Raw genomic sequence first — 56,979 nt, 5'->3', positions numbered from 1 at the left:
GCGCGTGATCGCGGACCACCGGGCGACGGCGTGATTGAGGCCTAGTCGCTGGAGTCGGCGCCGCGCACTGCGTAATTGCCGCGCTTCAAGGCGGAGAAGCGCAGCAGCACGAGGATCGAAGGATCCACCCCTGTTCGCCGGCGGCAGAGGAAGTTCAGGGCAATGGTCGCGAGCGCCAGTGACACGGTCGCCGAAATCGCCGCGCCAAGCAGGCCGAGCCAGGGAATGAGGATGAGAAATCCAACGAGCCGCAGCGCGACATTGGCAGCAACGACGGGAACGTAGATCCGTTCGTGGCCGGTCAGCTGAAGGATTGCAGCAGACGGGCCGCCTGCGGCCTGGATGGCCGTCCCGATTGCTAGCACGATCAAGACCGAGTGCTGCGCGGTGAAATGAGGTCCGAACAGGTTGAGGAGATAGGGGCCGCCGATCCAGATCGTTGCGAGCCCGGCGACAACGCATAGCGCGGTCACCTCCGCCATCAGCTGCAAGGTTCGCTCGAACTCCTGGTGGTTCTTGCTGAAATACAGCGAGGGAAGCCGGCGGGCTCCGAACGTGTATAGCGCCGCAGACAGCATGGCGAAGATATTGGCAAGGCGCGATGCGGCAAAGTAGATGCCGGCAGTCACTGGATCCAGCATCCAGTACACCAGAATGACGTCGAAATACTGGTTTGCGGCTTCAAGAATGGATGCAAGCCAGAAGTGCAGGGCGCTCGAGCGCCAGCGGGACGTTTCGGAGCGCGCCGGCGTACCGCGCAAATCCGGCAGCACGCGCGCGATCGAGACGATCTGCGCAACCAGGCCCACCGATATGGCAACTGTCATCACCGCCATCAACTCGGCGGGATCGAGTTGCCGATGACCGAGCAGCATGGCGAGCAGAAACAGGACGACGATGACTCGCCAGAAGAACTCGCGATTTCCTTCGCCCGTGAGAATGCTGACCAGTGAGCGTGCGATCTGGCTGCCGAGCATCACGCCGGCATTCACGGCCGTGTAAGCCGACACCGCAAGTATGAGCAGCCACCCGTCGCCTCTCATGTTCGCCGCGATGGCGATCCCGGCGATCACAATCAGCATTGCGATCGAGGTAATCTTGAAGCTCGATAAGAGGACACCTTTGGTGAGATCCGGCCTGTCGCCGACCTGATACTCGTTCAGGAATCGCACCAGCAACGATTCCTGGCCGACCAGTCCCACGACGGCGGCGATCTGGGCAACCGAAAGCCAGGTCGCAAAGATACCGAAGCCGTCGGGCGACATCGTTCGTGCCGCCAGCGAAAACAGCGCAAAAGCGAGCGCGCCGCTACCAACCTTGAGCAGGATGGTCCCGACGACACCGCGCGTGACGTCGCGCCGCATGAGCTGGAGGATGGATTTGATCATGAAGTTTAAGGAGCTGCTCTCTCCTGAAGAGACATGTTCCGATATCGGTGACAACCTAGCATGCCGAAAAAATGCGAGTGTTAATGCAGGGCATCCAGGATCTCGCCTGCGGCGTCGATATCGCGGATATGCCGGTTGCTTCACTGTGGAACATCGCCGTCCCCATTGTCCCAAATAGAGCAAGGCCAGCTCAGGCCTGCTGACGGCATAGTGCCACATCGACGGTCGAGAAAGGCGAGATAAGCCGCTTGAATGCGGAATGCCTCGCCGGGATCGACCGCAGAACTGCCAGAAGCCGGAATTTACGGAGAATCCCGAGCAAGAGGCGTGCCGGCTTTCGTCTGGGCGGCCGGCTCCCCCGCTTCATTAACCTCGATACCGAGAAATGATCGCGTTTGGTCCTGCGATGCGACATCAGGCCGGAGAATTGCACGTGCGGCTTTGGTTGACCGTGGGAGCCTGGATCATGACGGCGGATAGAACTGTGACCGAGCCGATCGGCGCAGCTGGCACTTCGACGATCGTTGCGGACATCGCGATCGTTGGTGGTGGCCTTGCAGGATCGCTTGCGGCGGCCGTGCTGGCGCGGGCAGGGCATCGCATCGCCCTGATCGACAAGCGGGCAGTCTATCCGGACGAGTTCCGGGTCGAAAAGATCGGCGGCCATCAATTGGCGATGCTCCGCAAGCTGGGCTTCCTCGACGCGCTCGAGAATGTCGCTTGTCGATATGATCAGGTGCTCAATATCCGGGAAGGCAAGGTGGTCGATGTCAGCGTCGGCCAGGCCTACGGATTTCCCTATGCTGATCTCGTTGCCATGGCGCGCAGCCGGATCCCCGAGCCATCCGATCTGATCGTCGACGAGGTCACCGCGATCAGCTGCAGCGACGACGTCCAGCATCTCGAGCTGGCGTCCGGACGGCGCGTGACCGCGCGTCTCGTCGTTCTCGCCACGGGCATGGCGGCGGCTCTCGGTTATAAACTCGGTATCAAGCGGCAGATTCTGGCCGAACGCCATTCGGTTTCGTTCGGCTTCACGATCGCCCGCCGCGATGGCACGCCGTTCGATTTCGAGGCGCTGACCTGCTATGGCGAGCGCACGGCCGACGGCATCGACTATCTCAGCCTGTTTCCGGTACGCGCCGGCATGCGGGCCAATCTCTTCATGTTCCGCGACCCGACCGATCCGATCATGCGCGAGCTGCGTCGTGAACCGGAAGCGACAGTTCTGCGTCTGCTGCCGGGATTGCGGCCCTATCTCGGCGATTTCCGCGTCACCGACCGTGTCCAGAACTGGGTGATGGATCTGACCGTCGTCGAGGGGCATCTCCAGCCCGGCATCGTGCTCATCGGCGATGCGTTCCAGACCAATTGTCCCGCCGCCGGCACGGGCGTCGCGCGCCTGCTGGTGGACGTCGATCGTCTGTGCACCGAATATGCTCCGAAGTGGCTCGCGACCCCAGGCATGGACCAGGAGAAGATTACGCAGTTCTATTCCGATCGCGACAAGATCGCGGCGGATCAGCAGTCTCTGAAGATGGCGCGTTTCCGCCAGGCCCTGACGTCACGCAACGATATCGGCTGGGATGTTCGGCGCCGGTTGCACTTCCTGCGGCGCAGCCTGGCACACCGCGTCGATCAAATGCATCCCGGCTGGCTCGGACGTGTTCGCGGGGCGTTGCGCGCCTGAGTTTCGCGGCCCTTCGCCTGCCATCCTTCAGCGCGTGGGAGTTGGAGTGCGGGCGGGCAGGAGCCGCAAATCCGACAGCCGCTTGGCCGCCAGTTTGAGCCAGGGAGCTTGCTTTAGCGCGAACAGGGCGATGGCACCTGCGGTGCTGCCGGCTTTCGTGATCGCCCACATTGGCGAGGGCTGTCCGCCGAACAGTTTCTTGTATGGTTCGTCACCAATGGTGAAATCGAGCATCTGATCGCCGCGCTCGATGCAATCCCGCGCTACCTGCTCGAACATCAGCGCGCCCAGGGACTGGCTCTTGTACCCGGCAATGTCGAAGGCGCTCATGATGATGAGGAAGCTGCCCTGATGGCAGAGGCCGAGCACCGCGGCGATCACTTCGCCGTCCATCTTCATGGCGTAGAGACGCACAAAGGAGCCGAGACCACGAAGGGCCACGTCGGAATAGAAGCCGAAATATTCCGGACGCTGGAGCAGATCTCCGTCGCCTTGCGCCTGAAAGCGCGGACCGCGAAACTTCCTCATCACATCCAGCGCTTCGAGCACTGAGGCGCTGTCGTTGCAGCATGAGAAGCTCAGCGCGCCCTTCTTCTGGAGCTGACGATATTTCTTTGCGAGCTCCTTCTGATAGGAGCGATCAATCGCACTGGCCCGCCATTGCTCGAACGGCGCGACGAGAACCGTCGCGTAGGCATTGGTGTCCATCGATACGCGGCGCGATGCGGCCAGGAGGTTCTCGATCGGAAGCCGCCCGTCGGGCAGCTTGGTCATCCGGAGCAGATCGAAAGGTCGAACGAGGCGCTGAATCTCCGCGCATGCGTCCGCGTCGTCGAGCAGTTGCGAAAACACTTTCTGGCTGCAAACCGGCGCCAGATAGTCGGAGACGCGGAGGTCGGCGAACTCGACGGTTCGGATCGGGCCGCGCCGGATCCGGAGCAAGGGCAGCACCATCGCAAGGGTGCCCGTCGCGCGGTGGCGGACCACGACGACCAGAGGTGTTGCACCCGCATCCGAAGCGAGCCTGGTGTAAAGGCTGTGCAGCCAGATCGGATGCTGGAACGCAGTGGCGGCCGAGCGATCAAACAGCTCGGCATATTCCGGAGACAGAAAGTCGAACGCCTGCTCGATGACGATGTCGAAGGTGTTGCTAAGTTTGTTCATGCGCAATCAGGGAAACCGGATAATTCGCGAAGTCGATCGAGCCGTGGCTACGCTTTATAGCAGGGTCGTTACGGGCTAGACACCGGCGGTGTGCGATTTGCATTAACGCGCTCAACCACGTTCGTATCGTTACCAAATCCTTAAATCCCAGAGCCGTTTGGGCTTGGTCCCAGGATGAGATCGTGCAGAGGCGGCCTGATGCCAGACAAGGCTCCGGGCAGCTGAAGTTCACCCGCCCCAACGAAACCGACAGCCGGCAGAGACATCCGTCGTTCGTGCGGCAAGCGACGATGCTCTCGGCCGGGCGTGGGCCTCCTGGCAGCTCGGTACGCAGCTTTCGACAGCGCGCCTCAGGTCTGGAGACCGGACTCAGGCGCGCCCTGGCATCCCCGCCGCATCGAAGCGGCGCCCGCAGCTCGACTGCATAGTTTTGCTGCACCACGATATGAATCGCGGCAGCCTTCGCTGCAATAACGCGCTTGACTTCGTAACTGATCTCAACGACCGTATCATGCAAGCGTTGGGCAGTTCAGCCCGTCAACGCAACGAGCTTCAACCATTTCCAACATCACGCTGATTTTGCGTGCTCGGTTGGCGGCGAGGGCGCCCTCGGCTTAACAGCCGGTGGGCGCCTTTTTATTTTGGAACGAGTGATGGCGCGGACGAACTATCGGATCGGCGTGATGCTGTCGACGACGGGCTCGTACAGCGTCGTTGCGCGCTCGATGCTGAACGGGGCGCTGCTCGCGTTTCGCGAAATCAATGCGGGCCATGACGACATTGCGCTGGAGCCGGTCGTGGTCAACCCGGCCGGCGACCTTGCGAGCTATCGTTCGCTCAGCCTCGAGCTGCTCGGTTCCGGCGTCCGGCATGTGGTCGGCTGCTACACCTCGTCGAGCCGCAAGGAAGTGATTCCCTGCTTCGAGAAGTTCGACGGACTGCTGTGGTATCCGTCTCATTACGAGGGATTCGAGAGCTCCGACAACGTCATCTATACCGGCGCCGCGCCGAACCAGCACGTGCTGCCGCTCGTCGATTATCTGGCATCCCGCGTCGGCTCGCGCGCCTTCTGCGTCGGCTCCAATTACATCTGGGCCTGGGAAAACAATCGCATCTTCCGGGAAGCACTCGCCGCGCGCGGTGGCACCGTGCTTGCCGAGCGGTATCTCTCGGTCGGTGACACCGAGGTCGACCAGGTGATCGCGGCGATCATCGACCAGCGTCCGGATTTCGTCTTCAACAATTTGATCGGTACCAGCGCTTACGCCTTCTTCCGGGCGTTCCGGGCCGCCTGCCGTGCGCGTGGCATCGACCAGGCGGCTGAAATCCCGGTCGCGAGCTGCACGCTGTCGGAGCCGGAATTGCCGGAGATCGGCCCGGATGCTGTCGATGGACATCTGTCCTCGAGTGTTTACTTCTCCTCGCTCAACTCGGCGGAAAACGGCACCTTCATTCGCGCCTACACCACGTCCTTTCCGGATGGACCGGTCTCGTCGGCAGACGCCGAAGCGTCCTACATCGCCGTCAAGCTGCTCGGCGCGGCCCTGTCACAAGCCGGCACCGACGACGCCCGCACGGTACGCGCCGCCGTGGCAGACCAGCGGCTGTGCGCTCCGCAAGGCGAGGTCCGCATCGACCGCCAGACCTTCCACGCCTGGCTGACGCCCCGGATCGGCCGGTCGACCGTCAGTGGGCAGTTCGAAGTGCTGCTGGAATCGCGTGAGCCGATCGCGCCAGATCCCTATCTCGTTCAGTCGTCACCGCGCTTTGCCAGCGCAATGCGCTCTCCGCTTTTGAAGGTGGTGCAATCATGAGCTCCCGACTGCTACAGAACTTCAAGGGCGGCCGTGCCATCGTCGTCACCCGGCGAGGCGGATGGGAGAGCGCGCTCGAAACGACGCTGGCCAAGCTTGGCGTCTCCACCGAATATCCGGAGATCATCGACGGTCGTGCGCAGATTGATGTCGCAAGCCTTCAGGCCGAGCGGGACATCCTGTTCATCGACGGCGATCTCGAAGGCGCGGTAGCGATCGAGGTCAATCCCGGCTCGCGCTTGCCGCCGGTGCCGGTGATCGGCCTCGTCGGCGTCGAAGCACCGAGCCGGCTCAAGGCGCTCGTCAATCTCGGCGCAACGTCGTTCCTGCGTAAGCCCGTGCATGGCGGCGCGGTCTACACGTCCCTGTTCATGGGCATCAACCAGTTCCTGCTGCGCGCCGAGATGTATGAGCGCCTTCAGAGCCTCGAGGAGCGCCGCCGCGGCCGGCGCGCGGTGATCCGGGCGGTCGTCCTGCTGATGCAGCAAGACGGCCTCGACGAGGAGGGAGCCTATTCCCAGCTCCGCCGCGACAGCATGCGCGCGCGGCAGAACATGGAACTCTATTGCGAGGAGTTCATGAGCAAGCGGGCGAAGCCGCCTGATACGTCCGGCCGCACAACCGGCATCACGCTGCAAGGCGGCAATAAGCAAGCCATCTAGGAGAAGCAAAAATGAGCAAGTCTGTATTGCGGGGGCTGCGTGCCGCAGCCCTCACGGGGACGCTTGTCCTCGGATCATCCCTCGGATCGCAAATGGCACTCGCGGCGGAAAATCCGATCAAGCTCGGCGTGCTGGAGGATCAGTCCGGCGACTTCGCCGCAGCGACGATCGGCAAGGTCCACGCCATCCAGCTCGCCGCTGACGAGATCAACAAGGCCGGCGGCATCATGGGCCGGCCGCTCGAGCTCGTCGCGTACGACACGCAATCCGACAACACCCGCTACCAGGAGTTCATGCGGCGCGTCCTCCAGCGCGACAAGGTCGATGTCGTGTTCGCGGGCTTCTCCTCGGCCTCGCGCGAGGCGTATCGTCCGATCGTCGACCAGTTCAACGGCTTCGCCTTCTACAACAACCAGTACGAAGGCGGTGTCTGCGACGGCCACATGATCGTGACGGGCGCGGTGCCCGAGCAGCAGTTCTCCACGCTCATTCCCTACATGATGGAGAAGTACGGCAAGAACGTCTACACGCTCGCCGCCGACTACAATTTCGGCCAGATCTCGGCGGAATGGGTGCGCAAGATCGTCAAGGAGAACGGCGGCAAGATGGCCGGCGAGGAGTTCATCCCGCTCGGCGTGTCGCAGTTCTCCCAGAGCATACAGAACATCCAGAAGGCCAAGCCCGACTTCGTGGTCACCCTGCTGGTCGGTACTGCGCAGGCCTCCTATTACGAGCAGGCGGCCTCCGCCAACGTCAACCTGCCAATGGCCTCCTCGGTCAACGTCGGTCAGGGCTACGAGCACAAGCGCTTCAAGCCGCCGAGCCTGAAGGACATGTACGTCACCACCAACTACATCGAGGAGATCGACTCGCCGAAGAGCAAGGAGTTCTACGCCAAGTTCAAGGCGAAATTCCCGAGCGAGCCCTATGTCAACCAGGAGGCGGAGAACTCCTATCTCGCCGTCTATCTCTACAAGCAGATGGTGGAGCGCGCGAAGTCGACCAAGCGCGAGGACATCCGCAAGGTGATCGCGCTCGGCGACGTCTGCATGGACGCGCCGGAGGGCAAGGTCTGCATCGACCCGAAGAGCCAGCACATGTCGCACACGATCTATCTTGCCAAGGTCGGTGCGGATCACGCGATATCGTTCCCGAAAGTCTGGGAAGACATCAAGCCGTACTGGCTGGGCGAGGCCGGCTGCGATCTGACCAAGAAGGATCCGATGGCCCAGTACACGCCGTCGAATCCTCCGCCGAAACCCTGACGGCGGCGGTTGCCCCGGCGTTCCCGGAACGCCGGGGCAACCCCGAACATCTGCGACGGCAGTCTCGCGCCTTCCCACATCCTGGTTGTTTCATGGACCTTGCGACCCTCGTCTTCTCTGCACTTTATCAGTTCGGCGACGCTTTCGCGTTCCTGGTGCTCTCGGCCTGTGGGCTCGCGGTGATCTTCGGCATGATGGGCGTGATCAATCTCGCCCATGGCGAGTTCATCATGTGTGGTGCCTATGTGACGGCGGCGACCGTGCATGCTGGCCTGCCGTTGCCGCTCGGAATCCTCGCCGGCACCATCGTGTCGGCGCTGGTCGGCGTCGTGGTGGAGCTGGTGGTCATCCGCCATCTCTACGACCGGCCGCTCGACACCATCGTCGCCACCTGGGGCCTCAGCCTGATCGCGACGCAAGGCACGCTGATCATGGTCGGTTCGACCATGGCAGGCGTAGGCACGCCGTTCGGCAGCTTCCAGGTCGGCGACTACTCCTATTCGATCTATCGCATCGTGCTGTTTTGCGCCGCGCTCGGTGTGCTGGCGGGGCTTTATGCACTGTTCAACTGGACGCGCTTCGGCGTGCTGGCGCGTGCCACCATCCAGGTGCCGCACATGGCCGCGGCGCTCGGCGTCGATACGCGTTTGATCTATAGCCTCACCTTCGCCTGCGGAGCCGGGCTCGCCGGACTTGCCGGCGGCCTTTACGCGCCGACCATGACGCTGGTGCCGACCATGGGCGCAACCTTCATCATGGAGGCGTTCGTCACCGTCGTGATCGGCGGCGCCGATGTCTTTCTCGGCACCGCGCCGGCAGGCGGCGTGCTTGCAATAGTGAAATCGGTGATGACGTCCTGGCAGGGGCAGCTGTTCGGCCAAATCGGCCTCCTGGTTGCCGTCATCATCGTCGTTCGGGTGCTGCCGAAGGGCATTTCCGGCTTCGTGCTGCGCGAGCGCACCTGACGGGGGATGGCGTCGTGACCGGTTTTCTCTCGTTGTTTCGCCGTCTCGAAGGACCGCAGACCGTCGGTCGCGGTCCGGCCTTCTGGAGCCTGTTCGCCGTCGTGCTCGCTGTCGCCCTGGCTTATCCGCTGGTGAGCGACGGCTACACCGTCGGCAACACGGTTTACTTCTTCGTCTGGGTGTTCATCGCTCTCAGCCTGTGCCTGATCTGGGGGTATGGCGGCTCGCTGTCGTTCGGCCAGACCGCCTTTTTCGGGATTGCAGGCTACGGCTATGGCATCCTCACCATCAATTTCGGCTCGGCCTATGGCTTCACGCTGGTGGCGCTGGTGGTAGCCGTCGCGATCGCTGCGCTGTTCGCGATCCTGCTCGGCTATTTCATGTTCTTCGGCCGCATCGCCGGTGTCTTCCTCGGCATCGTTACGCTGGCCGTGACGTTGATGCTGGAGCGATTCATGGCCCAGACCGCAGGGCCGGAGTGGCGTATCGGCAGCGCGCGACTGAACGGCTTCAACGGCATGAGCGCGATGCCGCCTCTGACCATCCCCTGGCCGGGTGAGCCGATCGTGCTGTTCGCGGACGTCGGCCTCTATTACTTCGTGCTCGGTCTTCTCATCTTCGTCTATCTGGGCCTGCGCATGCTGATGAACTCGTCGTTCGGCAACGTCATTGTCGCGATCCGGGAGAATCCGGAACGAGCGGAGATGCTGGGCTACGACGTGCGCAAATACCAGCTCATCACCTTCGTCATCGGCGCGGCGCTCGCAGGGCTCTCCGGCGTGCTCTACACGGTGTGGGGACAGTACATCACGCCCTCGAGCATGGGCATGACGGCGGCGGCGTTGCCGCTGATCTGGGTCGCCGTCGGGGGCCGCGGCGACCTGACGTCGACCGTGATCGGCACGCTGATGGTGCTGGCTGCGTTCCAGGCGCTCACGATCTATGGCAGCCAATATGCGCTGGTCTTCATGGGCGTGCTGCTGGTGATCACGGTGCTGATCGCCCCGAACGGCCTCGTGCTCGGCGCAATGAACTGGCTCGGCAGGCTCGCCGCCCGCCTGACGCAGAGGGCCGGCTGATGTCGCTGCTCGAACTGCGCAAGCTGAACAAGCATTTCGGCGGGTTACACGTCACCAACGCCGTCGACCTCACGCTCCAGACCGGCGAAATCCATTGCCTGATCGGCCCGAACGGCGCCGGCAAGAGCACGCTGTTCCGTCTGATTCTGGGTGAGCATCATCCCGGCAGCGGCGAAATTCTCTTCGCCGGGGAGAACATCACCTCCCTGAAATCCTTTGCGCGAATTCATCGCGGCCTCTCGGTCAAGTTCCAGGTGCCCGGCGTATTCAGGGGTCTGTCGGTCCGCCAGAACCTCGAGATCGCGCTTCAGATCCGTCATCGCGGCGCCGAGCTCGAAGCGGAGATCGACCGGCTGCTCGCCTTCCTCGGGCTCGGGTCCGAGCAGGCCCAGACGGCCGGCAATCTCAGCCATGGCCAGAAGCAATGGCTCGAGATCGGCATGGCGATCAGCCTGAAGCCGCGCCTGTTGCTGCTGGACGAGCCGACGGCCGGCATGTCGCCGGAGGAAACCCATCTGACCGGAGAGATGGTGCAGCGGCTCAATGCGGACGGCATGACGGTGCTCGCGATCGAGCACGACATGGCCTTTGTCCGCCAGGTCGCCCAGCGTGTCACGGTGCTGCATCTCGGCCAGGTCTTCGCGCAGGGCTCGATCGACGAGATCGTGGCGGATGAACGTGTGGCGGCGATTTATCTGGGGCAAGCCCATGCTTGATGTGCCACGCAAGGAGGTCATCCTCTCGACGTTGGCCTTGCGCGCCGGCTACGGCGGCAAGCCCGTGCTCCAGGGCCTCGAGATCGAGGTGCGGGAAGGCGAGATCGTCGCCGTCATCGGGCGCAACGGCGTCGGCAAATCCACGTTGATGAAGAGCCTGATCGGGCTCGTGCCGGCGATGAGCGGTTCGGTCGTCTATCGCGGCGAAGCGGTGGAATCCCTGCCAGCGCACAAACGGGCGCGCCTTGGCATGGGCTATGTGCCGCAGGGACGCGACGTATTTCCACGGCTGACCGTCGGCGAGAACGTCGCGGTCGGCGCCGCGATCAAGGGCGGCGGCATTCCCGAGGCGGGCCGACGCAGGATCGTGGAGGCGTTTCCGATCCTCGCCGAACGCTGGCACCAGCGTGCCGGCACCATGTCCGGCGGGCAGCAGCAGCAACTCGCGATCGGACGGGTCTTGATCGCGAACCCCAATCTCATCCTGCTCGATGAACCGTCGGAAGGGATCCAGCCCAACATCGTCCAGGATATCGCGCGCAACATGGTTGAGCTCAACCGCAGCACGGGCGTGACCATCATTCTGGTCGAGCAGAACCTCGACATGATCCGCGCCATGGCGCAGCGCTGCTACGTCATGGACAAGGGCCGCATCGTCGCAAATCTCGATCGCGCAGCGCTCGACGACGAAGCGGAGATGCGGCGCCATCTCGCCGTTTGAACGCTGGCCTACGACAGAAGGAGAAAAGAAAATGTCCTGGCACAAAGATTCGATCATGGCTCGCAAGGGCGTGGCCAAGGGAGAGCGCGGCACCTCGTACACGATCACTGAAAGCGAGCAGGGCAAGTATCACTATGTCTACGGCCCCTACGTGAATCCGGTGCTGACCGTGGATCCCGGAGCGGTCGTCTCCGCCGAGACCCACGACGCCTTCGAGGGAGCCATCAAGCACGAAACCGACAGCCCTTCGAAGATTCTCAATTTTCCGTTCCTCAATCCGCAGAATGGACCGATCCACGTCAACGGCGCCGAGAAGGGCGACACGCTCGCGGTCTATATCGAGAGCATCGTGCCGCGCGGGCCGCAGCCATGCGGCACCACCGTAGTCATGCCGGACTTCGGCGGCCTCGTCAGCACGGGGCAGACCGCGTTGCTCAACCCGGCGCTGCCGGAACGGGTGAAGAAGCTCGTGATCGATCCGAAGACCGGGACCAAGTGGAGCGACAAGATCACGTTGCCCTATGAGCCTTTCATCGGCACGATCGGAACGTCGCCGGAGATCGAGGCGATCTCCTCGCTCGTCCCCGATTATTACGGAGGCAACATGGACCTGCCGGACGTCGGCGTCGGCGCCATCGTCTATCTGCCTGTCAACACCAAGGGCGCGCTGCTCTATCTCGGCGACTGCCATGCCGCGCAGGGGGACGGCGAACTCTGCGGCGTCGCGATCGAGCATCCGACCGTGACCACGGTCCAGGTCGATCTCATCAAAGGCTGGACGATCGCCTGGCCGCGGCTCGAGACCAAGGATTTCATCATGACCATCGGCTCGGCCCGGCCGATGGAGGATGCCGCACGCATCGCCTATCGCGAGCTGTGCCGCTGGATGGCGGCGGATTACGGTTTCGAGGAGATCGACGCCTACATGCTGTTGACCCAGGCCGGACGGGTGCGTCTCGGCAACATGGTCGATCCGAAATACACGCTCGGCGCCTCCATCAAGAAATCCTATCTGCGCTAACGGGGGAACGTCGATCATGCCGTGCGTGCACAAGGTCGCCACTGTCCAGTTCGAGCCGACCATGTTCGAGAAGGAGCGCAACATCGCGCGCCTGCTCGAACTCTGCGAACAGGCGGCGGCGGCCGGCGCGAAGCTCATCGTCACGCCGGAAATGGGAACCACGGGCTATTGCTGGTTCGACCGGGCCGAGGTTCGGCCCTTTGTCGAGAAGGTCCCGGGACCGACCACCGAGCGCTTCGCGGCGCTTGCGCGCAAGCATGATTGCTACGTCGTGGTCGGCATGCCCGAAGCGGACGAGGACGACATTTACTTCAACTCGGCCGTCCTGATCGGGCCCGATGGCGTCGTCGGCCGCCATCGCAAGACCCATCCCTATATCTCGGAGCCGAAATGGGCGGCAGCGGGCGACCTGCACAACCAGGTGTTCGATACGCCGATCGGGCGGATCGCGCTCCTCATTTGCATGGACATCCATTTCGTGGAAACCGCGCGGCTGATGGCGCTGGGGGGCGCGGATGTCATCTGCCACATCTCCAACTGGCTCGCGGAGCGAACGCCGGCGCCTTACTGGATCAGCCGAGCGTTCGAGAACGGCTGTTACGTGATCGAGAGCAATCGCTGGGGGTGCGAGCGCACCGTCCAGTTCAGCGGCGGGAGCTGTGTGATCGCGCCGGATGGCGAGGTGGTCACGGTCCTCGACAAGGGCGACGGGTTCGCCCTGGCCGAGATCGATCTCGACATCGCTCGTGCGCGCCGCGTGCTCGGCGAGCCGGTCTTCGTTCAGCGTCGGCCCGAGCTGTATCCGGAGCTGCTGACCGATACTTTCAGCTGGAATCCGCGCGAGTTTTTCGGTCTCTATGGTCACGAGCCCTGGCCTGAAGGCAGGCGCTCGCGCGTCAGCGTGGCCCAATTCGCACCGAGCGACAGCGTTTCCGGAAATCTCGAGGCGATCGCGAATCTTGCGCGCCGGGCCAAGGCCGAGGGCGCGAATCTCGTGGTCTTCCCGGAACTCGCGATCACCGGCCTGGCGGGTCCGGCAAGATCGGCGCAGCCGATACCGGGACCTGCCACGGACAGTCTGCACGCGCTCGCTGCGCAGCTCGAGATCTACATCGTTTGTGGGATGGCCGAGCGCGCGGGCGACGTCGTTTACAACAGTGCCTGTCTGATCACGCCGGATGGAAGGATCAGGCGTTATCGCAAGACGCATTTGACGGAGGAGGAGCGGAGCTGGGCCACGGCCGGCGATGACTGGGCTGTCGTCGACACGCCGTTCGGGCGTATCGGCCTCCTGATCGGCCACGATGCGGCGTTTCCGGAAGCAGGGAGGGTGCTCGCGCTTCGGGGCTGCGACGTCATCGCGTGCTGCGCAGCAGTCAAGGGCCCCTTTGGTTCGCCACATGCGGGGACGGCGGTCCAGCAGTCGGCGCCGATTCCGACCGGCGCCGATCCGCATCATTGGCATCACTTTCGCGTCCGCGCCGGCGAGAATAATGTGTTCCTGGCGTTTGCCAACGTGTTCGATCCCGAACATGGCTATCCCGGGCTGAGCGGGGTGTTCGGCCCCGATACGTTCGAGTTTCCGCGCCGCGAGGCGATTGCAGCTGACGATACGGGCCTTGCCACGGCTCTGGTCGACACCACCAATCTCGACAGCGTTTATCCGACCAATGTCGTGCGCCGAAAGGATCTCGTTTCGATGCGGATGCCGCACAGCTATCGCGGATTGGTCAGGGCGGTGGCGAATAACCATTGAACGTGCGAGACTGCAGGAAAAGAAAAGGAACCGATCATGGATCTAGGACTTTCGGGCGCCAAGGTTCTCGTCACCGGCAGCACCAAGGGGATCGGTCGAGCGATCGTCGAGACCTTTGCGGCGGAGGGCGCGAATGTCGGCATTTGTGCGCGCAGCCAGGCGGACGTCGACAGCACTGTTGCAGCGCTCGAGAGCAAAGGCGTGGCGGCGTTTGGTGCTTCGGTCGACGTTGCCGATGGTGTGGCGCTCAGGGCCTGGGTGGTCGACATGGCGACCAAACTGGGCGGAATTGACGTCGTCGTGGCGAATGTGAGTGCGCTGGCTATCGGGCAGGACGATGAAAGCTGGGCAAGGGAATTTTCGACCGACATGATGGGCACGGTCCGGCTGGTCAATGCGGCCATGCCCTATCTGGAAAAGAGCGACGCCGGTGCGATCGTCGCCATATCGAGCGTTTCCGGGCGCGAAGTCGATTTCGCGGCCGGCCCCTACGGCACCTTCAAGGCGGCCATCATCCACTACACGCAAGGTCTCGCCAATCAGCTTGCACACAAGGGCATCCGCGCCAACACGGTGTCGCCGGGCAACACCTATTTCGAAGGCGGGGTCTGGAACACGATCAAGGACACCAATCCCGAGCTCTACAAGACGGCGCTTGCGCTCAATCCCACGGGCCGGATGGGGACCCCGCAGGAGATGGCCAACGCGGTCGTATTTCTCGCAAGTCGTGCCGCGAGCTTCATCACGGGAACGAACCTCGTCGTCGACGGTGCCCTGACGCGCGGTGTGCAGTTCTGAGGTATCACTGCCGCGTTGATCGCGGCGGTCGTCGCATGAATGTCAGGAGGCCGCCGGCCCGGATCGGCTCAGGCCAGATCCGGACCGAAGGCAGGGGCCTTTGCTTGCAAACTAGCCGCAGCTCAGCGGCAACGGCGCGTTGGGATGCAGGTAGTACCAGTCGTAGCAGTCGGGATAGGCGCCGTAGAATCCATACGCGGACCGATAGCGACCATACTGATGTAGTGCGTGGGGACTGAAGCCTGTGCCGCGGGGGGCGATGTGATCGCCGAGACCGAGATGGCCTCCGTCGAAGCGGTGTCCGCCACCGAACGCCGCGGTCCCGCCGGGATGAAATCCTCCGCCAAACCCGCCGGCATGGGCCATGCCGCCGAAATGCGCTCCCCCGCCAAAGCCCATATGTCCGCCGCCAAAGCCGCCGCCGCCAAAACCACCATGGCCGCCGCCGCCACCGCCGCGCGCCTCGGCCACCCCGACGGTCAACGTCGAGGCAAGTGCCGCTGTGGCTAAAATCATCAATACTCGTTTCATGGGAGCACTCCTTTTCTATCGAGGTGCTCGGCGATCCCTGCAGTTCGCTTCAGCGTCGTGGTGTCGCCAAGCTTCGTGATGAAAGGAAGATAGGAACGGCGCTCGTCAATCCCACTAAATTCGGTTTCAGGAAGACAAGGGCCGATCGGCAAGGTGATGCGGTCGGCCGACCGAGGTGCCCGGTCGGCCGCAAGAGCCGTAGCGATCAGAAGCTTCCGGTGCCCGGCTCACAAGGGACGTTGTCGCCGGTCCACGGCGCCGTCGCAAATGCGCCGACACGCGGCGCCGGAACGCAGGCGCGACCATCCCGATAGAGGGATGCGTTCGATGCCGCTGGATCGGCTTCCATGGAGGACGGTCGCGCGACGGCATGACGTTCGCGTGCCATGACAGGTCCTCCCAGCATGGCGACTGCGATCAATCCGGTCGATATGAGCTTGAGGGTAGACATTGTGGCTTCTCCTTTGATGACAGCAGGCAGACCAAGCCGGCTCGCGGAGGAGGTGCGAACGATCGCGGCTCAACAAAACGCACGAAATGCTCACCGGAGTTCAACGGCCCGTGATCTCTATTCGCGTGGCAGCCACGATCGTGCGAATCCGCAATGTTCGCCGCAAAATCCCATCCTTGTGCGTAACAAGGACCCATCGAGAACATATCTATGGTGCATCGCGAGTCCCGGACGGAGATGGGAGATGACCACGACGACAGCACACCTTTCTGCTCGCCCACCGTCGCTGGCCGCCCTCCCAGGCTTCCTGAATTGCTATTTAGTGGTGTTCCATCCTGAGCCGGACTATGTCCCCGCAGGGCGAGCGGTTCATCCCATGCAGGCTCAGCGCGGCGCCTTCGGGCGCATTGGGCTTGGAATATGACGACAAGAGCCGCCGAGCCCATGCTTCGTCGCCGCAGGCCGAAGCGCCTCGCAGGAGGTGGGACCGGGACAATGACGCGGATTCTTCTGATCGAGGACGACGCCGAGACCGCCGAGTCGGTCATCGCCGAGCTTGCCGATCGTGGCTTCGAGGTTCAGTGGTCGCCCGATGGCATCGATGGTCTCGATCGGGCGCGCTCGTCATGTCCAGATGCCTTGATCGTCGATCGCATGCTGCCCGGAATGGACGGGCTGACCGTCATCGAGGCGCTGCGCAAGGACGAGGTCGGAACGCCCGTCCTGGTGCTGAGCGCTCTCGGCGCGGTCGATGACCGGGTGCGCGGCTTGCGCATGGGAGGAGACGACTATCTCACCAAGCCGTTCGCGCTCGTCGAGCTCGTCGCTCGGATAGAGGCATTGCTGCGCCGTCCGACCGACAGTCGAGAAACCACGCTGCGCGCCGGGCCGCTGGAGCTCGACCTGATCGATCGGACCGCGCGGCGCGGCGAGCGCGAGATCGATCTGCTGCCGCGAGAGTTCCGCCTGCTCGAATACATGATGCGTCGCAGCGACCAGTTGTTGACGCGCGCGATGCTGCTCGAGGAAGTCTGGAACTATAAGTTCGTTCCTGCAACCACGAACCTGATCGACGTGCATATGGGCCGGCTCCGTCACAAGGTTGACGGCCCGGGGGAGGTGCAGCTCATCCATAACGTTCGGGGATCGGGATTCCTCCTGCGTGTGCGTCAATAGCCGCCGCGGCATCCCGAAATCGGGGAGCATGGTTTGCATGACTATCGAGCGTCGGATCGATGCGCCAGTTTCACTTCATTCGTTCGAACACGTTTCTCTGGGCCCTGGCGGTGGCGGCGGCCTTTGCGATGTTCGTGGTCGGGCTGTTCGCATTCATCTATTGGAAGATCGATGACTATCTGATCGTCCGGTCGGATCGGATGATCACGACGCAGATCGACTTCCTGGCCAGACTGTCTTCGGCCCGCCGTGTCAACGCGATCACCGATCACCTCGAACAGGACTCCAGGGGCGTGCAGTACGCGGGACTGTTCGACGCCGCCGGAGCCCGGCTCGCCGGCAACATCGAGCGCGTGCCGCCGGAGCTCGAGTTCGACGGGATGGTGCAGGGAGTGCGGCTCGATCGCATCACGCAATCGACTGACCACGATCCGGTTGTCAGAGCCGCGGCCAGGCGCCTGGGTGGCGGCGCCATCCTGGTCATGGCGAGAAATGTCGATGAGACGCGCGAGATATCGAGTGTGGTGGGGCAGGCTCTCGCGCTCGGCCTGCTGCCGGCATTCTGCCTCTGCCTGCTGGCCGGAGCGGGGTTGAGCATCCGTGCCCAGAGGCGCGTGGAGGAAGTGAACCAGCGGGTTCGGCGGATCGTGGCCGGTGATCTGCGCGAGCGTTTACCACAGGACAATGTGGATGATCCGTTCGCGCGGCTGGCCGGCATCGTCAATGGGATGCTCGACGAAATGGAGACGATGATCAACGCCCTGACTGGCGTCGGTAACGACATTGCTCATGATCTCAGGACACCGCTCACCCGTGCTCGGCTGGCGCTGGAGAGAGGCCGCACGCACGCGGTCACGCTGGAGCAACTCCATGAGGTCGTCGACAAGGCGGTCGCCGGGATCGATCAGTCGCTCGCAATCGTCACCGCGTTGCTGCGTCTGGCTGAGATCGAGAACAACCGCCGCATGGCCGGTTTCGGCGATGTCGCGCTCGACGAGATCCTGCGCGAGGTCTGCGACGTCTACGAGCCCATTGCCGAAGACAAGAACGTCGCGCTTGGCGTCGCCATCGATCGCAAGGTGCAGGTATGGGGCGATCGCGACCTGCTATTCGAGACGGTCGCCAATCTCGTGGACAATGCCGTCAAGTTCACGCCCGCGGGCGGAATGGTGAGGCTCGAGCTGGTGTCGGCCGACAAGACCGCGCGCGTGCGCGTGAGCGATACCGGGCCTGGTATCAACGAGCAGGAACGTGAGGCCGTGCTGCGACGCTTCTATCGCTCGGATAAGATGCGTCACACGCCTGGGGTTGGACTAGGACTGAGCCTGGTGGCTGCCATCGTCAAGCTTCACGGTTTCAGACTGCTCATTTGCCCGCCCCCCGGCGGGAGGGTCGAGATCCTTGTCTCGACAGGAGCAACAAGGGACTGCGCCCCAGCACCTCAATCCCGGATCGCGCGTCACGCGAGGCTTGACCGGACGTGACGTCGGCGGTGATGCCCGACTCTCGGACCGCCTGAAAACGAATTCAGGATTCTCAAGTCCAATTTAGTGGCAGCTCCGCGCGAAGGCCTCTTACGCTTACTCGCCAAGTTCGAGCGCGGGAGCAGCGGATGCAAACTCGTCACGTGATCGTGAGAAACAAGACCTCGACGTTCGGCCGAACTCCGTCGGCAAGCGCGGTCAATGCCTACGCAGCAGCCATCAGGCGATACGATCTGCTGCAGCCTGATCAGGAGCAGCGGCTGGCACGTCGTTGGCAGGAAACGCGGGATCCTGACGCCGCCAACGTGCTCGTCACCAGTCACCTCCGCCTCGCAGCCAGGTTGGCGCGAGGTTACAGGGGATATGGCCTTCCGCTGGTTGATCTCATTGCTGAGGCAAATCTCGGGCTCGTGATCGCGGCCTCACGTTTCGAGGCCGACCGCGGCGCGCGGTTTTCCAGCTATGCAGTGTGGTGGGTCAAAGCGACCATTCACGAGTACATCCTGCGGTCCTGGTCACTGGTCCGGATCGGTACAACGACGGCCCAGAGGAAGCTGTTCTTCAGGCTCCGCAGCGAGATGAGGAGAGCGACAGGCGGCGAGATGGCGGGCCTCACGCCGGAGGCGGCCAAGATGATTGCCGGGAGGCTCGACGTCGCGACGCGCGACGTGATCGAGATGGACTCCCGCTTGAACGGCGACCTCTCGCTGAATGCGCGCGTTGGAGGCGACGAGGAGGGAGCCGAGTGGCAGAGCTTGCTGGTTGACGATGCAATCGACGCCGAGACGGTCATCGCCGAGCAGGAACAGACAGAGCGTCGCACCAACGCGCTACGCCTTGCACTCGATGTCCTTACGGAGCGCGAGCGGCGCGTATTGGAGGCGAGGCGGCTGGCTGAGCACCCCCGCACACTCGAACAGCTTGGTCGTGAACTTTCCATCTCGAGCGAGCGGGTCCGGCAGATCGAGATCTGCGCATTCGCAAGGGTCAGACGGGCCGCGGTACTGGCGGCGCAGAATGCGGCGCGTGCTTTCGGATCGAGCGGACGCGTATCTCCCGCGCGGTGCGATTATTCTCGTGGCGTTCCGGAATCCACTCCGGAAGAACTCACTTCTCTCTGAGCGATCGAGAACCGGTGATGGTCGCGGCCGAGCGCAGTCGTCCCGGCAAGAGGTCCTGAATTAGTTTTCATTTGAACAGACGCCGGCTCGCAATCATCTGTTCAAAGTTCGCCGCAATAGTCTTCAGGCAGAAGTCATCATGGGAATTGTTCGCTTCGCGCTGCGGTTTCCGCATACGTTCTACGTGCTTGCGGCGTTGATCCTGTTTCTCGGCGGCATCGCGATTTGGTCGATGCCGACGGACATCTTTCCCGAGATCCGCATTCCCGTCGTCACCGTCATCTGGAGCTACACCGGCCTCTCGACCCCGGAGATGGAGCAGCGTGTCAGCACGTACAGCCAGTATTCGATCAGCGCCAATGTCAGCGGCATCAAGAACATCGAGGCGCAAACGCTCAACGGTTTGTCGGTTCAGAAGATCTACTTCCAGCCGGACGTCAATCTCGATCTCGCGATCTCGCAGATCGTCTCGGCGACGAACGCGATCCGCGCCTTGATGCCGCCGGGTATTCAGCCGCCGGTCATCGTGCAGTTCAATGCCTCGAGCGTGCCGGTGCTGCAGCTCAGCCTCGAGTCCGACAAATTGAACGAACAGCAATTATACGATTTCGGCATCTACCGGATCCGGCAGCAGCTGGCTCCCGTCCCCGGGGTGACGCTGCCAACGCCTGCGGGCGGCAAGTATCGCCAGATCATGGTCGACATCGATCCGAACAAGCTGCTGTCGCGCGGATTGACGCCGCTCGACATCGTCAATGCAGTGAACACCCAGAACCTGACGCTACCGACCGGCACGGCGAAGATCGGCGACACCCAGTACACCGTCCGGACCAATGCGACACCGGCCTCGATCAAGGATCTCAATATGATCCCGGTCAAGTTCGCGAATGGCGCCACGATCCTGCTGAAGGATGTTGCGCAGGTCCGCGACGGATCACAGGTGCAGCAGAACATCGTGCGCGAGGACGGTCATCGTTCGGTTCTGCTCAGCGTGATCAAGAACGGCAACGCTTCGACACTTGCCGTCGTCAACGGTGTCAAGCATGCCTTGAAGTCGATTCGGGCCTCGGCACCTGCCGGGCTGAAGATCAATGAGCTGTTCGATCAATCTGTCTTCGTCACTCATTCGGTCGACGGCGTGCTGCGGGAAGGCGCGATCGCGGCGGGCCTCACGGCGCTGATGATCCTGGTGTTTCTGGGATCATGGCGGTCGACGCTCGTCGTCCTGATCTCGATCCCGCTTGCGATGTTGTCATCGCTCGTCGTTCTGCATTTTCTCGGAGAGACCCTCAACACGATGACGCTGGGGGGACTCGCGCTTGCGGTCGGCATACTGGTCGACGATTCGACGGTGACGATCGAGAACACGCATCGGCTCTGGACGGAGGAGGGGATGCCGCTGTCGGACGCAACGCTGCATGGCGCAGCCGAAATCGCGGTGCCGACGCTCGTCTCTACGCTCGCGATCAGTTGCGTGTTCACTTCGGTGGTGTTCCTGCAGGGGCCGGCCAAGTACCTCTTCACGCCGCTTGGTCTGGCGGTGGTGTTCGCAATGCTGGCGTCATACGGACTGTCGCGGACGCTGACACCGATCACGATCGGTCTGCTGCTGAAGGGCGAGCGGCGCCATTCCAAGGACGAGAGCCCGTCCGGGATTTTCGCGAGGGCCTCCGCCATGTTCGAGCGTGGATTCGAGCGGCTGCGCGACGGCTATTCCGATCTGCTGATGGTTTTGCTTAGGCGCCGCAGCATCATCCCGGTGATGGCCGTGCTGATGCTGGCCCTCGGGGCCGTCATGTTCATCTACGTCGGCAGGGACTTCTACCCCTTGATCGACGGTGGTCAGATCCAGCTCCATGTTCGCGCACCCGCCGGCACCCGCATCGAGCACACAGAGGCGATCTTCCAGGCAGTCGAGGACAAGATCCGCGAAGTCATTCCGGAAAAGGACCGGGCACTTATCGTCGACAATATCGGGCTCCCGGCGCGCCCCTATAATCTGGCATTCACCGACGGTTCGACGATAGGGGTGAACGACGGCACCATCCTCGTGTCGCTCAAGGAGGGACACCGGCCGACCGCGGATTATGTCAAGAAGTTGCGCCAGGTGCTGCCATCCGCATTTCCCGAGGACCTCTTCTATTTTCAGGCGGCCGATATCGTCACGCAGATCCTGAACTTTGGCCTGCCGGCGCAGATCGACGTCCGGACGGCCGGCTACGGCGCCAACAATCTGGCGGTGGCAAAGCAGGTGCAGAAGAGCCTGGCGGCAGTTCCCGGGATCGTCGATGCGCATCTTCAGCAGGAGGTCGACGCTCCCGCATTCTACGCCGACATCGACCGCACCCGCGCTGCGCAGCTCGGGCTCAATGCCAGCACGGTTGCGACAAACATCAATGTCAGCCTCAGCTCGTCGGCCCAGGTCTCGCCCAATTTCTGGACCGATCCGACGTCAGGCATTCCATATTACCTGGCTGTGCAGACCCCCGAATACAGGGCCAATTCGCTCAATGCTCTGGGAAACACACCGGTTTCGGCCTCGCTCGCTGCGGGCGGGCAGACAGTGCCGGGTCTGCTCAGCAACGTCGCAACGTTCAAGCGGGGCACCGTGCCCACCAATTTGAACCAGGCCAATGTCCAGCCGGTGTTCGACGTCTATGCGAGCGTCCAGGGCCGCGATCTCGGCAGCGTGGCGGCCGATATCGACAGGGTCACCGCGACGCTGCAGAAGCAGCTCCAGCCCGGCAATTCGATCCAGGTCCTGGGCCAGATCCAGAGCATGCATCAGTCGTTTCGCGATCTCGGGATCGGGCTGCTGTTTGCAGCCATCCTGGTCTATCTGCTGATGGTCGTGAACTACCAGAATTTCGGCGATCCCTTCGTCGTCATCCTGGCGCTGCCGGCAACCTTCTGCGGTATCGTGACGATGCTGTTCATCACGGGAACGACGTTGAACGTGCCCTCGCTGATGGGCGCGATCATGGCGGTCGGCGTTGCGTCGGCAAATTCGATCCTGCTCGTGACCTTCGCGCGTGACGAGCAGCTGAAGGGGCACTCGGCCTTCCAGGCTGCGTTGAGCGCGGGTCGCACGCGAATCCGTCCGGTCCTGATGACGGCCGCCGCGATGATCGTGGGCATGATCCCGATGGCGATCGGAGGCCCGGGCGAGGAGCAAAACGCGGCGCTCGCGCGTGCTGTTATCGGTGGGCTGCTGTTTGCAACGCCGACGACATTGCTGATCGTGCCCTATCTCTTCGCCATGCTGCGCAAGCGCAACGATGGCAGGCCTCATCACGGCGTATTCGAGGAGATACCGAAATGAGCGATGTTCGCGCGCGCACCGATGATGACGACGCAAGAGGCCGGCCTGATGCAGAGAGCTGCCGGATCGTGGAATTGCCCGGGAAGGGCGGGCGGCCGCAGCGCCGCTACGGCGGTGTGTTGCTCGGAGGTGGTGTGCTCCTGCTGCTCGCCGGCGGTCTGGGTATCGGCGGCTGGCGGCACTATCAGGCCGCGCGCGACGTCGCTGCAGTGACAGAGCAGGGCAGGACCGCCGTGCCGGAGGTTCGGGTGGCCACGGTTCGCCCCAGCGGCGACATCATGAAGGTCACCTTGCCTGCGACGACGACGGCATTCGAGGCGGCAAACATCTTCGCGCGAACCAGCGGCTATATCGAGAAGCGCTACGTCGATATCGGCGATCGGGTGAAGAAGGGCGACCTTCTCGTGGAGATCACCGCGCCGGAGCTCGACCAGCAGATCGCGCAGGCCCAGGCGACGCTGGCGCAGAACCAGGCCTCCCTGCAGCAGGCGCAGGCGAGCCGGGAGCTTGCCGACGTCACCAATGCGCGGGATAGCAATCTGGTCAAGCAAGGCTGGCTGACGGCCCAGCAGGGTGACAACGACCGCCTCACACTGCGTGCCCAGCAGGCGGCCGTGAATGTGGCCCAATCGAACATCACGGCGCAGGAAGCGCAGATTCGCGTTCTTCAGCAGGAGAAGGCCTACCAGCGCGTGGTGGCGCCGTTCGACGGCGTGATCACGCAGCGTAATGTGGACAACGGCAGCCTGGTCCAGGCCGGATCGACCTTCATGTTCACGCTGATGCATTCCAGCGTGATCCGAACGCAGGTGTTCGTTCCACAGGACGAGGCCTTCGGAGTCACGCCGGGCGTTGATGCCGAGATCCGCGTCCCCGAGATTCCGGACCGGACGTTTCCGGGCAAAGTTACGCGCATCGCAACCGCGTTGCAGCCGGGAAGCCGAACGCTGCTGACCGAGATCGATGTCCCGAATCCGGATGGGGCCTTAAGTCCCGGCATCTATTGCACGGTCGAGCTGTCGATCCCGCGCAAGACGCCATCGATGACGCTCCCGTCCGATGCGCTGGTCTTCGATCAAAACGGACTTCACGTCGTGGTGGTGCGGAGTGGCGTCGTTCATCTGCAGAAGGTGTCGATCGCGCGGGATTTCGGTACGTCGGTCGAAGTGCGCGACGGCGTGCAGCCCGGCGAGCAGGTCGTGCTCAATCCGGCGGTCAATCTGGCGGAGGGCAGCAAAGTCGCCATTCGCAAGCAGGACGCGAGCTAGGGGACACGGGCATGATTCGGATCGTACCCGTCGCGCTGATTATCCTGCAGCTGGGTTGTCTTCCGAGCGAGGCCCAGGTGGCAACGACCGGGAGCACGGCAATGAGTCTCCCAACCGTGCCGGGGGCTGTCGTCATCTCGCCGCTCAATAGCCCTGGTCCGTTTTCGGCAACGACCGAGCCCGGCGCGCCCGATACGACGCTGGCGCCGGTTCCGCTCGCCTCTAATCCGACGACGCCGGGTACGGTTGTTGTCTGCGCGCCGCCGTCGAATTCTCCGACATTGGCGCCGGCGACACCGCTCGTATCGAGCACGGGCCTGCCGACGCCGGGCAGCGTGGCCCCAATACTTCCGGTCATGGGGCAGATCAGTAGCTCCACGGGCACAATTCCTGCGGCTGCGCCCGCGGGAGCGGGAACGACGGTCACCTGCAGTTCAACGCCTGGAGGGCAGACGACGAGTGCTGCGTCTCTGCCGCTCTCGATCCCGCAAGTGCCAGACAATCCGGTGCCTGGGACGATCCTGGAGGACACCAGCGGGGCTGGCGGCACTGGCATTGATCCAAATGCCGTCGTGCCTAGTCCGAACAGCTCCGCCTGCATGGAAGGGGTTTCTATGAACCTGGCGTCGCCTGCGACGGTGTTGCCGGCCAATGCGTCGGGTGCCGCGCCAACGCCGGGAGTGTCGCCGATCCTGCCGCCGGGATGCTGACGGAAGCTGTGCCGCGTCGAACTGCTGAGTAGCGGCAGTCTTCTTCCTTGAGGCTGCCACTTCGGTCGCCGGGCGGCGGCAGCAACGTAGCGACCATTCGATATTTGTCGATCCCGGAAGGAAGAATGGCACCATCAGGGAAAGTTGCCATTCTTCCTTCCATCCGTGAGACAGACAAGCCCCGTGACCACGTGCGATCCTTTCAGCTCAGCACCGGCAGTTGCCTTGTGCCGAGGGGGCGTCGTCCAGTGCGCGCAATCAGTAGCCGGATGTCGGCTCGCAGGGCGGACGGCGCCATGGCGCGGATGCGTAGGCGCCGACGTCCGGAGCCCTCACGCAGCCGCGTTTGGCCGTGACCGGAATACGTTGCGTCGAGGCGTAGGCGTCGACATTCGTCCGCCGCGCGTTCGAATTGCCTTCGCGAGCCATCGCGGGGGAGGCAACCATGGCCGCGGCGATCAAGCCGGCGGAAAAGAGTTTCAGTGTAGTCATTGCAGGTCTCCTTGACAAAGCGACGCCGGGAACGTCTCGGCTCGCTGGCCAGACATGTGGATGCGAACGTCGGATGGGCAGTATCAATCGAACGATCATTTTCGTCTTTGCACGAAGTCATGGTCACGCAGGGATTCCGAGGATTTTCGCACCAAGCACGAAGCGCTGTCGCTTCCGTTCGGTCGCACGAGACATCGTTCTGGTGTTATCGGCGCCAGTGGTGGTCGTGAATGTGAACCGCGCCGAACACGGGGGCGGCACCGCCGGGACGTTCGAGCCCCATGCGTCCCGCCGGAGTCAACGCGCCGCCATTCAGCACGTCGCGATCAGGATACATCGAGGCGAAGGTTGCGGGCTCCTGGTCGGCGAAGGACCAGGCCGCGGACGCTGACGATGCCGTCGCTGTTGAGATCAGTGTCGCGGCAATCAGGATCTTGAATGCACTCATAGCGATTCTCCATTTTTGCTGTGTGCGGAGAGTCGCTTGGCGGGATCGCTGCTCGGCTGATGGCGTTTCCGGAAGTATCTTCTATACGGGGTTATATAAGCAGCGCGGTCGGTAAAGCCCGCTGGACGAGCATCACTCTTGCGAGAAGATGATCGAATGTCAGTGCTGGCCGCGCCGTCGATGATTGTCCGGTGCGCCGTCGAAACGGAGTGCTGTCACCGATGTCATAATTGATCGCGCGATCGTGCATGGTCAATTTGCGCGCGGCATCCAGTTTCTAGATGCAAGTCATACAGCATGTGGAGTGTGGACCATGAGACCGCTTTCGTTTCTCTGCATCGTCACCTGCCTTGCGCTCTCGGGCGCGGCGTCCGCGCGTGGCGGCGTTGGTTCACACATGTCGATGACGAGCGGCGGAGCGCTCGGCTCGAGTGCCGCTGTGCCGGGGACGAACTCGCTCGGCACGGCGCTGTCATCGTCCGAGAGCGGTCATCGCGCGACGAAGGGTCCGTTGCTCGGCACAGACCCGACAATCGACAAGGACGACGCCCAGCTCGAGAAGATGCTCGAAGGATCGATCTGCCGCGGCTGCTGAGGACGCGGATTGGGACGGTGCGGCGCTTGGCCGCCCGCACAGTGCAAGGCAGCGATCTCCTCGCGCGGATTTTCAAGGCCCTTCATTCGTGTAAGATGAGCGGCACGGTCACGAATACACAGAAGATGTCCCTCCTTTCACGCCGAGAACTGCTCGATAGGGCGGCGCGTATCACGGCGCTGGTCGCATGGCCCGGCTGTGCTGCCGCCGACGATTATCCCTCCCGTCCCATCAAGCTGGTCATTCCCTATACGGCTGGCGCCGCTGGTGATCAGATCGGCCGTCCCTGGGCCGACAGGATGGCGTCGCTGCTGGGCCCGATCTACGTCGAGAATATCGGCGGCGCTGGCGGCGCGATCGGCTCGGCCGCGGTGGCGCAGAGCGCCCCGGACGGCTATTCGCTTCTGCTCGGCAATGGAAGCACACAGGTGATGATTCCGTTGTCCTCGGCGCAGCCCGCCTACGACACCGTTCGTGATTTCCGCGCCATCTATCGCCTGATTACCAGCACGCTTGCATTTGCGGTTCACCCCTCCTTGCCGGTGAAGGACCTGCCGGAGCTGGTAGCTTTTGCAAGAGCCAATCCGGGCAGACTCTCCTACGGCACTCCGGGCATTGGCACCGGCAATCATCTCGTTGGGGAGATGTTCAGGCTGCAATCCGGTCTCGCAGCAGACGTCGTCCACGTCCCCTATCGGGGCATGAGTGCCGCCACCAATGACCTGGTTAGCGGCCAGATCTCCGCCGTCATTGCCGTGGTGTCGAGCCAGATCCTGCAGCTGCACCTTGCGGGCAAGCTACGGCTGATCGCCGTGACGAGCGAACAGCGGTTGAGGGGGGCGCCGGGGATTCCGACGGTGATCGAATCCGGCATGCCGGGCCTCAGATATGCCGGCTGGTTTGGCTTGTTCGCCCCACGAGCAACCCCCGATACGATCGTGGAGCAGATCTCTACGGCAACCCGCACGGCGATGGCCGATCCGCAGTTGCAGGAAAGCTATCGTACGCAAGGTCTGGAGCCGGACATCGATTCAGGTCCCGACAAATTTCAGCGCCTCGTCGAGGACGAACTGGCCCGCCTTTCTCCCATCGTCAAGTCGATCGGGCTCAAGCGCGACTGAGATGAGGCCAAGGTGTGTGCCACATACGATGCCACAGGAGGAGGTCAACTGGCTGCGAGCGATCCGGAACGGGGAGGTCCCAGTTCGGCAAGCAACTCCCTGGCCGTCTTGAGACTGCGCGTTTGGAATCCCTCGGTAAACCGGTTGGAGACGGACGCAAGCGTGGCATAAGCGTCCTGGCGGCGGCCCTGCCTCTGCAATAACCTCGCAAGGCTGATTGCGGCACGCAGCTCGTAACCCAGCGCTCCCTGTTGGTGGGCTACCTCAAGGGACTGTTCAAGGATCTGTTCCGCCTTCACGACGTCCGAACCGGCCTTCCGCGCCAGCGTTTCGGCTCTTACCCGCAGCATATCCGGCATTTCCATCAGGAAGTTGCAGTGCCGGGCCTGAGCGATCGCCTGGTCGATCGTGTCCAGCGCTTCGTCGCCACGACCGGTGGCCGAGAGCGCTGCTGCAAGCGGCACGCAAAGGCCGGCGACCGCGCCGAAGCGGTGGTACTGCAATTTCTCGACCGAGCTCCTCAGCATGGGGATCCCGGAATCGGTTGCGCCGCGTGCCAGCAGCGCAATCCCCTTCATGGCTTCGCCAACGATCTGAAGGGCGAAGAGATTGTGCTGGTGAGTTTCGGCAAGCAGCCCGTCAATGAAGTGCTCGTAGCTCGCTAGCTCTTCGGCCCAGTAGAAGACATCAAACGCCCAGAGCAGTGCTCTGCAGCGCATGATGGGATGGTTCACGGTGATCAAGTCGGCGACGGCCTTTTGCACCGTTGCCATGGCCTGGTCGGGATATCCTTGAAGCCATAGGATGCGGGCCAATGTGATCTGGGCACGGCCCGGATGATCGAGCGCCAGCTCCTCGTCGACGTCCAGGCCCGAACGCGACAAGGCCGCCTCGATGTACAAGCGAGAGGCGGTGACATCGCCGAGATAGTGGCAGGAGATGCCGAGCGCCAGGTGCATACGGGCCAGCGCTGCTCGATCATTGCTCTTGAGCGCAATGGCCTCACCTCTCCGAGCGGTGCTCAATGCGTCGTCAAACTTGCCGCTGAAGAGTTGCAGCAGGTGCAGCCGATCGATCAGGCGGACCTGGCTGGGGAGGTCGCCATGTCTCCCGGCCAACTCGAGCGCGGGGCTGAGACTGGTGATGCCGAGATCGTCGAATTGCCCGGCGAGCGTCCGGGCCCATCCCAATGCGGCGTGAAGCGCGAGACCATGTTTTACGCTTCCGGCCGTTTGGTCGAGCGCGTCGATGGCTCGCGTCACCCAGAGTTGGCACTCGGTCAGAAGCGACAGCCTGAAGAACAGAGGGATCGACGCCGTGGCGAGAGCGACGCCGATTTCACGGTCGCCTTGATCCGAGAAACACCAGGCCAGCGCGCTTCGTATGTTGCCGAATTGATCGGCCACGGCCGAGAAATCCTTCTCGCCCAGCTTTTCGAGCAGAGCGAGAAAGTAGGCGGCGTGGCGTCGTGCCATCGCCTCGGCATCGGTGCTGGCGGTCAGTTTGTCCCGTGCGTAGGCCCGGGTCGTGTCCGGAAGCCGGTATCGCGTCGATTGCGGACCTGTGTTCAATGCAAGGATCGACTTGGCGACGAGGCTGTCGATGATCGCCAGGACCGTGTTGTCGTCTTCCTCGAACCCGGCGGTCGACCGTGCGGCGTCCAGGGTAAAACCGCCGACGAACACGGAAAGCCTGCCGAGAATGACGCGTTCGGTTTCGGACAGAAGATTGTAGCTCCATTCGATCGTTGCCCGCAGTGTCCGGTGCCGGGGCAGTACGGTGCGCCGTCCCTCCCACAACAGATTGAACTGATTGTCGAGAAGCTGGATCATGGCTCCGGCGCCGTAGGTGCCCACGTGACCGGCGGTGAGTTCGATCGCAAGCGGGATGCCGTCGAGCCGACGGCAGAGGTTGCCGACGTCCGACGCGTTCGCATCCGTCAAAGCAAACTCGCCGCCGGCTGCAGTCGCGCGCTCCACGAAAAGCTCGACGGCGGGATAGGTGAGTGCACTCGCCGCCGTCAGAATGGCTTTCTCGGATGGGCTCGCGAGGGGCGAGAGGCGGTATGTGTGTTCGCCTTCGACGCGCAGGAGCTCCCGGCTGGTGGCCAGGATGTGCAAATCCGGCGCTTCCTTGTAGAGCCGTTCGGCCAGTGACGCTGCCGCCTCGATGACATGCTCACAGCAATCCAGGATGACCAGCATGCGCTTGTCACGCAGGAAGGCGACGAGGCTGCTGGCGGGATCGTTCGGCCCCGCCGCCAGCCCAAGAGAAGACGCCGCAATGGCCGGTACGAGAGCGGCATCGCTGGTCTCGCCGAAGCTGACGAAGTAGATCTGACCGGCGAATTCCGCGAGCAGCGCGTGGCCCGTGGAAACCACGACCGTCGTCTTGCCGATGCCGCCAGGGCCGACGACCGTGACAAAACGCTGGGTCTTGAGTTTGTCCGATATGTCCTGGACGGTTTGCTCGCGTCCCATAAACTGTCGCGGATGGATCGGCAAATTGTGGGGATAACTGGATCGAGGGGGCGCGGGTTTCCGCTGCTCCGGGCTCGAGAGCGAACCAACAAAGCAATAACCCTGTCCCGAAATCGTGGTCAGATATTTGGTGCCGCCATGGCCGTCTCCGAGCGCCTTGCGGAGTGCTGCGATATGAACACGCAAGTTGTTCTCGTCGACACCGCCGTCCGGCCATGTCTTCGCTATCAGATCGCTCTTGCGGACCACCTTGCCGGCTTGCCGGATCAGCGTGAGCAGGATGTCAAATGCGCGGGCCGACAGTTGGATCGGGCTGCCGTCTCGTTCGATCCGCCTCTGCAGGACGTCGAGGCGAAACGGCCCGAAAACGAAGGTATTCCGGACGGAGCTCTCTTGGACCGCAGCGCCGGCAGGGATTGTCGTGTTCTTGGTTCGCCAACAGGAGGCCATTTTGGGGATATCGACCCGACAAAGTACTCGTCACGTTCTATGACTTGGAAGTGCACCAAGCTGTGTGAACCCGGTCGCGACCGCGAACGTAGCATCCGACTGTATCCCGGTAAAGGATCGCCAGCGCGCGGCATACCGCTTCGACTTTGGGGAGGGTGCTCCTTACGAGTTCGCGGAGTTTTTTTCAGAAAACGACCTTCGATTATGGAAACGCACCAGAAGGTCCGGCTTTCGGGAGATCATGACTTGAAAGTGCGGCGCCACCGTCCGGGATTTAGGCCGGCGTGTTGCTTGAAGGCCGCATTGAGATGGCTCTGGCTCGACAAGCCGCATAGCGCGGCGATCTCCGCCAATGTGAGGTTCGACTGTTCAAGGAAGTTCTTGGCTACGCTTACCCGCTGCGCAATCAACCATCGATGCGGTGACATGCCGGTCGAATAGCAGAAAGCGCGTGCGAACCGGGTCTCCTCGGCCTTGATGCTTCAGGTAGCTCGCTCATCGGCTTGCCTCCGTGTGCGTGAGACGGGCTATTCTACTCCGATGGCCGCCGGTTTGAGAATATCTGCCAGTCCGATCCGGTCGAGCAGTTCCGCGCGTTTCCCGTCGGCGACTGCGTCGACGGCTGCAGCTCCATCCTCGTCAGGCCCGAAATGCACCCTCAACGGACGCTGCCCGAACGGCATGTTCAGGACGTCGGCTATTGCGCGGGCGACGTCTTGCGAAGCGGAATCGGGTGGCGAAAGCTCGGCAAGTCCCGACAATGCGGTTTCGCTCACGTCGGCGGTCGGACCATCTGCGTATTCTTCCGATCGAATTGTGTCCGCCGGCCGGCCGGTGCGAACGTAATGGCCCGGTCCGAGCGCGCTGGGAACCACGATGGTCGTCTCGATCCCCCAACGTGCGAGCTCGCCGGCATAGCAGAGCGCCAGCGCGTCAAGGGCAGCTTTCGACGACGCGTAGACTCCCTGGAAAGGTACAGCGCCACCCCGCGCGCTGCTCGACGTGATCCATATCAGCAGGCCCTGGCCCTGCTTGCGTAATTGCGGCAGTGCCGCGCGATTGAGGCGCTGTGCGCTCAGCACGTTGGTCTCGTAGAGCCCGGCGAGTTGCTGCGGCGTAAAGGCCTCGGTCGGGCCGTAAACCACCTGACCGGCATTGTGCACGACCACGTCGAGGCCGCCGTTTTCGGCGATGATCGTGTCGATGGCTGAGTTCAATGAGCTTTCCGAGGAGAGGTCGAACTCGATGACGCAAAGGCCGGCGCCATGGTCGTCGAGATCCGCTCCGATGTCCTTGGCGGTGGCCGCGTCCCGCGCTGAGACGTAGACTGTGTGGCCGGCCTGCACCAGTTCCCTGCAGGTGCTCCGCCCGATGCTGTTTGCTGCCCCTGTGACGACGATCACTTTGCTCATTCGATCCCCAATCGCATTTCATGCTCCGCCAAGACGGCAGCGCCGTCGCGATACCGCCCATTCTCTGTGATCAGGCGCTGGCTCGTGTGCGGAGAGCACCTGACATAGGGCTCCCGCGCGGGACGGGTCTTTCGAGCGCGACGATCGATTTTCAAAACGCACGAATTATTTCCAGAACGCCCGACGCCGCTCCGCGTGTATTGCCGGAATACTTGAAACCGGCAGTCCGGACGTGCCTTCGCGAAACTGACGGTGTGTTTGGAAAGATCGGTGCCGCGGCGACCCGCTAAAACGATTCTGTATCGTTCGAGCAGAGCCCTGCGTTGGATCGCCGGACAGTTCGAGCGGTGGAAGGAGACTTGATGAATCAGCCTGGTAGACTAAAGGGTCCGGGCCTTGGGTCGCTTGTTTTGATTGCAGTCGTTGTCGGCGGCAGCGCTGCTGCGTTCGCTTACACGGCAGGATGGCTCTCGCCGGGACGTCTCACTCCGGAGCGGATGATCGCGGCGCTGACGCCCCCGAGCGGTGCGCCACTCGGACACCGAAAGAATCATGCCAAGGGAATCTGCTTCACCGGCGTGCTCGAAGCGAATGGAAACGGTGTGGAACTCTCCCGCGCAAAGGTCTTCGTGCAGGGCCGTTATCCGGTCCTTGGACGTTTCAACCTCGGCACGGCCGATCCGAACGCCGTAGATGCGACCGTGCGTGTGCGCGGCATGGGGCTTCAGATCTCGGCAGCAGACGGCGAGCAGTGGAGAATGGCAATGATCAACCCGCCGTTCTTTGCGGTTTCGACACCTCAGGCCTTTCACGACCTGCTGGTTGCGTCCGGCAAGAAGGATCCGGAGGCGATGAAGGCGTTCATTCAGGCGAATCCGGAGTTTGCCGCTTTCGCAGCCTGGGCCAAGGCGGCGCCCTGGACGGGCAGTTACGCGGAAGAGCCCTATAACAGCCTCGACAGCTTCGTCTTCGTAGATGCAAAGGGCGACGGGCGCGTCGTACGATGGTCGCTACGGCCTGCGGCGGAACGGATTCCGGTTTCGCAAGCCGACCTTGAAAAGGCCGGCCCGAATGTCCTCGAGCAGGAGATCGAGGAACGGATTCGGAATGCTGGCCCGCAACGATGGGCCATGGTCACGACCGTGGCCGAACCGGGCGATCCGACTGCCGATCCGAGCAGGGCGTGGCCGGAAGAGCGCCGCGCGGTAGAGGTCGGAACGCTCGTCGTGCAGCGGATCGAGCCGGAGCGGGATGGCCCGTGCCGTGACATCAACTTCGATCCGACAGTCCTTCCGCAGGGCATACGGGTATCGGATGACCCATTCCCGGCGGCACGCTCATCGGTGTACCGCAGATCCTACGATTTGCGTGCGGCCGAGGCGAAGGACTATCCGCGAACCGAGGCGGTGCAGCAATGACCGACGCTCCCCGTCGTTTTGCCCTGATCCAGCGGCTGGTGCACTGGTTCATGGCGGCATGCATCTTCGCCATGCTCTTCATTGGTGCGGGCATGGTATCAACCGTCGCGCCGAAATATCTGCCTCTCGTCCTGATCCACAAGACGCTCGGGGTGGCTCTCCTCGCTCTCGTCCTGATCAGGCTGGCGCTGCGGCTTTATTACGGTGCCCCGCCGTTGCCGGCCGATCTCCCATGGAGCATGAAGCTTGGGGCGAGATTGTCTCACCAACTCCTCTATGGCTTGATGATCGTCATGCCGTTGCTTGGTCTCGGCATGCTCTGGGCTGCGGCCTATCCGGTCGTCCTCTACGGCGGGATTCAGATTCCGGCGCTGCTGTCGCAGAGCGACGGCGTGCGCACGCTGCTCTGGAACGCCCATTTCTATCTGGGCTTCACGTTCTTTGCCCTCGTGCTGCTGCATCTGGCGGCGGCGCTGTTTCATGCACTGATCCGCCGCGACGGCGTATTCGGGACGATCTCGCTTCTGCCGTCGCGGGACAGGATGACCCCCGTGGAATGAACCGGCTGCGCGCCGGCAGGCCGTCGCGCGCGTGCAATTCGAGAATGGTCTTTCAGGTAGGAAAGACCACTGGCGCGAGGGGCGGCTAGATGTCCCTACCTCCATCAAGGATACCGACCATGACCAAAGCAGACCTCCAGAGCCCGACCGATCTCGGAGCCAACGCGAACCGGGACGTTCCAGCCGCGCTGAGAGCGCTGCTGGCGGACGTCTTCGCGCTCTACCTGAAGACCAAGAACTTCCACTGGCACGTATCGGGCAGCCACTTTCGCGACTATCACCTGCTGCTCGACGAGCAGGCCGATCAGATCTTCGCCATGACCGACGACATCGCCGAGCGCGCGCGCAAGATCGGCGGGACCACGCTGCGCTCGATTGGTCACATCGCGCGCGAGCAGCGCATTCTCGACAACGATGCGGACTATGTCGATCCGCTGGACATGCTCGCCGAGCTGCGCAGCGACAACCAGCAGCTGACCCGGGAAATGCGCCGGGTGCACGAGCTTTGCGACGAATACAGCGATGTTGCGACCGCAAGCCTCCTGGAAAATTGGATCGACGAAACGGAGCGGCGCGTCTGGTTCCTGTATGAGACCGGCCGAAACGGGCCGAACTCGTAAGCGCGGGCGTGCCGTTCGGCCGGGAGGCGGATGAAGGATGAGCGGCCTCTCGAAGCTCTCGGCGAACGGCGGCATGACGGCGGAGCGCCGGCTGCTGCGAGAGTTCGCGCATCGGATCGACGACGAGCTTGCGTCGGCGATTGATCTGGTGTCGAAAGCCGCCAGTCGCTGCGACGCGAGGGAAGCGAGGGCGACGCTCGCTTCCCTGCAGGAACGGCTGGAAAGTCACGTGCGGCTTCATCACGCGCTACAGATGCCGCAGTTCACCACGATCGTCGATCTGGCGGCCTATCTTCAGCAATTATGCCGCTCGATCAGCCGTTCCAGCCTCGAAGGCGAGGGTATTTCGCTCTCGCTCTTGCTGCATCCGTTGAAGATGAGCTCCGAGCGTTGCTGGCTGCTGGGGATGATCGTCTTCGAGCTGGTTACCAGTGCGGCGGGCCGCGTATCTCACGGCGGAACTGGCGCGATTCATCTCGAAATGTGGGTGACGACTACGTCAGTCGCTTGCTCCGTCACGGACAACGGCTCGTCTGACGAGGGACGGCATCAGCAAGAGGAGCGCGCCATCGTCGAGGCACTTCTCGAGCATCTGAACGGGACGGTCGATGTTCACGCCGGACCCGGGGGCGCCACGACTGTCGTGAGCCTCCCACGTTGGTCGTGAATCGCGCAAACCGATCCGCACCGTGCGGATGAACTAATACCGCTGCGTCCTCGAAAGATTGCTGCTGGCCGGTTTCGCTAGGCTTGCTTCATGGCCGGCGAACCGGTCCTGCGAACAAGGGTCAAACCATGACGGATATCTCGAACTCGAAGGCATCGCTCGGAAGGGCCATTCACGCGATTGCTGGAGAATGGGGCTGGTTCGTTGCGCTGGGTGTTGGCGAACTGATATGGGGATTCATCGCATTCGGACTGGCCCTCAGGAGCCGCGCCTCCCGTCCTTCCGCTCAGCCAGCGGTGGTGTGAGCCATGATCGCGAGCTCGACATTCACGCGGCATCAGGAGATCGCCTGGCGTGGTGGCCACACGAGGTCTACCTCGCGGTTTATTGCCGAGGAGACCGCCATCGCACTCACCTACAATGGCTCCACCCATGCAGTCATGATGGGAACGCCGGCGGACCTCGAGGATTTCGGGGTCGGCTTCAGTCTCACCGAGACCATCGTCGAGCATCCGGACGAGATCAGGGATATCGATCTGGTCCCGAACGAGCTCGGGATCGAGGTGCGGATGTGGCTCCATGGCGACCGTGCCGCATCCCTGGCTGCGCGGCGCCGGGCCATCAGCGGCCCCGTCGGATGCGGACTATGCGGCATCGAGAGCCTCGAACAGGCACGCCGTGCACCGTCGCGCGTGGCCGACCGGGGTGCCACGTTCTCAGGAGAGGACTTGCTGACGGCCATTGGGGCGCTGTCTCCCCTTCAGATCCTGTATCAGCAGACGCGAGCCGTCCACGCAGCGGCCCTTTGGCATCCGCGCCTCGGTATCGCTGCGATCAGGGAGGACGTCGGCCGACACAACGCGCTCGACAAGCTCGCCGGCGCAATCACGCGCGAGGGCAGGTCGGCCGGCGATGGTGTCGTGCTGCTGACCAGCCGCGTTTCGGTCGAGATGGTGCAGAAGGCCGCCATGATCGGCGCGCCGGTGGTCGTGGCCGTTTCCGCGCCCACTGCGCTCGCCATTCAGACCGCGGACGAGGCTGGAATCACGCTGGTCGCGATCGCTCGCGACGACGGGTATGGCGTGTTCACGCATCCGCACCGTGTTCTGTTGCCCGAAGATGCCGCCTCGCGCACGAACCTCTGACCGCAAGGGCTGACGACAATGGCGGTGCGGGCTGCAGCACGGGAGTCGGCGACCGGGACGGACGCCGGCGTCTACGTTCCGGAGCAATCCCTTCTCGTCGCATCGCTGCTGAGCATGTCGGGCGGCTATCTCGACGCCTTCACCTGGCTCTCGCTCGGCGGCGTCTTCGCAAGCTCGCAAACCGGCAATGTCGTCTTTCTCGGGCTCTACGCCGCATCCGGACAATGGCAACATGCGGCCCATCACCTCGTGCCGATCGCCGGCTTCCTCCTGGGCGCTTCGTTGGCGATCCGCATTCGTGCGCCGCTGCTCTGTCTCGCCGGCGAGATCGTGTTACTGGCCGCGGTGATGCTGCTGCTTCATCGCATTCCGGCTCCGGTCGCGATTCTCGGAATGTCCTTTGGTGCCGCGCTGCAGTCAGCCAGCTTCAGGCAGGTCGAGCGCTGGAAGTATCTCTCCGTCACAGTCACTGGCAACATGCTTCGCGCCATCGATGAGCTCGTTGTGACAACAGATCGGGAGGCCACGCGCGGCACCGGCGCCATGCTGATGCTCTGCCTGATGTTCCTCTTGGGGGCGGCCGTCGGCGGCTGCACAACGCGGTGGCTCGGCGCGTGGAGTCTTACCTTGCCGATCGCCTCGTCGATCTGCGTTCTCTGGCTCTGTCTCCGGCATCGCCCTCCGTCCCGAAGCTGAGTCATCGTTCTCACCATCGGCATGCGCAGCGATCGTCACGCGCAACCCCGGACCCACCATGCCATTCAACAAAAGGACGTTCGTTCGGGGAAGCGGGCGCCTGATGCGGCGCCTAAACTTCCTGTCAAAGTCGACAACATCCAGCAGCCGGCTGCCCGCGTGCCGTGGGCGGCGAAGCGAGCCTGAGCGAACGGGAGCCTCCGATGGATCCGACAGCCCTTCTTCTATCGCGGCTGCAATTTGCCTTCACCATCTCGTTTCACATCATCTTCCCCGCCTTCACGATCGGGCTAGCCGCCTGGCTCACCGTGCTCGAAGCGATGCGTCAGTACAGCGGTAAACCCGTCTACCGGATCCTGTTCGAGTTCTGGCTGAAGATATTCGGCGTAGCCTTCGGCATGGGTGTCGTCTCGGGGGTGGTGATGGCGTTCCAGTTTGGCACGAACTGGAGCGTGCTCTCGAAGATGTCGGGGCCGATCCAGGGACCGCTTCTGTCTTACGAAACGTTCACCGCCTTCATGCTGGAAGCCAGCTTCTTCGGCATCCTCATCTTCGGGCGGACGCGCGTGCCATCCTGGTTCTACCTGTTCTCCACCGCCATGGTGGCGCTTGGAACGACGCTTTCGGCGTTCTGGATCATGGTGAACAACAGCTGGATGCAGGTGCCGACCGGCTATGTCATGCAGAACGGCCAGTTCGTGCCCGTGGACTGGGCGCAAATCATCTTCAACCGGGTGGTTTGGGTCAGGTTTCCGCACATGTTGCTCGCCTCCTATCTCACTGGTGCGTTCTGCGTCGCGGCAACCGGCGCGTGGTATCTGCTGCGGCGGACCTATCGTGCGGAGGCCCGGGTCATGCTGAGCATGGGGCTTGCGCTCGCCGCCGTGCTGCTTCCGGTTCAGCTCTTCATCGGGCATCTCGTCGGCGACTATGTCCACGACCTTCAGCCGGCCAAGTTCGCTGCCATCGAAGCTCGTTGGCACGACGAGCAGCCCGCCTCGGAGGTTCTGATCGCGATTCCAGATTCGGGCACGGAATCGAACAAATACGCCATATCAATTCCGATCCTCGGGAGCATCATCGGAAGCCTCAGCCTGACTTCGAAGGAGGTCGGCCTGACCAGCTTCGCGCCGCAGGATCGGCCGCCCGTGTTGATTCCGTTCTTCGCCTTCCGGATCATGGTCGGCTGCGGCCTCGTCATGCTGGGGCTGGCTTGGCTCGGGACCTGGCTTGGCCTGAAGAATCGCCTCGAGCGCAGCCGCCTCTTGCTTTGGGGCATCTTCCTCAGTTTTCCGCTGCCATGGATAGCGATCCTTACCGGCTGGTACACGGCGGAGGTCGGCCGTCAGCCATGGACGATCTACGGCGTGCTGCGAACTGCTGATGCCGTGACGCCGTTCCTCACGGCCTCCGCCGCGATGATGTCGCTGATCCTGTTCGTCGCGGTTTACGCCTTCATCTTCTCGTTCGGGACCTACTACATCTATCGGCTGCTGCGGGCCGGCCCGCCGGGACTAGGCGGCAAGCCGCTGGACATCCCGGCGCCCAATCGGCCGATGTCGCTTGCCGACCAGTTGCCGCCGACGCGCAGCTATCTCGAAGCGGGAGAATAGACATGGTGATGTTCTGGGTTGCGCTTCTCGCCATCAGTATCCTGATCTACCTGCTTCTGGACGGCTTCGACCTCGGCGTCGGCATGCTGTTCGGCCTGACCCGCAGCAAGTCGAAACGAGAGGCCATGCTGGGTACGGTTGCCCCGGTCTGGGACGGCAATGAAACCTGGCTGATCGTCACAGGTGTGATCCTGTGGGGCTCGTTTCCCCTGGTCTATTCGATGTTGCTCCCGGCTCTCTATATCCCGGTTGTCGTCATGTTGCTGGGACTGATCCTGCGGGGAGTGGCATTCGAATTTCGTGGCAAGGCATCACGCTCGCGCTGGATCTGGGATGTCTGCTTCGCAACAGGCTCGTTTGCCGCAACCTTCATGCAGGGAGCGATGGTGGGCGCGATCGTGGAAGGACTGCCATTCTCGAACGGGGACTATACCGGCGGGACCTTCGGTTGGCTGACAACCTTCGCCGTCCTGTGCGGGATTGGGCTCTGCTTCGGCTATGCGCTGCTCGGCGCCTGCTGGCTGGTGAGGAAGAGCGACGGCCCCGTGCGGGACATGGCGCGGCGCCAGATTCCACCGCTCGCGATAAGTGTCCTCGCATTCCTGGTCATCGTCTTCGTCCATGCGCTCGCCGAACATCTTCCGATTTTGCACCGATGGATCGACCGTCCCTATTTGTTCGTGTTTCCGCTGATCGGCGCCGGTGCAGCCGCAGTGCTCGCCAGGAGCATCCTGAACCACGACGACTACTGGCCGTTTCACATGGTGTCGCTGATCTTCGTGGCGGCATTCGGAACGCTCGCCCTGTCGTTCTGGCCCTACATGATTCCGTTTGTCGTCACGATCGAGGAGGCCGCAGCTCCCCATGCAAGTCTCGCGTTCATGTTCTGGGGCGCCGGCTTGTTCGTCTTCCCGCTGATGCTGCTCTATATGGCAGTCGGTTATCGCATCTTTCGTGGCAAGTCCGTTTCCGCGGCCGATCACTACTGACGGCGGCGACCTCGCAAGGATGGTGTTTGGCAGGATAAGAAAAAGGCGCCGTTTCCGGCGCCTTTTTCGTTCGGACCCCTTGTTCAGGATTTCGGCATGATGCCGGGGCTGTTGTCCGGCCATTGCGCGATCAGCTTCTCGTCGATGTTGAAATGCTGGGCGACCAGTTTGGGCGGCGTATGCGTCAGCCAGTTGGAGAGCGACACCTCCTCGTAGCGAGGTGCGCGGAATACGCCGACGAACTGCAGCTCCGTGTCGCCGATGTTTTCCACATAGTGACCGAGGTTACGCCGGACATAGCCGATGTCGCCGGCGGCGAAATTCGTCGTCAGAGCATTGGGACCGGTATCGAACACGGTCATCCGCGCCTTGCCCTTGATGTAGTACTGCCACTCGTCGGCATTCGGATGCCAGTGCATCTCCCTGACGGCTCCCGGCGGCATCGTCACCAGCGCTGCGGCGACGGTGGTGGCCACCTTGAAGGTGGTGCTGTCGGCGACGCGAATGGTTCCGGCCGAACTCTCCTTGACTGGAGCCGAGCCGGCCAGCGAATGGACGAAGGGGTAGGGCGGCGCTTCGGCGTGCTTGGTGGCGGCCGCGCGATCTGCGGCGAGATCTCCCGGCAATGTGCCCTGGAAGATCCAGCGGTTGTGAAGCGGAATCTTGGCGAAAGCGTCGGCCGGAACGCCGAAGTTCTTCGCCAGCACCTCGGGGGGCGTGTGCGCGAACCAGTCCGTCACCAGGAGCGTGTTGAATTCGTTGGCATGGCCGTCGTCGAAGCAGATCACGAATTCGCAGCCGTCGGGACCCAGTCCCTGCAGCGAATGCGGCGCGCCCGGTGGAAAATACCAGAGGTCGCCGGATTTGAGGTCGGCGACATAGGGGCGCCCTTGCGTATCGAGCACCGTGATGCGGCAAGCGCCGTAGGTCATGATCGCCCATTCCGCGGCCTGATGCCAATGCAGCTCGCGAATGCCGCCGGCCGACAGCCGCATGTTGACGCCGGAGATTTCCTTCGAGATGGCGAAATCCGCGACAGTGACCTGGCGCGCCCAGCCGCCATCCTGGATGCGTCTCGGTGCATTGTTGAACGAGGCCCAATCCATCGGCAGGCCGCCGACGTCGGTCGCGGGCGGGATTTGCGCCGAGGGAAACTGGCTGGCGAGCCCCGGGTTCTGCGGACCGGGATCGGTCAGGCTTCCTGGGCTTTTGGCGTTTACGGCGCCTTGCGGCGGCTCGTCCGGATTGCCGAAGGTCGCAGCCTGCGCGCTGGAACCGACCATGGCGGCGCCCGCCGCCGACATCGCCAGCAAATCACGTCGTGAGAACATGTTCGATTCCTCCTGAAAATTGTCGCGAGCCCCGCATCGCGACGGGCTCCAGACACCAGCCTAGTTTCCGGCTGCCGGCTCAGCTTCCGGGAACGACGTTCCTTTTTCTGGAACGCACTGGCTGCTTCAGCCGGCCGGTCTGGTCCGAACGTGTGCAAATGAGAAATTCGAACTCCGATTTGAAAAGACGCCTCTGGCGGCCCGCCCCTTAACTGGCTGGCGAATTGCCACATCGAGAGACATTGAGATGACCACGAAATCGGTTCGTCCCTACCGTGAACCTGCCGGCGGATGGGGAGCCCTGAAGGCGTTGAGCGAAGCCCTGCTGGTGCAGCGGGTGCCGCTGAAGGGGGCGGCAACGCTGAGCCGCATGAATCAGCCGGAGGGCTTCGACTGCCCCGGCTGCGCCTGGCCCGATCCGAAGCACACCTCGTCATTCGAGTTCTGCGAGAATGGCGGCAAGGCGATCGCCTGGGAGGCGACGTCCAAACGCTGCACACCTGAGTTCTTCGCCGAGCATACCGTCAGCGAGCTCGCGACCTGGAGCGACTACGATATCGAGATGATCGGGCGGCTCACGCATCCGATGGCCTATGACGCCGCCTCCGACCGCTATCTCCCGGTCGAGTGGAGCGATGCCTTCGACATGATCGGCCGAGAGCTGAAGGCGCTGCCGGACCCGAATATGGCCGAGTTCTATACGTCCGGGCGGGCCTCGAACGAGGCCGCCTTTCTCTACCAGCTGTTCGTGCGCGAGTACGGCACCAATAATTTCCCCGACTGCTCCAACATGTGCCACGAGGCGACCAGCGTCGGTCTGCCGCAATCGATCGGTGTCGGCAAGGGCACCGTGCTGCTCGAGGATTTTGACAAGGCCGACTGCATCTTCATCTTCGGCCAAAATCCTGGCACCAACAGCCCGCGCATGATGACGAGCCTGCGCAACGCAGCCCGCCGCGGCGCGTCGATCATCTCATTCAACCCGTTCCGCGAGCGGGCGCTGGAACGCTTCCAGGCGCCGCAGAGTCCGATCGAGATGATCACTCTGGGCTCGACCACGATCAGCTCGAAGTTGTTTCAGGTGCGGGTCGGCGGCGACGTCGCGGTTCTCAAGGGGATCATGAAGGTCCTCGTGGAAGCGGACGAAGCGGCCCGTGCTGCCGAGCAGCCGGAGATTCTGGATTGGGACTTCATTCGCGGGCACACCGTCGGCATCGAAGCACTGATCGACGACTTCAAGCGCACGCAATGGCCCGACATCGAACGCCAGTCCGGCCTGACGCGCGAGGACATGGAATATGCGGCCGCTGCCTACATGAAGGCGGAGCGTGCCATCCTCGTCTACGGTATGGGCATCACGCAGCATCAGCGCGGTGCGCATAACGTGCAGCAGATCGCCAACCTCGCGCTCCTCCGCGGCAATGTGGGACGCGAAGGCGCCGGGGTCTGTCCGGTCCGCGGTCATTCCAACGTGCAGGGCGATAGGACCGTGGGGATCACGGAGGTTCCCAAGGCGGACTTCCTCGATCGCCTGGAGCAGCGCTTCGGCTTCAAGCCGCCCGCTGCGCCGGGGCACAACGTCGTCACCGCGCTGGAGGCGATGATCCGCGGCGAGGTGAAGGTCTTCTTCGCAATGGGCGGCAATTTTGCCGCGGCCATTCCGGACTGGCAGGCGACGCAGGCGGCATTGCGCAAGCTCGACCTGACCGTCCACGTCTCCACCAAGCTCAACCGCAGCCATCTGATCCACGGCCGCTCTGCCTTGATCCTGCCGTGCCTCGGCCGCACCGAGATCGACATCCAGGAATCGGGACCGCAGTCGATCACGGTCGAGGATTCTATGTCGATGGTCCACGCCTCCGGCGGCCGCAACAAGCCGGCATCGGAGCATCTGCTCAGCGAAGTCGCTATCGTCGCGGGGCTCGCCAAGGCGACTGTCGGCGAGCGCTCTGCGGTTGACTGGAACGGGTTTGTTGCAAATTACGACCTCATCCGCGACGCGATCGAGGCGGTCTTTCCGATTTTCCAGGGCTACAACGCCCGCATCCGCGTTCCTGGCGGCTTTCATCTCACCTCGACGGCACGGGAGCGGATCTGGGCGACGCCGTCCGGAAAGGCCAACTTCCTCATCTTCGAAGGCTGCGGCGAGGATCCCTCGCAGGGCGATCCCGATTTCCTGTGGCTCAGCACCATCCGCAGCCACGACCAGTACAACACAACGCTGTACTCGATGTCGGACCGCTATCGCGGCGTCTTCGGCCAGCGCGACGTGGTATTCCTTAACGAATACGAGATGAAGAAGCGTGGGTTTGCCGATGGCGATCGTGTCGACCTCATAACCGTATCGACCGACGGCGCCGAACGGATCGTACGTAGCTTCCGCGTGGTGGCCTATTCCTTTCCGACCGGTTGCTGCGCCGCCTATTATCCCGAGACAAATCCGCTGGTGCCGCTTTATGCCCGCGATCCCATCAGCTTCACGCCGTCGTTCAAGGGTATCCCGATTCGCCTGGTGCGTTCGACCGAGAGCCAGCCTTAGAGGGTATCAGCCGCCAGACTGCGGTTACGCGTCGGCACGGAGACCGGATTACGACGGAGGCGCGGCCGTCGAGGTCGGCAGCGTAAACCAGAAGCGAGCGCCGCCCTCCGAGCCATGGCTCTCGGCACCGATCCGGCCTCCATGCGCCTCGACGATCGATCGGCAAATGGGCAGTCCCATGCCCATGCCGCTCTCCTTGGTCGTGAAGAAGCTATCAAACAAGCGGTCGACATGTTCGGTGGCGATACCGGGACCATTGTCCTCCACGGAGCAGCACAAGGTGCTGGGCTCCTGCATCGTCGTGGTGATGATGATGCGGCGATCGTCGCGTCCGGCCTGCGTCATTGCCTGCACGGCGTTGATTGCCAGATTGACGATAACCTGCTGAAGCTGGGTGCGGTCACCGAGTGCCTGCGGGGCCGACGGATCAGGCCGGTGCAGGATCGTCACTGCATGGGATTCCAGCTCATGTCGAAGAAAGACAAGTGCCTCCCGGACGATGTCGTCGACCGTCAAACGTGCCGGCTCCGGCGCCTTCTGGGACGCCATCCCGTGAACGCGCGCCACGATGTTCGCGGCGCGGCGGGTATCGGCAATCATGTTTTCGATTGCGCTACGCACCTCGACGAGGTCAGGGACGGGCCTGCTCAGCCATCTCAACCCCGCAGCGCCGTTGGTTGCGATGGCCGCCAGGGGTTGGTTTACCTCGTGGGCGATTGAAGCGGTGAGTTCACCGAGCATCGAGACGCGCGCTGCATGCGCGAACTCCGCCTGTACCTGCCGAAGCCTCTCTTCGGCGCGAATGCGCTGCGAGATGTCAATCGTGCCGACAAGACTGATCTCGAGATCGTTGATTGGGCCGACGCGCGCCGTCGTGAACAGGACGTCGACGACGCGGTCGTCCCAGGTCACCATCCTGGTTTCTTCTTCGAAGTTTGTTTCACCACGAAATCGGGACTCCATGGCTCGCCGGAACGTATCCGGACGCTCCTTCCAGGTGTCGGCCATGGAACGTCCTGCATAACCATTGGCACCTCCGCCTCCGAACATCTGAACGGCGCGGTCATTGGCCTCCTGAAACGAGAGTGCGTCCATGCAGGTCTGGAGAAAATTCGGATGGTTGTCGAAATAGGCGCCGAGATCTTTGACTCCTTCGGCCCGCAATTTTCGGAACAGCACCACCAGCCTACTGCCGTCGAGCTGGCGGAGCGCGATCGGCATGCGGCTGAACAGATGGCGGTAGCGCTGCTCGCTCCGCGCCAACTCGGCATGGGCCTTCTTCTGGGCGGAGATACCTATGGCCGCGCCGACGAATGTCAGCGAAGCAGCCAGAAAAGCGGCAAAAGCGACTGCGGTGACATTGTATCCGAGCAGAGAGCAGGCGAACGACACCAGGGTCAAGGCAAGGGTGCCCAGGGCACAAAGGAGAGCGCGATCCTGTTTGGTGTGGATCGGCAGCAGGCGGCGCCATCCTCGCCGGGGCTGTACGGGTTGGGAGCGGTCCGGGCATTCAGACGTCATCCCTAAGATTTACCGCCGTACGGAACAGACGTCTTTGCATCTTCGCAGGCGCTTTGCGAAAACGCACGACGTCGCGATCGGAGCTGAGATTTGACGGGCTCTAGCCAGTCGCAATGGTCTCTGGCTGGAACTCTACGTCATCGCGACCGCCGGCCGCGCCACGCCGAACCGCTGCTCGAATTCGGCGACGTTGACGATGCCGCGCCGGTGAGTGCCGTCGCCAATCTTGCGATCGCCGTCCCAGGCCTCGACCTCGAACACGACGCTCTTGGTCTCGACCGTGACGACCCGCGCCACCGCGCGCACCTTCCGGCCGATGGGCGTTGCCGCCAGATGACGGATGCTGACCATCATCCCGACGCTGACATGCCCGGCCGGCAGAAACGGCTGGATCGCAGATCCCGCGGCCATCTCCATGTGCAGGATCATCGTCGGCGTGCCGTACACTGCCGGCATGCCGGCCACGACATGGCCGACAGTCATCTCGGGGGTGACGGTCACCAGCTTTTCCGCCGTCATGCCGGTGGCCACCTCGTCAAGCGGACTCATGGCTCAATCCTGTATCTGCGTCGGTCGGGGAAGGGCTCGGTGTTTCGGCCGCACGCGGCTTGGATCCGGTGAACCAGTTGCCGAGCTTGTCAAGATAGAGATAGACCACGGGCGTGGTGTAGAGCGTCAGGATTTGCGAGAGCATCAGGCCGCCGACGATGGTGTAGCCGAGCGGCTGGCGCAACTCCGCGCCGGTACCCGTGCCGAGCATCAGGGGCACGCCGCCGAGCAGCGCCGCCATCGTCGTCATCAGGATCGGGCGGAAACGGAGCGTGCAGGCCTGGTAGATCGCCTCCTCAGGGCTCAGCCCGTGCTCGCGCTCCACCTCGAGGGCGAAATCGACCAGCATGATGCCGTTCTTCTTGACGATGCCGATCAGCAGGATGATCCCGATGATGGCGATGACGCTGAGATCCATGTGCACCGCGAGTAGCAGCAGCAGCGCGCCGATGCCGGCCGAAGGGAGTGTCGACAGGATCGTGATCGGATGGATCAGGCTCTCATAGAGCACGCCAAGAATGATGTAGATCACGATCAGCGCCGCGCCGATCAATAGCGGCGTGCCCGACAGCGAAGACTGGAACGCCTGCGCATTGCCCTGGAACGAGGTCGACAGCGAGGCGGGCTTGCCGGTGTCCTTCTCGATCTTCTGGATCGCGGTCACCGCATCGCCGAGCGCAGCGCCGGGCCGCAGGTTGAACGAGATCGTGACCGAGGGAAACAGGCTCTGGTGATTGATCAGGATGGGCGCGGGCTTGATGACGGCGTGGACCAGCGTGCTCAGGGGGACCTGCTGGCCGGTAGCCGAGTTCAGGTAGATGTCCTTGAGCGCCTCCGGTCCGTACTGGAAGCGTGGATCGACCTCCATGACGACGTGATATTGGTTCAGCGAGGTGAACATGGTGGAGACGATGCGCTGGCCGAAAGCGTCGTCGAGAGCGTTGTCGATCGTCGTCGGCAGGATACCGAAGCTGGAGGCGACTTCCCGATTGACGGTGACCTCGAGCCTCGGACCGGCATTGGCCTGGTCGCTCGCGACGTCGGTGATGACGTCGAGCGCACGGAGCCTCTCCAGGAAGATCGCCGACCAGTGGGTGAGCTCGTCGGAATCGGCGTCCGTCAGGGTGTATTGATACTGCGTCTTCGACAGGCGGGCGCCGATGGTGATATCCTGCGCCGCCTGCATGTAGAGCCTGATACCCTGGATGTGGGCGAGCCGGGGCCCGAGGCGCTCGATCACCTGATCGGCGCTTGCCTTGCGTTCGGGCTTGGGTTTCAGGACGATGAAGATGCGTCCCTGGTTGAGTGTTGCCGTCGGTCCGCCCGGACCGATATAGCTCGCCACCGACTGGATCGCCGGGTCCTTCGAGAGAATGTCGACAATCGCCTGCTGACGTTCGGACATCGCGGGGAAGGAGATGTCCTGGGCAGCCTCGGTGATACCGACGATCTGCCCGGTGTCCTGCTGCGGGAAGAAGCCTTTCGGGATGATCACGTAGAGATAGCCGGTCAGCGCGATCGTCGAGAGCATCACGAGCAGCGTCACGAAGCGATGGCGCAGCACGACGCGCAGGCCCCGCGCGTAAAGCGCAAGCAACGCATCGAAGCCGCGCTCGAGCAGCAGATAAAGCCGGCCGTGCTTTTTCCTCGACTGATCTTTCAGGAGTCGCGCGCACATCATCGGTGTCAGGGTGAGCGAGATCACCAGCGACAGCAGCAGCGAGGCGGTGATCGTGACCGCGAATTCCTGGAACAGCTTTCCGACATACCCGCCCATCAGGAACAACGGAATGAAGACCGCGATCAGCGACAGGGTGATGGAGACGATGGTGAAGCCGATCTCGCTGGAGCCCTTGAGCGCCGCGTCCATCGGCGTCATGCCCTGCTCGAGATGACGTACGATGTTCTCGATGACCACCACGGCATCGTCGACCACGAACCCGACCGCGATCGACAGTGCCATCAGCGAGAGGTTGTCGAGGCTGTAGCCGAGCACGTAGAGGACCGCGAACGTGCCGATCAGCGCCAGCGGAACCGTGATCGCCGGGATGAGGGTAGCCCAGAAATTCCGCAGGAACAGGAAGATGACCATCACCACCAATGCGACCGTCAGCATCAATGTGAACTGGACGTCGGACACCGCGGCGCGAATGGTGGCGGTGCGATCCGCTGCGATCGTCACCTTGATGGCCGGCGGTACGGAAGCCTGCAGCGTCGGTAGCAGTTTCTTGATGCGGTCGACCGTCTCGATCACATTGGCGCCGGGGACGCGCTGGACCGCGAGAATGATCGCGGGCTCCTTGCCGTACCAGCCGGCGAGAAGGTCGTTTTCGGGGGCCTCGATCGCCGTGCCGATATCGCGTATGCGCACCGGCGAGCCGTTGCGATAGGCGATGATGAGGTCCTCATAGGCCGATGGTTTCAGGAGCTGATCGTTGGTGTTCAGCGTGTAGGTGACGCGCGGGCTGTTGAGCGTGCCCTTCGGCAGGTCGACATTGGCGCCGGCGATCACACTGCGGACGTCTTCGAGGCCGATGCCGCGGGCGGCAAGCGCCTGCGGATTGACGCGGACGCGGATCGCGGGCTTCTGCTGGCCACCGATTCCGACGAGACCCACGCCGGGCACTTGCGAGATCTTCGGCAGCAGGATGTTTTCCGCGTAGGCGTCCACCGTGGTCAGCGGCAGCGAATCCGACGTCAGCGCGATCAGCATGATCGGCGTCTCCGCGGGATTCACCTTTCGGATCGTCGGCGGGTAGGGGATGTTGGGCGGCAGAAAGGGGCTGGCGGCGTTGATCGCTGCCAGCACGTCGACCGCGGCGCTGTCCACCGTGCGCGACAGCTCGAACTGCACTGTGAGCTGTACCACGCCTAGCGCGCTGGACGAGGTGAGCTGGGTGATGCCGGGAATCTGGCTGAGCTGCTGTTCGAGCGGTGTGGCCAGGGACGATGCGATAGTGCCCGGATCGGCGCCGGGCAGTTGCGCCGAGATCTGGATCGTCGGGTAATTGACGTTCGGCAGGGCCCCGACCGGCAACAGCGGATAGGCCGCAAGGCCGAGCAGCAACAGGCCTGCCATCAGCAGAGCTGTCGCGATCGGTCGCAGGATGAAGGGCGCGGAGAGGTTCATGGGAGCGCGTCCTGCACGGCGCTTTGCAGATCAGCTTCGCGCGCCGCCTTGCCGTGCAGCTCTCTGACGCGGCTTCCTTCCGTCAGCCGATACTGGCCATCGACCACGACGACGTCGCCCGATTTCAGGCCTTGGTCGATCAGAGCCTGCCCGTCGCTGATCTCGACGACGTGAACAGGCCGCAAGGCGGCAGTCTGATCGGCAGACACGACGTAGACGTAGCTGCCGTTCGGACCTTGCTGAACTGCCGATCCAGCCACCGTCAGGGCATCTTTGCGCGTTTCCAGCAACAGGCGCGCGTTCACCAGCTGTCCCGGCCACAGCCGGTGCTCGTGGTTGGGGAATTCCGCCTTGAGCTGGACGGTGCCCGTGGTCCCCGCGATCTCGTTGTTGACGAGCAGCAGCGTGCCTTCGTCGAGCTTCATCTTGTTGTCCTGACTGTAGGCGATGACCTTCAGCGTTCCCTTTGCGGCGTGCTCCTGGATTGCAGTTAGATCCGTCTGCGGCAGGGTGAACAGTAGCGAGATGGGCTCGATCTGGGTGACGACGACGAGACCGTTCGGATCGGTCGGATGAATCACGTTGCCCACATCGATCTGGCGGACGCCCGTGATACCGGGAATGGCCGACGTCAGACGCGTGTAGCTGAGCTGGACGTTGGCCTGATCGATCTGCGCCTGGTCGGCCTTCACGGCGGCCTTGAGCTGCGCGACCTGCGCGGTCTGCGTCTCGATCAGTTGCGGCGTAGCATAGCCCTTGTCGCCGAGTTGATTGTAGCGGGAGAGGTTCGCCTCGGCATTTGCGAGCTGCGCCTGATCCCTGTCGCGATTGGCGGTGAGCTGCTCGATCTGAGCCTGGTAGGGACGTGGATCGATCTGGGCGAGCAGATCCCCGGCCTTGACCGTCTGTCCCTCGGTAAAGGCGATCTTGACGATCTGGCCCTGAATCTGGCTGCGCACGACATCGGTGTTGTAGGCGATCACCGTGCCGATGCCGCGCAGATACATCGGAACATCCTTGCCCGTGACGGTGGCCGCAACCACCGGCACGGCGGCGGGCACGGGCGCGGCGGCGACGACCGGCTGCCGGTCCGTGGCGAAAAACCAGAAGCCCGCTCCGACGAGGATCGCGGCGAGAGCGAGCAGGGCGATGGTGAGGTTTCGTTTCACGGTGTGGTCCTCGATGAGTCAGGGATTGCCGAAGCCGTTGGCGGCCCCTGCGCTGCCGAGCGGGGTCGGGCCGGGCACCGGCACAGACGGGCTGATTCCGGCGCTGCCGAGCTCGGTCGAGCCGAGCGGAATGCCGACGCGTCCGACTGATGATGGTGAGGGCAGAGCGGACGGAGGTGTCGCCCCGCTCGTGCAAGTCGTCGATGAGCCGCCGGACAGTCCGCCGCCGTCAAAGAGGGCGCCGGATGATCCGGCATTGCCGGAGCCGGCGCAGTTCGTCCTGCCTTGCAGGGGATTGAGCGGGGACACACCGGGCGTTGCAATTTCGGTTGAGCCCAGCGGAATGCCTTCAGGCCGACTCGATGCCGGATTCAACGGCGAGGTCGCGCCCATGCCGGGGGAAGGTTGCACTCCCGGCAAGGCCGTTTGCGCCACCGCGGCCGCCACGGCGAACCATAGGATGCCGGCTATCAACACCGCGCTCGGACACACCGATCGGAAACGACGCGATCTGGTGCGGTTTGTGTGACCGCCGCCCGACGAGAGCTGTTCTCGCATGATGAGCTCCGGATACTTTCATCTGCACCGGAGGATAGTGAGCGGCGGATGCACCGGTATTCCCTGAATGCACGTCCCGCTGTCTGGCCGCACGATCCAGACCCATCCTTGCCGGGATCACTGGGCCTTCTGAAGGATCAGCTTTGCCCGAAAAAGCTGCCGGCGGCACGTGGTGATGTAGCCGGAGCGATCCGCGGCACGCGCGCGATCGAGTGCATCGAGCGCGACCTGAAGGTGCACGCCGCTGGATCCTTCGGCCTGCGCCAGAGATCGGGGTGTCGGTTGGTGGCCGCGCAGCGCACTGAGGCTTTCGGGGGCCCAGCCATCGGCGCCGGCGTTCTTCTCGATGGCTGCATCAAGCTGGGCCTGCACCCGCGCGATCGAACGTTCGCAGGACGCCGCATGGGCCGGGGATGTCGCATGAAGCAGGACGGAAACGACGATTCCGATCCGGATGAGTGAGGTTGATGTCGTCATTTGCCGGTCCTTTATGCGATCGCCGATCGAAAGTGGGAGGCTCTTGAGTGACAGAATTGATACCAGCCGTCTTTCGCGTATGAACGTCGACCGCTTCGCCTTTGCATGGTGCGAAGCGGTCGCGGTATCGGACGGTGCCTAGATCGACATGCCGCCGGAAACCTCGATGCGCTGGGCATTGACCCAGCGGTTGTCCTCGGACAGCAGCGAAGCAATCATCGGGCCGATGTCGTCGGGCACGCCGGCGCGTCCCAGCGCCGTCATGTCCGCCACGCGCTTGTTGATGTCAGGATTGTCGCGGACCATGCCGCCGCTGAAGTCGGTGGTGATCGCGCCCGGAGCCACGACATTGACGGCGATGCGGCGTGGTCCCAGCTCTTTCGCCATATAGCGCGTCAGCACCTCGACCGCGCCCTTCATCGACGCGTAGGCGGCGCTGCCTGGTATCACGATGCGCGTGAGACCCGTCGAGACGTTGACGATCCGTCCGCCATCCCTGATGAGCGGCAGCAGTTTCTGGGTCAACAGGAAGACACCCTTGAAGTGGACGTTGTAGAGTGCATCCAGCTCATCCTCGGTGGCTCCGTCGAAAGTGCCGTGATGCGAGGTGCCGGCATTGTTGATCAGGTAGTCGATCCGGTCGGTTCCGAACTGTTCGAGCGCCTGTTGGACCTCTCGTGCGAAGTCGCCGAACGAGGCCGCTCGGCCGACATCCAACTGAAGGGCAATTGCCCGACGACCGACACCGACGATCTCGTCGACGACCTTGCCTGCCTCTAGGCGGCTCGTCTGATAGGTGATGATCACATCGATGCCGCGACGGGCGAGGCTCAGGGCGGTGCTTCGGCCCAATCCCCGGCTGCCGCCGGTCACGATGGCAATTCTGGTCTTCCCGATATCGTGAATATCTGCACGCATGGTGTGTCTCCCTCCAAATGCGTGGCTCACTTAGGTCGCGCTCGAGGGGCGTGCGAGGGGCGTTCCCGGTTAGGGGCGCGTCCTGGCGTGCGAAGTGGCAAGAGCGCGTTGTTTGAGGAAATACGCAGGCAAGCATCGAAATTAGTGTCGTCTCATTCCAACCCGGAGTGATCCCGACATGAAACCTCTCAACGCCTGCCTCGCCTTCGCAGCTGCCCTTTCGCTATTCTCGACCGTTGTCCCGGCACGCGCCGAACCACCGAAGAACATCGTTCTCGTGCACGGCGCCTGGGTGGATGCGTCCGGCTGGAAGCCTGTTTACGAGATTCTGACCAAGGAAGGCTTCCGCGTCACGATGGTGCAGGAGCCCGAGACCTCATTCGCCGATGACGTCACGGCGGCCAAGCGGGTACTCGATCTTCAGGACGGCCCGACGCTCCTCGTTGGCCACAGCTACGGCGGTTCGATCATCACCGAAGCCGGAGTCCATCCCAACGTCGTCGGTCTCGTCTATGTCGCCGCGCACGCGCCTGACGTCGGCGAAGATGAATCCGCGCTGGGCAAGAAGACGCCGAGCGTACTCGGAAAGACCGAGGGCGTCATCAAGGTCACCCCCGACAAATTCACCTATCTCGATCCCGTGCAGTTCCCGAAATTATTCGCGCCCGACCTGCCGCGCGAGCGAGCCGAGTTCGTGGCGCGCTCCCAGGTCCTGGCGGCGACGCAGGTGTTCAGCACACCGCTGACGGCGGCCGCGTGGAAGACCAAGCCGAGCTGGGGCGTCGTGGCCGGTAGCGACCAGATCATCAATCCGGATCTCGAGCGCTGGTACTACGAGCGCGCCAAGAGCCAGATCACCGTGATCCCCGGTGCCAGCCATTCGGTCTACGAGTCGCATCCGAAGGAAGTGGCGGCCGTCATCACCCGCGCCGCACGCAGCCTCCAGCAGCCGGCTACGCGCTGACGACGTTTTCTTGCCGGTCCTGACGCACGGCCGGCGGAAGGAAGGGCGGCGGGAGAGACAGCACTCCCGCCGACCTGACCACCCAATGCGGAGATTTCCATGAGTCGTGATCGAGAAGACGACGGCCGTCGTGACTCCATCCGAGGCACGGCAATCCGCGGACGCCGCGGCGCGGATCGAGCGCCGCGAAGGAGCGAAAGTCATGACGAGCTGGCAAACGGGCCGGGCCGCGCGCGATGCCCGCATTGCGGCCGGTGCAGGACTCGCACGCGGGAAGATCGTCGAGGCGAGGGACGCTACGCGCCTCTTGGAGGCGGTGATCAGGCCTGGTGACCGGGTGTGCCTGGAAGGCGACAACCAGAAGCAGGCCGATCTGCTCAGCCGCGCGCTGCTCGCCGTTGATCTCTCCAGGGTCAAGGATCTGCACATGGTGCAGTCGGGTGTTGTCCTTCCCGAACATCTGGACCTGTTCGACCGCGGGGTCGCCAAGCGGCTCGACTATGCCTATTCCGGGCCGCAGTCGGCGCGTATCGCGCGCATGCTGTTCGGCGGCAAGATCGAGCTGGGAGCGGTCCATACCTATCTCGAACTGTTCGCCCGCTACTTCATCGATTTAACGCCGCACGTGGCGCTGATCGCCGCCGTCAGTGCGGACCGCGAGGGAAATCTCTACACCGGTCCGAATACCGAGGACACGCCCACCGTGGTGGAGGCGACGGCATTCAAGGACGGTGTCGTGATCGCCCAGGTCAACGAGATCGTCGAGAAAGTTCCGCGGGTCGATATCCCGGCCGACCGCGTCCATTTCATTGTCGAGTCCGACAAGCCATTCTTCGTCGAGCCCTTGTTCACGCGCGATCCGGCTGCGATCACCGAGGGACAGATCCTGACCGCGATGCTGGCAATCAAGGGCATCTATGCGCCCTATGGCGTGCAGCGGCTTAATCACGGTATCGGCTTCAGCACGGCCGCCATCGAACTCCTGCTGCCGACCTTCGGCGAACGGCTCGGGCTGAAGGGCTTGATCGCAACCCATTTCGCACTGAACCCACATCCCGCGCTCATTCCGGCGATCGAGTCCGGTTGGGTCCGGCAGATCCATTCCTTCGGCTCGGAGGTCGGCATGGATGAATACATCCGTGCCAGATCCGACGTGTACTTCACCGGTCCCGACGGCTCACTGCGCTCGAACCGGGCACTTTGCCAGACGGCCGGACTCTATGCCTGCGACATGTTCATCGGCTCGACACTGCAGATCGACCTGCAAGGAAATTCGTCGACCGTCACCACTTCGCGCATCGCGGGATTCGGCGGGGCCCCGAACATGGGGGCGGACGCCCGCGGGCGGCGTCATCCGAGCGAGCCCTGGCTGAAGGCTGGAGCGGAGGCCGATCCCGACAGTCCGGCCCCGCTGCGCCGCGGCCGCAAGCTGGTGGTGCAGATCGGCGAGACCTTCGGCGACAAGAACGTGCCGTTGTTCGTCGAGAAGCTCGAGGCGATCGAGCTTGCGGAAAAGCTGAAGCTCGAGCTCGCGCCGGTCATGATCTATGGCGACGACGTCACGCACATCGTGACCGAGGAAGGCGTGGCGAACCTGTTGTTGTGCCGCACCCCGCAGGAGCGCGAGCAGGCCATTCGCGGCGTCGCGGGCTACACCGATGTCGGTCGCCGGCGCAATCGCAACATGGTCGCGCGCCTGCGCGAACGCGGCGTGATCCGCCGTCCCGAGGATCTCGGCATCAATCCGCTCGATGCCGATCGCAGCCTGCTGGCGGCGCGCTCGATCAAGGATCTCGTGCGTTGGTCGGGCGGGCTCTATTCGCCGCCGTCGAAATTCAGGAACTGGTGAGGACGGTCATGGAAGATCTCAATTTTCAACACCGCGCACGCGCGCGTGCCGGCGGCACCAGGCAGAACGCGATCGTCGGCGTGGTCGCTTCGGGCAATCTGGAAGTGCTGGTGGAGCGCACCCTGCCGGACGCGGATTGCGCCCTGGAGATCAAGACCGCGGCGGTCGGCTTCGGCGAGGTCTGGAGCGCTGTGATTGGCGATTTCGTAGAGCGCTATTCGCCCGGCGGACTGAAATTCTCCATCAATGATGGTGGCGCGCGTCCTGACACGGTTTCGCTTCGCATGGCGCAGGCGGTCCGGTTGATCGAGGGGAATGGCCAATGACTGCGCCGCTCAAGGACATCATCCCGGCCGAACGGGCCCGCAGCACCAGCTTCAACGAGGCATCGGCCCGCACGCGGCTGGAGTTGCTGCTCGATGCCGATAGCTTCGTCGAATTCATCGGACCGGAACAGCGTGAGGTCAGTCCGCATTTGAGGATATTCGACCTTCCCGAGCAGTTCGACGACGGTATCGTCGTTGGTCACGGCCGCCTCGATGGCTCGCGCGTGTTCGTTGCCGCGCAGGAAGGACGCTTCATGGGTGGCGCCTTCGGCGAGGTGCACGGCGCCAAGCTGACGGGGTTGCTCCGCGCCGCACGCGAGATCGGATCGATCCCGGTGCTGATCCTGTTCGATACCGGCGGCGTCCGGTTGCAGGAGGCCAATGCCGGCGAACTCGCCATCGCCGAGATCATGCGGGCGGTGATGGAGGCGCGCATCGCGGGTGCGAAGGTCATTGGTCTGATCGGAGGGCGCTCAGGATGCTATGGCGGGGGCGGCCTGATCGCGGGCTGCTGTTCCGCGCTCGCCGTCTCGGAGCCCGGGCGTATCGCGGTCTCGGGCCCGGAGGTCATCGAGACCAATCGCGGCGTCGAGGAGTTCGACTCCCGCGATCGCGCTTTGGTGTGGCGGACAATGGGAGGCAAGCATCGCCGGCTGCTCGGCGCCGCCGACGTCTTTGCCGATGACACCGTCCAGGATTTCCGCGAGGCTGCGCTCGAGCTACTCAGCCTCGTTGGGCCTTTCGGGCCCGACCGCCTCAAGGCGGAGCAGGCGCGGCTTGCCGACAGGTTGCGTAGCTTCGGCGCCTGCGAGGACGCCGTCGACATCTGGACGGCGGAAAGCATCGCACACGCGGAGAGGGTCCCGGAGCTGTCGGCTGACCTGTTCATCGCACTCGCCAACAGGATCGGGAGGACCAGCCGTGACGCTCGATGATGTTCTCGCATCGCTTTTCCCGGACGGCCATGACGTCAGAAACGACGAAGGCGTCGTTCTCGGCTCGGCCGTGCTGCGCTCCGGCACCGGGATGCTCGTCGTCGGTATCGCGGATCGAACGGCGCTCGGTGTCGACGAGGCCATCCGACTCTCCGGATATGTGCTGGAGTCCCTCGGCCGGGATACTGGGCCCATCCTGGTTCTCGTCGACAGTGACAGTCAGCGCATGAGCAAGCGTGACGAGCTGCTCGGGCTGAACGAATTCCTGGCGCATCTCGCCAAGGTGCTGATCCATGCGGACATGAACGGCCGCGCGACCATTGGCCTGCTCTATGGTCACTCGGCTGCGGGCGCTCTGCTTGCCACGGGCCTTGCAACCCGTGTGCTGGTCGGATTGCCCGGCGCCGCCCCCGCCGTGATGGACCTGCCGTCGATGGCGAAGGTCACCAAGCTGTCGATGGAGGCGCTGGAGGAGAAGGCGAAATCGACGCCGGTGTTTGCCCCGGGTCTGTCCAATCTTGCCCGAATGGGCGCGGTTCACATGACATGGAGCAGTGCGGTCTCGCTTGCTGGCCAGATGGAGGCACTGCTGGCCGACATGCCGGCCGTCCAGGATAAGCGGGATGCGCTCGGCAAGGAGCGTGGTGGCCGGGTGAAGGCCGCCGATATCGCGGAGCGCGTTCGTGACCTCGCCCTGCAAACCCGGTGAACGGCCGGCCGGCCGTCACGATCTCGTCTTCGTCAGCCCGGACGGCTGGCGCGCGATGCTCGATCTGCATGGCGATCTTGGGTGCGATCCTCTTGTTGCGCACTGGGCGGAGCTGGGATGGCCGACGATCAGGCGGCGCGCCCTGCCGTGCGAGGCAGCTGGCCTCGCGCTGGGGCTCCCGTTGCCGCCCTCTGCT

At 63.2% G+C, this 56,979-nt stretch carries 50 protein-coding genes (1 of these 50 running past the window's edge); 33 read left to right on the top strand and 17 right to left on the bottom strand.

The window, feature by feature from the left end:
* Nucleotides 1–41: 41 nt before the first annotated feature.
* Nucleotides 42–1,388 (bottom strand): lipopolysaccharide biosynthesis protein, encoded by a 1,347-nt coding sequence (locus RAD10_RS20665; protein ID WP_461619187.1) that lies wholly within the window; start codon nucleotides 1,386–1,388, stop codon nucleotides 42–44.
* A gap of 466 nt (nucleotides 1,389–1,854) precedes the next feature.
* On the opposite strand from RAD10_RS20665, the gene RAD10_RS20660 reads away from it, so the two are divergent.
* Nucleotides 1,855–3,078 (top strand): FAD-dependent oxidoreductase, encoded by a 1,224-nt coding sequence (locus RAD10_RS20660; RefSeq protein ID WP_461619016.1) that lies wholly within the window; start codon nucleotides 1,855–1,857, stop codon nucleotides 3,076–3,078.
* A gap of 27 nt (nucleotides 3,079–3,105) precedes the next feature.
* Here the strand turns inward: RAD10_RS20660 and RAD10_RS20655 are convergent, their stop codons facing one another.
* Nucleotides 3,106–4,242 (bottom strand): GNAT family N-acetyltransferase, encoded by a 1,137-nt coding sequence (locus RAD10_RS20655; protein ID WP_461619015.1) that lies wholly within the window; start codon nucleotides 4,240–4,242, stop codon nucleotides 3,106–3,108.
* Nucleotides 4,243–4,895: 653 nt separating this feature from the next.
* Here RAD10_RS20655 and RAD10_RS20650 point away from each other — a divergent pair.
* The 10 genes from RAD10_RS20650 to RAD10_RS20605 all read left to right on the top strand — a co-directional run bounded on the left by RAD10_RS20650 (nucleotide 4,896) and on the right by RAD10_RS20605 (nucleotide 15,039).
* A complete protein-coding gene (locus tag RAD10_RS20650) occupies nucleotides 4,896–6,056 on the top strand; it encodes a transporter substrate-binding domain-containing protein (RefSeq protein ID WP_461619014.1) in 1,161 nt (386 codons plus the stop codon).
* Nucleotides 6,053–6,718 carry an ANTAR domain-containing response regulator gene (locus tag RAD10_RS20645; protein WP_461619013.1) on the top strand — a complete coding sequence of 222 codons (666 nt, stop codon included), beginning with the start codon at nucleotides 6,053–6,055 and terminating at the stop codon, nucleotides 6,716–6,718. Before RAD10_RS20650 ends, RAD10_RS20645 begins: the two co-directional genes overlap by 4 nt.
* Nucleotides 6,719–6,729: 11 nt before the next feature.
* A complete protein-coding gene (locus tag RAD10_RS20640; protein ID WP_461619012.1) occupies nucleotides 6,730–7,983 on the top strand; it encodes an urea ABC transporter substrate-binding protein in 1,254 nt (417 codons plus the stop codon).
* Nucleotides 7,984–8,075: 92 nt separating this feature from the next.
* A complete protein-coding gene (locus RAD10_RS20635; protein WP_461619011.1) occupies nucleotides 8,076–8,948 on the top strand; it encodes an ABC transporter permease subunit in 873 nt (290 codons plus the stop codon).
* 14 nt (nucleotides 8,949–8,962) lie between these two features.
* Nucleotides 8,963–10,027 (top strand): branched-chain amino acid ABC transporter permease, encoded by a 1,065-nt coding sequence (locus RAD10_RS20630; protein ID WP_461619010.1) that lies wholly within the window; start codon nucleotides 8,963–8,965, stop codon nucleotides 10,025–10,027.
* A complete protein-coding gene (locus RAD10_RS20625) occupies nucleotides 10,027–10,743 on the top strand; it encodes an ABC transporter ATP-binding protein (protein WP_461619009.1) in 717 nt (238 codons plus the stop codon). Before RAD10_RS20630 ends, RAD10_RS20625 begins: the two co-directional genes overlap by 1 nt.
* Nucleotides 10,736–11,464 (top strand): ABC transporter ATP-binding protein, encoded by a 729-nt coding sequence (locus RAD10_RS20620; protein WP_461619008.1) that lies wholly within the window; start codon nucleotides 10,736–10,738, stop codon nucleotides 11,462–11,464. The genes RAD10_RS20625 and RAD10_RS20620 overlap by 8 nt, the downstream gene beginning before the upstream one ends.
* 31 nt (nucleotides 11,465–11,495) lie before the next feature.
* A complete protein-coding gene (locus RAD10_RS20615) occupies nucleotides 11,496–12,485 on the top strand; it encodes an acetamidase/formamidase family protein (protein WP_461619007.1) in 990 nt (329 codons plus the stop codon).
* 16 nt (nucleotides 12,486–12,501) lie between these two features.
* Nucleotides 12,502–14,241, top strand: a complete 1,740-nt coding sequence (locus RAD10_RS20610; protein ID WP_461619006.1) for a nitrilase-related carbon-nitrogen hydrolase — start codon at nucleotides 12,502–12,504, stop codon at nucleotides 14,239–14,241.
* 36 nt (nucleotides 14,242–14,277) lie between these two features.
* Nucleotides 14,278–15,039 (top strand): SDR family NAD(P)-dependent oxidoreductase, encoded by a 762-nt coding sequence (locus RAD10_RS20605; RefSeq protein ID WP_461619005.1) that lies wholly within the window; start codon nucleotides 14,278–14,280, stop codon nucleotides 15,037–15,039.
* Nucleotides 15,040–15,150: 111 nt separating this feature from the next.
* Here RAD10_RS20605 and RAD10_RS20600 read toward each other — a convergent pair whose 3' ends face one another.
* Together RAD10_RS20600 and RAD10_RS20595 are read right to left on the bottom strand one after the other, a co-directional pair.
* On the bottom strand, nucleotides 15,151–15,555 hold the full coding sequence (locus RAD10_RS20600) for a hypothetical protein (protein ID WP_461619004.1): 405 nt from the start codon (nucleotides 15,553–15,555) through the stop codon (nucleotides 15,151–15,153).
* A 220-nt stretch (nucleotides 15,556–15,775) separates the two neighbouring features.
* On the bottom strand, nucleotides 15,776–16,021 hold the full coding sequence (locus RAD10_RS20595) for a hypothetical protein (protein WP_461619003.1): 246 nt from the start codon (nucleotides 16,019–16,021) through the stop codon (nucleotides 15,776–15,778).
* A gap of 495 nt (nucleotides 16,022–16,516) precedes the next feature.
* Between RAD10_RS20595 and RAD10_RS20590 the strand changes: the two genes are divergently transcribed.
* The 5 genes from RAD10_RS20590 to RAD10_RS20570 all read left to right on the top strand — a co-directional run bounded on the left by RAD10_RS20590 (nucleotide 16,517) and on the right by RAD10_RS20570 (nucleotide 24,392).
* Complete coding sequence (locus tag RAD10_RS20590) at nucleotides 16,517–17,197, top strand: response regulator transcription factor (RefSeq protein ID WP_091952673.1); 681 nt, start codon at nucleotides 16,517–16,519, stop codon at nucleotides 17,195–17,197.
* Between the two features lie 59 nt (nucleotides 17,198–17,256).
* Nucleotides 17,257–18,681 (top strand): sensor histidine kinase, encoded by a 1,425-nt coding sequence (locus RAD10_RS20585; RefSeq protein ID WP_461619002.1) that lies wholly within the window; start codon nucleotides 17,257–17,259, stop codon nucleotides 18,679–18,681.
* A 128-nt stretch (nucleotides 18,682–18,809) separates the two neighbouring features.
* Entirely contained in the window at nucleotides 18,810–19,802 is a 993-nt protein-coding gene (gene rpoH, locus RAD10_RS20580; protein ID WP_461619001.1) for an RNA polymerase sigma factor RpoH, read from the top strand.
* 139 nt (nucleotides 19,803–19,941) lie between these two features.
* Nucleotides 19,942–23,124 (top strand): efflux RND transporter permease subunit, encoded by a 3,183-nt coding sequence (locus tag RAD10_RS20575; protein WP_461619000.1) that lies wholly within the window; start codon nucleotides 19,942–19,944, stop codon nucleotides 23,122–23,124.
* The gene (locus RAD10_RS20570) at nucleotides 23,121–24,392 is read left to right on the top strand and encodes an efflux RND transporter periplasmic adaptor subunit (RefSeq protein ID WP_461618999.1); all 1,272 of its coding nucleotides are present in this window, start codon (nucleotides 23,121–23,123) and stop codon (nucleotides 24,390–24,392) included. Before RAD10_RS20575 ends, RAD10_RS20570 begins: the two co-directional genes overlap by 4 nt.
* Before the next feature lie 968 nt (nucleotides 24,393–25,360).
* On the opposite strand, the gene RAD10_RS20565 is transcribed toward RAD10_RS20570, so the two are convergent.
* Nucleotides 25,361–25,594 (bottom strand): hypothetical protein, encoded by a 234-nt coding sequence (locus tag RAD10_RS20565; protein ID WP_461618998.1) that lies wholly within the window; start codon nucleotides 25,592–25,594, stop codon nucleotides 25,361–25,363.
* A 205-nt stretch (nucleotides 25,595–25,799) separates the two neighbouring features.
* Nucleotides 25,800–26,042 carry a hypothetical protein gene (locus RAD10_RS20560; RefSeq protein WP_461618997.1) on the bottom strand — a complete coding sequence of 81 codons (243 nt, stop codon included), beginning with the start codon at nucleotides 26,040–26,042 and terminating at the stop codon, nucleotides 25,800–25,802.
* 313 nt (nucleotides 26,043–26,355) lie between these two features.
* On the opposite strand from RAD10_RS20560, the gene RAD10_RS20555 reads away from it, so the two are divergent.
* Together RAD10_RS20555 and RAD10_RS20550 are read left to right on the top strand one after the other, a co-directional pair.
* The gene (locus tag RAD10_RS20555; protein WP_461618996.1) at nucleotides 26,356–26,637 is read left to right on the top strand and encodes a hypothetical protein; all 282 of its coding nucleotides are present in this window, start codon (nucleotides 26,356–26,358) and stop codon (nucleotides 26,635–26,637) included.
* A gap of 125 nt (nucleotides 26,638–26,762) precedes the next feature.
* Nucleotides 26,763–27,758, top strand: a complete 996-nt coding sequence (locus tag RAD10_RS20550; RefSeq protein WP_461619186.1) for a Bug family tripartite tricarboxylate transporter substrate binding protein — start codon at nucleotides 26,763–26,765, stop codon at nucleotides 27,756–27,758.
* Between the two features lie 44 nt (nucleotides 27,759–27,802).
* Here RAD10_RS20550 and RAD10_RS20545 read toward each other — a convergent pair whose 3' ends face one another.
* The 3 genes from RAD10_RS20545 to RAD10_RS20535 form a co-directional block, all read right to left on the bottom strand.
* On the bottom strand, nucleotides 27,803–30,688 hold the full coding sequence (locus tag RAD10_RS20545; RefSeq protein ID WP_461618995.1) for an ATP-binding protein: 2,886 nt from the start codon (nucleotides 30,686–30,688) through the stop codon (nucleotides 27,803–27,805).
* A 239-nt stretch (nucleotides 30,689–30,927) separates the two neighbouring features.
* Nucleotides 30,928–31,167 (bottom strand): helix-turn-helix domain-containing protein, encoded by a 240-nt coding sequence (locus tag RAD10_RS20540; protein ID WP_461619185.1) that lies wholly within the window; start codon nucleotides 31,165–31,167, stop codon nucleotides 30,928–30,930.
* 48 nt (nucleotides 31,168–31,215) lie between these two features.
* A complete protein-coding gene (locus tag RAD10_RS20535; protein WP_461618994.1) occupies nucleotides 31,216–32,100 on the bottom strand; it encodes an SDR family NAD(P)-dependent oxidoreductase in 885 nt (294 codons plus the stop codon).
* 362 nt (nucleotides 32,101–32,462) lie between these two features.
* Here RAD10_RS20535 and RAD10_RS20530 point away from each other — a divergent pair, with 362 nt between their 5' ends.
* The 8 genes from RAD10_RS20530 to cydB all read left to right on the top strand — a co-directional run bounded on the left by RAD10_RS20530 (nucleotide 32,463) and on the right by cydB (nucleotide 39,808).
* The gene (locus tag RAD10_RS20530; RefSeq protein ID WP_461618993.1) at nucleotides 32,463–33,518 is read left to right on the top strand and encodes a catalase family peroxidase; all 1,056 of its coding nucleotides are present in this window, start codon (nucleotides 32,463–32,465) and stop codon (nucleotides 33,516–33,518) included.
* Nucleotides 33,515–34,078, top strand: coding sequence for a cytochrome b (locus RAD10_RS20525; RefSeq protein WP_461618992.1), 564 nt, complete (start codon nucleotides 33,515–33,517; stop codon nucleotides 34,076–34,078). Before RAD10_RS20530 ends, RAD10_RS20525 begins: the two co-directional genes overlap by 4 nt.
* A gap of 119 nt (nucleotides 34,079–34,197) precedes the next feature.
* On the top strand, nucleotides 34,198–34,698 hold the full coding sequence (locus RAD10_RS20520; RefSeq protein WP_165637092.1) for a Dps family protein: 501 nt from the start codon (nucleotides 34,198–34,200) through the stop codon (nucleotides 34,696–34,698).
* 37 nt (nucleotides 34,699–34,735) lie between these two features.
* Entirely contained in the window at nucleotides 34,736–35,365 is a 630-nt protein-coding gene (locus RAD10_RS20515) for a histidine kinase dimerization/phosphoacceptor domain -containing protein (protein ID WP_461618991.1), read from the top strand.
* Nucleotides 35,366–35,673: 308 nt separating this feature from the next.
* Nucleotides 35,674–36,510 carry a formate dehydrogenase accessory sulfurtransferase FdhD gene (fdhD, locus tag RAD10_RS20510; protein ID WP_461618990.1) on the top strand — a complete coding sequence of 279 codons (837 nt, stop codon included), beginning with the start codon at nucleotides 35,674–35,676 and terminating at the stop codon, nucleotides 36,508–36,510.
* An 18-nt stretch (nucleotides 36,511–36,528) separates the two neighbouring features.
* Nucleotides 36,529–37,206, top strand: coding sequence for a YoaK family protein (locus RAD10_RS20505; protein ID WP_461618989.1), 678 nt, complete (start codon nucleotides 36,529–36,531; stop codon nucleotides 37,204–37,206).
* A gap of 203 nt (nucleotides 37,207–37,409) precedes the next feature.
* Nucleotides 37,410–38,819, top strand: a complete 1,410-nt coding sequence (locus RAD10_RS20500; RefSeq protein WP_461618988.1) for a cytochrome ubiquinol oxidase subunit I — start codon at nucleotides 37,410–37,412, stop codon at nucleotides 38,817–38,819.
* A 2-nt stretch (nucleotides 38,820–38,821) separates the two neighbouring features.
* Nucleotides 38,822–39,808 (top strand): cytochrome d ubiquinol oxidase subunit II, encoded by a 987-nt coding sequence (gene cydB / locus RAD10_RS20495; RefSeq protein ID WP_461618987.1) that lies wholly within the window; start codon nucleotides 38,822–38,824, stop codon nucleotides 39,806–39,808.
* An 83-nt stretch (nucleotides 39,809–39,891) separates the two neighbouring features.
* Here the strand turns inward: cydB and RAD10_RS20490 are convergent, their stop codons facing one another.
* Nucleotides 39,892–41,139 (bottom strand): oxalate decarboxylase family bicupin, encoded by a 1,248-nt coding sequence (locus RAD10_RS20490; protein WP_461618986.1) that lies wholly within the window; start codon nucleotides 41,137–41,139, stop codon nucleotides 39,892–39,894.
* 247 nt (nucleotides 41,140–41,386) lie between these two features.
* Here RAD10_RS20490 and RAD10_RS20485 point away from each other — a divergent pair, with 247 nt between their 5' ends.
* A complete protein-coding gene (locus tag RAD10_RS20485; protein WP_461618985.1) occupies nucleotides 41,387–43,678 on the top strand; it encodes an FdhF/YdeP family oxidoreductase in 2,292 nt (763 codons plus the stop codon).
* A 48-nt stretch (nucleotides 43,679–43,726) separates the two neighbouring features.
* On the opposite strand, the gene RAD10_RS20480 is transcribed toward RAD10_RS20485, so the two are convergent.
* From RAD10_RS20480 to RAD10_RS20450, 7 genes are all read right to left on the bottom strand, one after another.
* Entirely contained in the window at nucleotides 43,727–45,070 is a 1,344-nt protein-coding gene (locus RAD10_RS20480; protein WP_461619184.1) for a sensor histidine kinase, read from the bottom strand.
* A gap of 261 nt (nucleotides 45,071–45,331) precedes the next feature.
* Nucleotides 45,332–45,748, bottom strand: a complete 417-nt coding sequence (locus RAD10_RS20475; protein WP_461618984.1) for a thioesterase family protein — start codon at nucleotides 45,746–45,748, stop codon at nucleotides 45,332–45,334.
* The gene (locus tag RAD10_RS20470) at nucleotides 45,735–48,878 is read right to left on the bottom strand and encodes an efflux RND transporter permease subunit (RefSeq protein ID WP_461618983.1); all 3,144 of its coding nucleotides are present in this window, start codon (nucleotides 48,876–48,878) and stop codon (nucleotides 45,735–45,737) included. Before RAD10_RS20470 ends, RAD10_RS20475 begins: the two co-directional genes overlap by 14 nt.
* A complete protein-coding gene (locus RAD10_RS20465) occupies nucleotides 48,875–50,047 on the bottom strand; it encodes an efflux RND transporter periplasmic adaptor subunit (protein ID WP_461618982.1) in 1,173 nt (390 codons plus the stop codon). Before RAD10_RS20465 ends, RAD10_RS20470 begins: the two co-directional genes overlap by 4 nt.
* Nucleotides 50,048–50,065: 18 nt before the next feature.
* Nucleotides 50,066–50,605 (bottom strand): hypothetical protein, encoded by a 540-nt coding sequence (locus tag RAD10_RS20460; RefSeq protein WP_461618981.1) that lies wholly within the window; start codon nucleotides 50,603–50,605, stop codon nucleotides 50,066–50,068.
* Between the two features lie 117 nt (nucleotides 50,606–50,722).
* Nucleotides 50,723–51,082, bottom strand: a complete 360-nt coding sequence (locus RAD10_RS20455; protein ID WP_461618980.1) for a hypothetical protein — start codon at nucleotides 51,080–51,082, stop codon at nucleotides 50,723–50,725.
* Between the two features lie 138 nt (nucleotides 51,083–51,220).
* Nucleotides 51,221–52,000: an SDR family NAD(P)-dependent oxidoreductase gene (locus RAD10_RS20450; protein WP_461618979.1), complete on the bottom strand. Its 780-nt coding sequence runs from the start codon at nucleotides 51,998–52,000 to the stop codon at nucleotides 51,221–51,223.
* A 178-nt stretch (nucleotides 52,001–52,178) separates the two neighbouring features.
* Here RAD10_RS20450 and RAD10_RS20445 point away from each other — a divergent pair, with 178 nt between their 5' ends.
* The 6 genes from RAD10_RS20445 to mdcG form a co-directional block, all read left to right on the top strand.
* Nucleotides 52,179–52,964 carry an alpha/beta hydrolase gene (locus RAD10_RS20445; RefSeq protein ID WP_461618978.1) on the top strand — a complete coding sequence of 262 codons (786 nt, stop codon included), beginning with the start codon at nucleotides 52,179–52,181 and terminating at the stop codon, nucleotides 52,962–52,964.
* Between the two features lie 202 nt (nucleotides 52,965–53,166).
* Complete coding sequence (gene mdcA, locus RAD10_RS20440; RefSeq protein WP_461618977.1) at nucleotides 53,167–54,813, top strand: malonate decarboxylase subunit alpha; 1,647 nt, start codon at nucleotides 53,167–53,169, stop codon at nucleotides 54,811–54,813.
* A gap of 8 nt (nucleotides 54,814–54,821) precedes the next feature.
* Complete coding sequence (gene mdcC, locus RAD10_RS20435; RefSeq protein WP_461618976.1) at nucleotides 54,822–55,139, top strand: malonate decarboxylase acyl carrier protein; 318 nt, start codon at nucleotides 54,822–54,824, stop codon at nucleotides 55,137–55,139.
* Nucleotides 55,136–56,074: a biotin-independent malonate decarboxylase subunit beta gene (locus RAD10_RS20430; RefSeq protein WP_461618975.1), complete on the top strand. Its 939-nt coding sequence runs from the start codon at nucleotides 55,136–55,138 to the stop codon at nucleotides 56,072–56,074. Before mdcC ends, RAD10_RS20430 begins: the two co-directional genes overlap by 4 nt.
* The gene (gene mdcE, locus RAD10_RS20425; protein WP_461618974.1) at nucleotides 56,061–56,783 is read left to right on the top strand and encodes a biotin-independent malonate decarboxylase subunit gamma; all 723 of its coding nucleotides are present in this window, start codon (nucleotides 56,061–56,063) and stop codon (nucleotides 56,781–56,783) included. Before RAD10_RS20430 ends, mdcE begins: the two co-directional genes overlap by 14 nt.
* Nucleotides 56,758–56,979, top strand: partial view of a malonate decarboxylase holo-[acyl-carrier-protein] synthase gene (gene mdcG, locus RAD10_RS20420; protein ID WP_461618973.1) — the beginning only. 459 nt of this gene lie beyond the right edge of the window; 222 of the gene's 681 nt are visible here — the first part of the coding sequence; its start codon is at nucleotides 56,758–56,760; its stop codon lies beyond the right edge, outside the window. The genes mdcE and mdcG overlap by 26 nt, the downstream gene beginning before the upstream one ends.

The organism is Bradyrhizobium sp. 23AC, from assembly GCF_054863025.1.
Note: the sequence above shows the minus strand (reverse complement) of the source record. Positions and strands in the feature narration are given on the sequence as shown.

What these genes read in the sequence shown, in the direction of transcription:
- RAD10_RS20665 (WP_461619187.1), bottom strand. Translation starts at nt 1,388, where the DNA reads ATGATCAAATCCATCCTCCAGCTCATGCGGCGCGACGTCACGCGCGGT.
- RAD10_RS20660 (WP_461619016.1), top strand. Translation starts at nt 1,855, where the DNA reads ATGACGGCGGATAGAACTGTGACCGAGCCGATCGGCGCAGCTGGCACT.
- RAD10_RS20655 (WP_461619015.1), bottom strand. Translation starts at nt 4,242, where the DNA reads ATGAACAAACTTAGCAACACCTTCGACATCGTCATCGAGCAGGCGTTC.
- RAD10_RS20650 (WP_461619014.1), top strand. Translation starts at nt 4,896, where the DNA reads ATGGCGCGGACGAACTATCGGATCGGCGTGATGCTGTCGACGACGGGC.
- RAD10_RS20645 (WP_461619013.1), top strand. Translation starts at nt 6,053, where the DNA reads ATGAGCTCCCGACTGCTACAGAACTTCAAGGGCGGCCGTGCCATCGTC.
- RAD10_RS20640 (WP_461619012.1), top strand. Translation starts at nt 6,730, where the DNA reads ATGAGCAAGTCTGTATTGCGGGGGCTGCGTGCCGCAGCCCTCACGGGG.
- RAD10_RS20635 (WP_461619011.1), top strand. Translation starts at nt 8,076, where the DNA reads ATGGACCTTGCGACCCTCGTCTTCTCTGCACTTTATCAGTTCGGCGAC.
- RAD10_RS20625 (WP_461619009.1), top strand. Translation starts at nt 10,027, where the DNA reads ATGTCGCTGCTCGAACTGCGCAAGCTGAACAAGCATTTCGGCGGGTTA.
- RAD10_RS20620 (WP_461619008.1), top strand. Translation starts at nt 10,736, where the DNA reads ATGCTTGATGTGCCACGCAAGGAGGTCATCCTCTCGACGTTGGCCTTG.
- RAD10_RS20615 (WP_461619007.1), top strand. Translation starts at nt 11,496, where the DNA reads ATGTCCTGGCACAAAGATTCGATCATGGCTCGCAAGGGCGTGGCCAAG.
- RAD10_RS20610 (WP_461619006.1), top strand. Translation starts at nt 12,502, where the DNA reads ATGCCGTGCGTGCACAAGGTCGCCACTGTCCAGTTCGAGCCGACCATG.
- RAD10_RS20605 (WP_461619005.1), top strand. Translation starts at nt 14,278, where the DNA reads ATGGATCTAGGACTTTCGGGCGCCAAGGTTCTCGTCACCGGCAGCACC.
- RAD10_RS20600 (WP_461619004.1), bottom strand. Translation starts at nt 15,555, where the DNA reads ATGATTTTAGCCACAGCGGCACTTGCCTCGACGTTGACCGTCGGGGTG.
- RAD10_RS20595 (WP_461619003.1), bottom strand. Translation starts at nt 16,021, where the DNA reads ATGTCTACCCTCAAGCTCATATCGACCGGATTGATCGCAGTCGCCATG.
- RAD10_RS20590 (WP_091952673.1), top strand. Translation starts at nt 16,517, where the DNA reads ATGACGCGGATTCTTCTGATCGAGGACGACGCCGAGACCGCCGAGTCG.
- RAD10_RS20585 (WP_461619002.1), top strand. Translation starts at nt 17,257, where the DNA reads ATGCGCCAGTTTCACTTCATTCGTTCGAACACGTTTCTCTGGGCCCTG.
- rpoH (WP_461619001.1), top strand. Translation starts at nt 18,810, where the DNA reads ATGCAAACTCGTCACGTGATCGTGAGAAACAAGACCTCGACGTTCGGC.
- RAD10_RS20575 (WP_461619000.1), top strand. Translation starts at nt 19,942, where the DNA reads ATGGGAATTGTTCGCTTCGCGCTGCGGTTTCCGCATACGTTCTACGTG.
- RAD10_RS20570 (WP_461618999.1), top strand. Translation starts at nt 23,121, where the DNA reads ATGAGCGATGTTCGCGCGCGCACCGATGATGACGACGCAAGAGGCCGG.
- RAD10_RS20565 (WP_461618998.1), bottom strand. Translation starts at nt 25,594, where the DNA reads ATGACTACACTGAAACTCTTTTCCGCCGGCTTGATCGCCGCGGCCATG.
- RAD10_RS20560 (WP_461618997.1), bottom strand. Translation starts at nt 26,042, where the DNA reads ATGAGTGCATTCAAGATCCTGATTGCCGCGACACTGATCTCAACAGCG.
- RAD10_RS20555 (WP_461618996.1), top strand. Translation starts at nt 26,356, where the DNA reads ATGAGACCGCTTTCGTTTCTCTGCATCGTCACCTGCCTTGCGCTCTCG.
- RAD10_RS20550 (WP_461619186.1), top strand. Translation starts at nt 26,763, where the DNA reads ATGTCCCTCCTTTCACGCCGAGAACTGCTCGATAGGGCGGCGCGTATC.
- RAD10_RS20545 (WP_461618995.1), bottom strand. Translation starts at nt 30,688, where the DNA reads ATGGCCTCCTGTTGGCGAACCAAGAACACGACAATCCCTGCCGGCGCT.
- RAD10_RS20535 (WP_461618994.1), bottom strand. Translation starts at nt 32,100, where the DNA reads ATGAGCAAAGTGATCGTCGTCACAGGGGCAGCAAACAGCATCGGGCGG.
- RAD10_RS20530 (WP_461618993.1), top strand. Translation starts at nt 32,463, where the DNA reads ATGAATCAGCCTGGTAGACTAAAGGGTCCGGGCCTTGGGTCGCTTGTT.
- RAD10_RS20525 (WP_461618992.1), top strand. Translation starts at nt 33,515, where the DNA reads ATGACCGACGCTCCCCGTCGTTTTGCCCTGATCCAGCGGCTGGTGCAC.
- RAD10_RS20520 (WP_165637092.1), top strand. Translation starts at nt 34,198, where the DNA reads ATGACCAAAGCAGACCTCCAGAGCCCGACCGATCTCGGAGCCAACGCG.
- RAD10_RS20515 (WP_461618991.1), top strand. Translation starts at nt 34,736, where the DNA reads ATGAGCGGCCTCTCGAAGCTCTCGGCGAACGGCGGCATGACGGCGGAG.
- fdhD (WP_461618990.1), top strand. Translation starts at nt 35,674, where the DNA reads ATGATCGCGAGCTCGACATTCACGCGGCATCAGGAGATCGCCTGGCGT.
- RAD10_RS20505 (WP_461618989.1), top strand. Translation starts at nt 36,529, where the DNA reads ATGGCGGTGCGGGCTGCAGCACGGGAGTCGGCGACCGGGACGGACGCC.
- RAD10_RS20500 (WP_461618988.1), top strand. Translation starts at nt 37,410, where the DNA reads ATGGATCCGACAGCCCTTCTTCTATCGCGGCTGCAATTTGCCTTCACC.
- cydB (WP_461618987.1), top strand. Translation starts at nt 38,822, where the DNA reads ATGGTGATGTTCTGGGTTGCGCTTCTCGCCATCAGTATCCTGATCTAC.
- RAD10_RS20490 (WP_461618986.1), bottom strand. Translation starts at nt 41,139, where the DNA reads ATGTTCTCACGACGTGATTTGCTGGCGATGTCGGCGGCGGGCGCCGCC.
- RAD10_RS20485 (WP_461618985.1), top strand. Translation starts at nt 41,387, where the DNA reads ATGACCACGAAATCGGTTCGTCCCTACCGTGAACCTGCCGGCGGATGG.
- RAD10_RS20475 (WP_461618984.1), bottom strand. Translation starts at nt 45,748, where the DNA reads ATGAGTCCGCTTGACGAGGTGGCCACCGGCATGACGGCGGAAAAGCTG.
- RAD10_RS20470 (WP_461618983.1), bottom strand. Translation starts at nt 48,878, where the DNA reads ATGAACCTCTCCGCGCCCTTCATCCTGCGACCGATCGCGACAGCTCTG.
- RAD10_RS20460 (WP_461618981.1), bottom strand. Translation starts at nt 50,605, where the DNA reads ATGCGAGAACAGCTCTCGTCGGGCGGCGGTCACACAAACCGCACCAGA.
- RAD10_RS20455 (WP_461618980.1), bottom strand. Translation starts at nt 51,082, where the DNA reads ATGACGACATCAACCTCACTCATCCGGATCGGAATCGTCGTTTCCGTC.
- RAD10_RS20450 (WP_461618979.1), bottom strand. Translation starts at nt 52,000, where the DNA reads ATGCGTGCAGATATTCACGATATCGGGAAGACCAGAATTGCCATCGTG.
- RAD10_RS20445 (WP_461618978.1), top strand. Translation starts at nt 52,179, where the DNA reads ATGAAACCTCTCAACGCCTGCCTCGCCTTCGCAGCTGCCCTTTCGCTA.
- mdcA (WP_461618977.1), top strand. Translation starts at nt 53,167, where the DNA reads ATGACGAGCTGGCAAACGGGCCGGGCCGCGCGCGATGCCCGCATTGCG.
- mdcC (WP_461618976.1), top strand. Translation starts at nt 54,822, where the DNA reads ATGGAAGATCTCAATTTTCAACACCGCGCACGCGCGCGTGCCGGCGGC.
- RAD10_RS20430 (WP_461618975.1), top strand. Translation starts at nt 55,136, where the DNA reads ATGACTGCGCCGCTCAAGGACATCATCCCGGCCGAACGGGCCCGCAGC.